The organism is Rheinheimera muenzenbergensis, assembly GCF_036984005.1.
Taxonomy (GTDB): Bacteria; Pseudomonadota; Gammaproteobacteria; order Enterobacterales; family Alteromonadaceae; genus Alishewanella; species Alishewanella muenzenbergensis.
Genome location: NZ_JALAAR010000002.1, coordinates 230,686 through 281,153, shown reverse-complemented (window position 1 = coordinate 281,153; position 50,468 = coordinate 230,686). Strand labels below are relative to the sequence as shown.

Below are 50,468 nucleotides of genomic sequence, written 5' to 3'. Positions count from 1 at the left end.
ATGGCGGACGCAGGAGGATTCGAACCTCCGACCGCTCGGTTCGTAGCCGAGTACTCTATCCAGCTGAGCTATGCGTCCGGGGTGAAGCAAATTTTAGCACATTTTATTTAAAGCACAGTGCAAGGTGCTGCCCATATCAGATGGCGGACGCAGGAGGATTCGAACCTCCGACCGCTCGGTTCGTAGCCGAGTACTCTATCCAGCTGAGCTATGCGTCCGGTCTAATAAAAATGGCGGAGAAAGAGGGATTCGAACCCTCGATAGAGTTTCCCCTATACACCCTTAGCAGGGGTGCGCCTTCAGCCACTCGGCCATTTCTCCGCTCTGTGTTGCGGCGTGTATATTAATGTCTCAGGAAAATAAGTCAAACAATTTTTGGAACCGGGCCAACTGTTTGCTGACCTTTTAAGCAACTCACCGTGTTTTAGTCATAAAACGTACAAAAACGGTATATTTGATCTACTAAGCGCAGATAAAACAACAAAACTAGTCGTCTTCACCATAAGTCGAACCAGAAGTACCTTTTTCTGCCTGTATCCGCATATAAATTTCTTCACGGTGTACAGAAACATCTTTTGGTGCGTTGACACCAATACGTACCTGATTACCTTTAACGCCCAGTACCGTTACGGTAACTTCATCACCGATCATCAGTGTCTCACCAACACGACGAGTAAGAATTAGCATTCGTTTGCTCCTTGTTCCTTTTTCCCAGCGTGACCCACACCGGTATACACTAAAGCGCCGTATCATAACCCAGCAGACTTGCCGATTAAAAGTAAGGCACTTAAATAAATGATATCTTATCACAGCAATTTTGCTGTCTTAGCGGCGTATTGTAACAATCTGTGCGCCGTTTCCGGCAAATAATCGATACTTCACCGCAACGGTAAGGCAAACAGCCGTTTAAAACAACAGTCGGGCCTGTTTACCAGACAACAAAAAAGGGCGCATGCGCCCTTCTCTGACAACATAAAAAGCAGTTTAGCTCAATTTTTCACGGATATAGCTATTTGCTTCAGTTACTACCTGTGGCAGCGCAGCGACATCAGTACCGCCAGCCTGAGCCATATCCGGCCGGCCACCGCCTTTGCCACCCAGCTTTTGCGCCGCCCAGCCGACTAATTGCCCGGCATGTACCTTGTCAGTTAAATCGGCGCTAACACCGGCAATCAGGCTTATTTTATCCTCATTCACCGTTGCCAGCAGGATCACTGCCGGGCTTAACTGATTTTTCAGCTCGTCGAGCATAGTGCGCAACGCTTTTGGATCGGTAGCCGGTAATTGGGTCACCAACACATTAGCACCGGCAATTTGCTGTGCTTGCTGCAATAATGACGCACCGGCCTGGCTGGCCATTTTTGCTTTTAACTGTTCAATGTCTTTTTCCAGCTGGCGGCTACGGTCCAGCGTTTGCTGCACCCGCTCAGCAATACTGAACACATCACCTTTTAGCGCGCCGGCAACCGCCTGCGCCTGTTGCTCCAGTTGCTGCACAAAGGCAACCGCACCGGCACCGCTGACTGCTTCAATCCGGCGCACGCCAGAGGCAATACCGGCTTCAGAGACAATTTTAATTAAGCCAATGTCACCGGTACGCTCGACATGGGTACCACCACATAATTCGATGGAAAAATCGCCCATCGACAGCACCCGTACTTCATCGTCGTATTTCTCGCCAAACAGCGCCATAGCACCAGCGGCTTTGGCGTCGTCAATTGGCATAACCCGGGTTTGCAACTGCAGATTTAACTGCACCTGCTCATTAACCATGCTTTCAATAGTACGCAGCTCTGCGCTTGTTACCGCTTCAAAATGGCTGAAATCAAACCGCAATCTGTCAGGGCCAACCAGCGAGCCTTTTTGCGTAACGTGCTCGCCTAACACCTGGCGCAGTGCAGCATGCAGCAAATGCGTGGCAGAGTGATTACGCTTGATAGCGCTGCGGCGCGCAGCATCGACCCGGGCTTCAACTTTACTGCCAACCGTCAGCTTGCCGCTAAGCTTACCTTTATGCGCGAACGCTTTGGCCACTTTAATGGTGTCGCTAACAGCAAACACTGAGCCATCGGCCAGGGTTAAGCTGCCGGTATCGCCCATCTGGCCGCCCGATTCAGCATAAAACGGCGTTTGGTCCAGAATAACTAAGGCTTCTTCATTATCGCCCAGGCTGTCACAGTGCTTACCATCACGCAGTATTTCTGCCACAGTGGCATTGCCAAACTCATGCTGGTAACCGGTAAACACAGTTTGCTGGTTTGATGTCAGTGCGGCATTGTAATCGGCACCAAAATTAGACGCCTGCTGAGCGCGTTTGCGCTGCTCGGCCATGGCGGCATCAAAACCGGCCTGATCAATTGTCAGGTTACGCTCACGTGCAACATCGTTAGTTAAATCAACCGGGAATCCATAGGTGTCGTAAAGTTTAAACACCAGATCGCCAGGTAACTCGCTACCCGTTAAGCCAGCCAGAGCTTCTTCCAGAATGGCCAGGCCACGCTCCAGCGTTTTGCCAAACTGTTCTTCTTCCAGCTTCAGTACTTTTTCAACTACGGCTTGTTTGGCGGCCAGCTCTGGATAGGCCTCGCCCATCTGTGCCACTAAGGCCGACACCAGTTTGTAAAAGAATGCCCCTTTGGCGCCCAGTTTATTACCATGTCGTACTGCACGGCGCACAATACGGCGCAATACATAGCCACGCCCTTCGTTGGAAGGCTGCACGCCATCAACAATTAAAAAGGCACAGCTACGGATATGATCCGCCACCACGCGTAACGATTTATCGGCTAAATCTGTGGCACCGGTCACGTCTGCTGCCGCTTTAATCAAGGCAACAAAGGTATCGATTTCGTAGTTGCTGTGCACGTGCTGCAAAATTGCGGCTATACGCTCCAGCCCCATGCCGGTGTCTACGCTGGGTTTTGGCAGCGGCTCCATCCGGCCGTCACTGTGGCGGTTAAACTGCATAAAGACGATATTCCAGATCTCGATATAACGGTCACCGTCTTCTTCAGCTGAACCTGGCGGGCCGCCCCAGATATGTTCACCGTGATCATAGAAAATCTCGGTACAGGGGCCACAAGGGCCTGTGTCACCCATAGCCCAGAAGTTGTCCGACGCATAAGGCGCGCCTTTATTGTCACCAATGCGGATAATACGCTCTGCCGGCACACCTACGTCGTTTAACCAGATGTTGTACGCTTCGTCATCGGTTTCGTATACGGTTACCCACAGCTTCTCTTTTGGTAGCTTCACCACTACGGTTAAAAACTCCCAGGCGTAAGCGATAGCATCTTGCTTAAAGTAATCACCAAAGCTGAAGTTACCCAGCATTTCAAAGAAGGTGTGGTGACGTGCGGTATAACCGACGTTTTCCAGATCATTGTGCTTACCGCCAGCCCGGACACAGCGCTGTGCTGACACGGCACGGTTGTAACTGCGTGGGTCCTGGCCGAGAAACACGTCCTTAAACTGCACCATACCCGCATTGGTAAACAACAAGGTGGCATCGTTACCCGGGATCAGCGAGCTGCTGGAAACGACCTGATGCTGTTTGCTGGCAAAAAAATCTAAAAAGGCGTGCCTGATACCGGCCGATGTCATAGTCATGGAAAAATCCTGTCCGCTTGAGTATTACTCTGTTTGATTAATGGCAAATTGAATTTGTTCGTTACTAAAGCCACGGCGCTGCATATACGCCATGCGTTTATATTTGTCTTTATATTCGGTTACGGCGGTTTGGCCGTATTTTTTCTGGTATTGCTGCTGTGCTAAGGCAAACCAGTCTATTTCAAGCTCTGCTGCACACTGCTCTACCTGATCACGGCTGATGTTCTGTTGCCGGCATTCTTGCACTATATAAGCTAAACCATAGCCTTTATTGGCCCGGCTACGCAGTAGCATACTAATAAACCGCTGTTGATTCAGATAGTTTTCTGCCTTACACCAGGCAATAACCTGAGCAATAGCACCGGCTTCTGCGCCCTGGCGAGCCAACCGCTGGCTCAGCTGGCTTTCGCTGTAATCGCGCCGGCTCAGCCAATTCAAAGCTGTGCGTTTTAGTTCAGCCAGTTCAGTCACGGCTACACTTCCAGCACGGCTTCATCAGTGGGTTTGATCTGCAAGGCAAAAAACTCATTAAACGATAAAAAGAATGCAATATGCAGCAGCGGTAGCACCACTATTAAGCCAATAAAATACGTAGGCATGGTAAGCATTATCAGCAGCATACTCAAGAGGCTGAACAGCGCCAATGGCGTTATATTACGCCAACACGCAGCAAAGCTGGCTTGCATAATTGCCAGCACACTGCGCTCTTGCAGGAAATAGGCTATCGCCACCGAATAGGCAAATATCATTTTAGTTAAGCTAAACCAGACGGCAAACAGCAATACCGCCGGCATACTAATACTGCCGTCGATAACTTGCTGCTGTAGCAGGGCATATAGATAAATCAGCGGGATAGAAACAAATAACTCGGTCAGTGCCAAGCGGATAAAAACCGGCCGGCAGCCTGGCTCTTTAAACGGCTGGTACAGCCCCAATAAGCTAATGGGCTTTTTTTGCTGCACCGCTACAATGCTTTTATAAACACCAGCGGTAAGAAATGGCATAGCTAACACGCCAATAAAGGTTGTTACAGGCGGCAGCATCATGCTTAGCAACATAAAACCGGCCATATGCAGGTACATCAACAGCCATACCGCGGGTGCCTGCATCAGGATTTGCCAGCTTTGCTTTAACCAGGCCAAAGCGGCCAGCGCCGGCGCCCGTCTTATCACTAGTTTTACTTTAAACTGCTTTTCCACCATTACTCCGCATTGTTTGCCCGCAGCACTTAATGCACTGGCGGCTAATGATACTGCAAAACGGCGTAAATTAAGAGAGCCAGCTGTGGCTGCAACGGCGGTTATTGCCTTAGTTTTTGTCTGGCTGCAATTCTTTTAACAAACTGCGGCCCGCATCGCTTTGTTGCAAATGCCAGCGAATAAAGCGGTTATCAACATGCACTGCCCGGCTAAGTTCTGCCTCATAGTGCCAGTTAGCCAGCAAACGCTGCCCGGCACCGGCATACATTAGGCCCACTACCTGGCCCTGACGGTTAAACGTAGGTGCACCGGTCACTTCTCCGCAACTGTCTACACTGGATAAAAAATTGGCATGAACACTGTCATTTTTACCATCGACGCTGTGTTGCAGACGGCTGAAGGGTAAATACCACACCGCATCTTGTGGCTGGTAACCACTTATCTCGCCAACACTAAAGCGTAAATCGCCGTTAGCTTCGGCATAGGTAGGCTTACTATTGGCATCATTGTACGCCATGATGACTTCCATCAGCGCTGCTCTGGCCTGCTCCAGTTGCACCGCCAGCTGTTGACGTTGCCCGGCCAGTTGTTGCGTGGTGTCCTGCATGGCTACGGCAAAATTGATCAGCGGATCGTCGCTGTCAGCAAAAGCCTTGCTGTCGGCATCAAGCCATGCCAGGCGACTGGTGCTGCGAGTCAAGCCGGTTAGGCGATAGATCGCCGACAGTTTGTGCCGTACAATTTCGCGGTTAAAGCCATCGCTGAGGGCAAAATACTGATCCAGCGCCGGCAGACGCAAAGTCTGCGGCAGCTCCGAATATAACTCGAGAAAATGCAGCGCCAATGTCTGATCAACCCTGGCATCAAAGCTGGCATCAAGCTGCGTCAATTGCGGTTGCAGCTTGTTGCGGTGCTTAGCACGGCTTTGCTGATCGGCCGCCAGCGCATGCTGATACAACTGCAAGGCTAACGCCGGCAATCTGGCATAATACAAATTATCCAATACCTGATCGCGCAGCATCAGTTGCTGATGCTGTAACTGCAACTGGCGAAAACGTTGTATGGCAGCACCATAAAGTTGCTGCCGTACCGGGCTGGCACTTATCCAGTCACTGATCTGTTGTTGCTTCTGTTGCCGCCTGGCAATCATCTGCCCTTGCTGATATTCCTGCAACATCGCCTGCCGGTGCCGGTGCTGGCGGGCTAACTCTGTTTGCAGCGCTAACGTCGCTTCAGGTTGCAGCTTATTGATCTCGTCCAGCACCGCCATGGTACGTTTGGATTGTGCTTGCGCCTGCGGATACAGCTGTTCAAACAAAAACTGCAGTTCTTCGACAGAGCTATAACGCTGGCTTTGCGGTACAAAATCAGGCACTAACACTTTTTGCTGCTCTGTCACACCATCAAAGGTCATGCGGCTGTATGGTAAAGCGGCAACCTGGCCATCCGGTTGATATACCCTCAGCAGGGCAAAGTCGGCATCATAGCGGGGCCAATGATTGTCGTCCTGCTGCGGCACATGCTGTGGCGGCAAATACACCAGCCGGATGTCGGAAAACGGCTGATAATACTGCAAGGCAAACTGCAAACCATAGTGCAGCTTGTTTAGCCGGCAAAGGCGTCCCTGTTGCTGACAGCGATTTAATAATTCCTGCTCCAGCTCAGACAAACGGTCAGAGCGGGCAAGGTCATTAGCGGTTTCATTCAGCTGGCGGTTTATCGCGACAGTTACGTCTTGCTGCTCTGTTGGCTGATATATGGTTAACCCGGGCAGACGAGCTTCATGTTGCGCCTGGGCCACGCCAAAACCGTTAGCCTGCGCTGCTGTTAAATAAGGCGTGATACAGCGTGCGCTGGTAAGCAGCAAGCCATCAGCTGACACGAACACCGCACTGCACTGCCCCAGTTTTACTACTGAGTGGCGAATGCTATTGAGCGCAACGATATTGTTTGGCTGTTCAAATTGGGCTTGCGATCTAACATTGTCGCCAGACAACTGTCCTGGCAACCAAAATCCTTCACCGGCTTGCACATTGCAGCCACTAAACCCGCATAACAGCGCTACAGCTAGTAATATTCTCATACTCTGGTATTGATAAAGTTTCACCGGCGCACGCTACCACAACAAAGCCTCCGGCTTATCTTGCTTGCGGTAAAGCACCATTATTTGCGACCACTGCCACTGACAGCGCTGACAAAAATCCGTGCCAGAGCTTGATATCTGCCCTGTTGTCCGCATAATACGGCGACGGTTCTGCACGGAAAATGTTATGGAAAATTTTATTGAGAAACTGATGTATTCATCGCGCTGGATCATGGCACCAATTTATCTGGGACTCAGTCTGGCGCTGCTGGCGTTGGGCATTAAGTTCTTTCAGGAAGTGTTTCATATCATCCCTATTATCCTCAGCATGAAAGAAGTCGAGCTGATACTGGTCGTGCTGTCATTAATTGATATAGCGCTGGTTGGCGGCCTGATAGTGATGGTAATGTTTTCCGGCTACGAAAATTTCGTATCCCGCCTCGACTTAGAAGGCAATGACGACAAACTTAGCTGGCTGGGTAAACTGGATTCCGGCTCACTGAAAAACAAAGTTGCCGCCTCTATCGTCGCTATTTCATCTATTCATCTGCTAAAGGTATTTATGAATACCGAAAGTATCGCTAACGATAAAATTATGTGGTATTTGCTAATTCATATTACCTTTGTATTGTCCGCATTTGCGATGGGCTATCTGGATAAAGTGCTGCGTAAATAACCTGGCGCTGTAACACTGGCGGTACTACTCGACATACAGGAGGTTGGGGGTGACGATTAAGCGGCTTGCAGCAACATTCGGCTGGCTAAGCTTAGGCTTGCTGGCCTGTGCCTTTGCCTGGCGTGCAGTCGCGGCACAGTACGGCACTCCACTACTTAGCAACTTTAAGCCAAAAGACTACAATGGCGGCACGCAAAACTGGGCCATAGTGCAGGATCAACGCGGCCTGCTCTATGTCGGCAACAATGTCGGCGTACTGGAGTTTGATGGCGCCCAGTGGCGGATGATCCCCACCCGCAACAAAGCCGTGGTGCGCTCGCTGGCATTGGCCGACAGTGGCCGTATTTATGTCGGTTCAAAGGGCGAAATAGGCTATATAGACCCGACATTACCGCAAAACCAGCAATATATTTCACTGCTGTCAGCCGTCCCCTCGCAATACCGGCAATTTCAGGATGTCAGGCAAACCTATGTCATGCCAGATGGTATTTATTTTTTTAGCCGGGACTATATTTTTCGTTACAACGAGCAAGACGCCGGCCAGGTTAAAGTATGGCGCAGCAACAGCACCTTTCTCAAAGCCTTTAAGTTAAATAACCGCTTGCTGGTGAAAGAAGAAAACACCGGCCTGCTGGAGCTGCACAACGATGATTTTAAACTGTTGCCCGGCTCAGAGCCCTTTAGCCAGCTCAATTTATTTATGCTGCAGCAGTTTGATGACAAGACACTGCTGGCCGCCAGCCGTGAGGGCAAATTATATCTTTTTGCCGATAAGCAGCTAACCCGCTGGCACACCAATATTGACGAGGAATTGCAGCAGGCCCGCATTTATACCGGTATGCGGCTGGAGAATGGCGATTTTGCGCTCGGCAGCAGCCAGAATGGTTTATATATCGTCAGCGCCGATGCTCAGCTAAAAAGCCATATCAATAAGGCCTTTGGTTTAGTAGACCAAAACATCAGAGCCATGTATCAGGATCATCAGCAAGGTTTGTGGCTGGCGCTGGACCACGGCTTAAGCCGTATTGATCTGGCAGCTGCTATTTCGCAATACAACAGTGCTCATGGCCTGCAAGGCAATGTGTTGGCATTACATCAGCACCAAAACACCCTCTATGCCGGCACCAGCCTGGGCCTGTTTCGTAAAGATCAGCACAACCGCTTTAGCCTGATCCCCGGGTTGCAAAAACAAACTTGGGACTTTGCCAGCTTTGACAACAATTTGCTTATTGCAAACAGCGCTGGCGTATACCGCTACGACGGTCAGCATGCCAGTTTGCTGCGCAGTTCAGCTCAGGCATCTAAAGTGTTATATCCGTCGCCGTTGCAACCTGGCCGGTTTTTTGTTGGCTTACAAGACGGCCTGGCCAGCATAAAACAACAGCCGGATGGCAGCTGGACAGATGAAGGCCTGATCCCCGGCATTCAGGGCAATTTAAACAGCATACTGCAAACGGCAAACGGCGAAATCTGGCTCGGCACTCTGGCGCACGGCGTCTATTTGTTGTCGTTGCCTGCAGGCTGGCCAGATAGCAACGGCCAGGTTGTGGTGCAGCATTTTAATAAAACAGACGGTTTACCCAGCAACAACCGCAACTCGGTACACTGGTATAAAGACCAGTTATTGTTCGCCACCGTGGCCGGTTTTTACCGCTTCGACAAGCGGCAACAGCGGTTTTATCTTGACCCACAACTGGGCTCTGCCTTTAGCCACACTCAGCCCTGGGTGCGTTATCCGCAGACAGACAAAAACAATAACCTCTGGCTGTTAACCTGGGACAACGATACCGGTAGCCGCCAGGCCGGCATGCTTGAGGCCGATGCTGCCGGTCAGTATCAATGGCAAGCCTCTGCGCTGCAGCCATTGCTGGATATACCACTGGATACGCTATTAATTGATGAACAAAACGTAGTGTGGTTTGGCGGCGCTGAAGGTATTTTCCGCTTTGCCGGCAGCGAACACCGCAATCTGGCACCGAAACAACCGCTGCTACGCCGCGTTCGCGCTCTGACCGGCGATGTGTTTTATCATGGCGGCGACTTACCGGCTAAGCTGGCCCTAAATGCCGGCCAAAACCAATTGCGGTTTGAATACGCCAGCCCGAATTACAGCCACCTGTTTTTGCCGCAATTTCAGGTAAAGTTACAGGGACATGACGACGACTGGTCGGGTTGGAACAACGAAATGTACCGCGATTACACCAACCTGCCCGCCGGTGATTATCAGTTTATGCTGCGCAGCCGCGACCATGCCGGTAATCAGCTATTATCAGCGCCGCTGACGATACAAATTCCGGCCCCCTGGTATCTATCCTCAGCCATGCTGCTGCTGTATGGGTTACTACTGTTGTTGGCCATCTATCTGTTGCTGAAAGGGCGAACCTGGCAACTAGAGCAGGAGCAACAGCGGCTTACTGCACTGGTGCAACAACACACGGCCCATTTAAAACAGACTATGCAACAATTGCAGCAGGCAAAACAGACTGCGGAAGCCGCTGCCAAGGCAAAAAGCGAATTTCTGGCCAATATGAGCCATGAGCTGCGTACACCGCTAAATGCAGTATTGGGCTTTGCAGAGCTGGCCCAACAAAGCCCGGATCCACAACAGCAAATTGGTTATGTGGCAAAAATTCATGCCTCAGGAAAGATTTTATTAAGCATTATCAATGATATACTTGATTTCTCTAAAATAGAGGCCGGTAAACTTGAACTGGAATGCCGGCCTTTCAGCCTGCGCCGCATGCTGGAGCAGGTTAGCGATATGTTCAGCCTGCAACTGGCGCAAAAACAACTGCACTTTGCCTTGCAACTGGACGCCAGTGTACCCGACAGCTTTAGCGGTGACAGCCTGAGGCTAAGTCAAATACTGATTAACCTGCTGGGCAATGCCATCAAATTTACCGAGCGCGGCGCCATAACGCTTAACATCAGTGCCAGCAGCGCCCGGCAACATTGCCAACTGCATTTTGCCGTAACCGACACCGGTATAGGCATTAGCGAGCAACAGCAAAAGCGGCTGTTTATCGCCTTTAATCAGGGCGACAGCTCTGTCAGCCGTAAATTCGGTGGTACCGGCCTGGGTTTAACCATTTGTCAGCGCCTGCTCAGCCTGATGCATAGCCAGCTACAGGTTGTCAGTCAAAGCGGGCAAGGCAGTACCTTTAGTTTCAGTATTACCCTGCCACGGGTTGAACCGATAGCAGCGCCAGCGGACAACACTGACAGCAGCAAAACTAAACAAGCTGCGCCGGTAAGCAACCGTAAGATACTGCTGGTAGAGGACAATTATTTTAATCAGGCGCTGGCACAGATTATTCTGCAAAAACTGGGCTATCAGGTGCTGACAGCGACCAATGGCCAGGCAGCGCTGACGTTATTGCAACAGCAACACATAGATCTGGTGCTAATGGACATTGAAATGCCGGGCATTAATGGCTACGAAACCACGCAACAGTTACGCCAGTTGCCCAATATGGCCAGCTTGCCGGTCATTGCCATGACGGCGCATCACGGCGCAGATACCCAACAAGCCTGTCTGGCAGCCGGGATGAATGATTTATTGGTAAAACCTATTGAAGCCGCCAGCCTGGCCAAGCTACTAAAACACTGGTTGCAGCCTTAGCCGTTGCCCTGTTAATCGTCGCAATAAAACCGGTTTGGCAGCTGCTGGTTTAGCTGCATAAAATAACGCAGCTGTAATTGCTGGTACCAGTTATCCATTAACACACTCAATAAGGCGCGGTCAAAGCTGCGCTGCAATTGCGGATCTCTGAAGGCGGCACGATACAAGCTGGAATTAAACAGTTCATGAATTTGCACCGCCGCCGGTGAACCACTGGTTTGCTGATGATGCATAAAAATATTCCGGTCCAGCACTATCGCCTGCGCCCGGCCACTAAACAGCATATCGACCTGGGCCTTTTGATCGACCGTTTCAAGATAGCCAGTGTTATGCACTACCGCATCGCGGTAATCGGCACCCAGCACCCGGCTGGCGCCCTGAAAAGCAACCACCTGTTTATCGGATAAATCTGCCGGATGGGTAATAGTTAGCTCGTCACGAGCCAGGGTTACCAGTACATTCTGATAACGGATATAGGGCTGGGAGAAATACAGTTCGGCATCAGCGGTGTCGTTTGGCTGTAAGCTGGCAATATCACCGTTGCCGCTCTCCAGCAAGCCACGGATCCGCGAGTTAGGTACAAAAACAAACACCGCTTCATGCCCCATGCGCCGCACAATTTCACGCAGCAACTCCAGCTCGTAGCCACTTACCGTTTCCAGCCGGATATAAGGCGGCTTGTTTTGCCCCACCAGCACGTTAAGCGCTGCGGCCTGCACGGTTAAATGGCTTGCCGGTAGCCATAAACCACAGATCAGTAAGGCAAAGCAGCCAAACAATTTACGCATCAGGCACTCCTGATAATATTTTGCTTAAGTTTAGCTGGTTTTACCTGACTGCAATGCTTAATTGCAAGCTGTTTACTAATGCAGGAACAACAATAGCCTGAATAATAACAAATACTTACTCAGGCTGATGGTGGCAAATTGTTAACGTAAATTTGGCGCCAGCCAGCTTTGCGCCTGCTCAAGGCTCCAGCCTTTTTTCGCCGCGTACTCATTAAGCTGGTCAAAGTCGATTTTACTGACGGCAAAATACTTACTGTCCGGGTGAGCAAAGTACCAGCCACTTACCGCTGCGCCCGGCCACATGGCGTAGCTTTCGGTAAGCGTAATGCCGGTTTGCGCTTCCACATCCAGCAGCTGCCATAAAGTACCTTTTTCCGTATGCTCCGGGCAGGCCGGATAGCCCGGTGCCGGCCTTATGCCCTGATATAACTCACGAATAAGCTGCTCGTTATCAAGCGTTTCATCAGCGGCATAACCCCAATATTCACGCCGCACTTTTAAATGCAGGTATTCGGCTAAGGCTTCGGCTAAGCGGTCCGCTAAGGCTTTAACCATGATGCTGTTGTAATCGTCATGTTCGGCGGCAAACTTAGCGGCAAACTCATCAGCACCAAAGCCGGTGCTCACTGCAAAGCCGCCGATATAATCTTTTATGCCGCTATCGACCGGCGCGATAAAATCGGCCAGGCTGCAATTGGGCGCATTGTTTCTAAGCTGCAGCTGCTGGCGCAGGTTACACAGCCGGGCTTTTTCGACTGTGCGGCTGTCGTCGGTGTATACAATAATGTCATCACCCAGGCTGTTGGCCGGAAATAAACCAAACACCGCCTTACCTTTGACATGGCCGCCATTAATCATGGTATCAAGCATGGCATTGGCATCTTTAAACAGCTTACGCGCCTCTATACCGACTTCAGCGTGGTTTAAAATGGCCGGGTATTTACCGGATAACTGCCAGGTTAAAAAGAACGGTGTCCAGTCGATATAATCGCGCAACAGGTTTAAATCAACATCCTGCCACAAGTGCACGCCGGGCTGTTTTGGTGCCGGTGCAACCTTGGTTAAATCGAGCTGGAATTTATTCGCCCGGGCCTCGGCTAAACTCAGCAGCTTTTCACCGGGGCGCGAACGCGCATGTTGCTCACGCGCCACCACATATTCTTGTTTAATGCGGGCTAAATAATCGGCTTTGCTATCCGGGGTGATTAACGACTGCACCACCGACACACTGCGCGACGCATTGGGCACATAGACCACACCATTGGCATAATTTGGCTCAATTTTCACCGCGGTATGGGCCTTTGACGTCGTCGCGCCGCCGATCAGCAATGGTTGGCTAAAGCCCAAACGGGTCATTTCTTTCGCCACGTGCACCATTTCATCTAACGACGGTGTAATAAGACCCGATAAACCTATCACATCGACATTTTGCTCTTTGGCAACGCGCAATAGCTCGGCGCACGGCACCATCACGCCTAAATCAATCACTTCAAAGTTATTACACTGCAGTACCACACCAACAATATTTTTGCCGATATCGTGCACATCGCCTTTAACTGTGGCCAGCAATACCTTGCCCTGGGCGCGGCCACCTTCTTTTTCCTGCTCAATAAAAGGCTGCAAATAGGCCACGGCTTTTTTCATTACCCGGGCAGATTTCACCACCTGTGGCAAAAACATTTTACCTTCACCAAACAAGTCACCCACCACGTTCATGCCGTCCATCAGCGGCCCTTCTATCACATGCAGTGGTTTTTCTGCCTGTTGGCGCGCTTCTTCGGTGTCGATATCAATAAAGTCGGTAATGCCTTTTACCAGCGCATGCTCCAGCCGTTTATTTACCGGCAGGCTGCGCCAGGCGTCATCCTGCTTTTCAGCGACGCTGCCATCACCTTTAAACTGGGCCGCAATGTCGAGCAAGCGCTCGGTAGCATCATCACGGCGGTTTAATATCACATCTTCGACCCGTTCTTTTAACAACGGTGGGATATCGTCATACACAGTCAGCTGGCCGGCATTTACTATGCCCATATCCATACCGGCAGCGATGGCGTGGTATAAAAATACCGAGTGAATAGCTTCGCGTACCGCATCATTGCCGCGAAACGAAAACGATACGTTAGATACACCACCGGAGATTTTCGCATGCGGGCATAAGCGTTTTATCTCGCGAGTGGCTTCGATAAAGTCGACCGCGTAGTTATTGTGCTCTTCAATGCCGGTGGCTACGGCAAAGATGTTCGGATCAAAAATAATGTCCTGTGGCGGAAAGCCGATTTGCTCAGTCAGGATGCTATAAGCGCGCTGGCAAATTTCGACCTTGCGAGCCTTGGTATCGGCCTGGCCCTGCTCGTCAAACGCCATTACCACTACCGCCGCACCATAGCGGCGTAATAAGCGTGCCTGCTGTAAAAATGGCGCTTCGCCCTCTTTGAGCGAAATGGAGTTAACCACCGCCTTGCCCTGAATGCATTTTAACGCGGCTTCAATCACCTCCCATTTCGACGAGTCGACCATAATCGGCACCCGCGAAATATCCGGCTCGGACGCCAACAGCTGCAGATAGCGCACCATGGCAGCCTTGCTGTCGAGCATGGCCTCGTCCATGTTGATATCGATAATTTGCGCGCCGTTTTCTACCTGCTGACGTGCTACATCCAGTGCGGCTTCATAGTCGCCGTTTAAAATCAGCTTTTTAAATTTTGCCGAGCCGGTAACGTTAGTCCGCTCACCGACATTGATAAATCTGGCTTGTTGTTGCATTACCACTCCAGAGAAAAGGCTTCAAGGCCGGCTAAGTTAAAACTATGGTCCGGCGTTTTCGGTTGCCGCGCCGGCGCAGCTTTTACCGCCTCAGCGATGGCTTTTATATGCTCCGGTGTGGTGCCGCAACAGCCACCAACAATATTGAGAAAACCCTGTTTAGCCCAATCAGCAATTTCTGCTGCCATTTCCTCTGCACCCAAATCATATTCGCCAAACTCATTCGGTAAACCGGCATTGGGGTGCACCGAGACATAGGCTTCTGACACGCCAGACAGCGTCTCGACATAAGGCCGAAGTAAATCCGGGCCTAAGGCGCAGTTCAGGCCAAAACACACCGGCTCAACATGCGCCAGGCTGTGATAAAAGGCTTCAGTGGTCTGGCCCGACAAAGTACGGCCCGAGGCATCGGTAATAGTACCGGAGATCATCACCGGCAATTTAAAACCCACTTCATCAAATACTTTAAGCACAGCAAAAGCCGCCGCTTTGGCATTTAACGTATCAAAGATGGTTTCCAGCATAATAATGTCGGCACCGCCTTCGATTAGCGCATGGGTTGATTCAGTGTAAGCATTTACTAACTCATCAAAGCTGACATTGCGAAAGCCAGGGTCGTTTACATCCGGCGATATCGACGCGGTGCGGTTAGTTGGCCCTAACACCCCGGCAACAAAGCGCGGTTTGTGCGGCTCAAGTGCGGTCACTTCATCACAGACTTTGCGCGCCAGCGCTGCAGATTCGCGGTTAATCCGTGCCGACAGACCTTCCATCTGGTAATCGGCCATGGCAATGGTAGTAGCGTTAAAGCTGTTGGTTTCAACAATATCGGCACCAGCCAGCAGATACTGGCGGTGAATATCAGCGATTAGATCCGGCTGTGTCAGCACCAGTAAATCGTTATTGCCTTTGACATCACAGGGCCAGTTGGCAAATTCACTGCCGCGATAATCGGCTTCTTCCAGTCGGTGCTGTTGGATCATGGTACCCATGGCGCCATCGAGAATAAAAATACGCTCAGATAACAGTTTACGAAAATGGTCAGGCGTCAGTCTTGCAGTCATAAAATGCTCGTTGTAATTCTAAAAGGCCAAAGCTGTACTAGCTTAAGCGCTGTGGCCAATCTGGCTTAGCTCAAACGGCGTAGCCTGATACACATAATAGTTCAGCCAGTTACTAAACAATAAAAAGGCATGGCTTTGCCACAATTTTTGCGGGCCCTGCAGAGGGTCATTCTGGCGATAATAGTTTTCCGGCAGTTTGGCTGCAACGCCTGCGGCCACATCACGCTGGTATTCGTCATCCAGCGTGGTTAAATCATACTCCGGGTGGCCGGTAACAAACACCCGGCTGCCACTGCTATTTTGCAGCAAATATGCGCCGGTCACATCGGCCTCGGCCAGAATATGTAAATCATCATGCTGCTGGTACTTTTGTTTTGGTACCTGGGCATAACGCGAGTGCGGTACGAGAAACGCATCATCAAAACCGCGTACCAACGGGCACAACGGCTGAGTTACCTGCTGCCAGTACACGCCGGACAGTTTTTCGCCACGGATTTCGCGCTGTAAACCATAGTATTGATATAAAGCAGCATGCGCCGCCCAACACAAGAATAACGTCGAGGTGACATTATTGTCGGCCCAGCGCAAAATATCGCCAAACTGCGCCCAGTAAGTGACATCTTCATAGTCCACTAAACCCAGCGGCGCGCCGGTAATTATTAAACCATCATATTTTTGCTGCTGTACTTCAGAGAAGTAACGGTAAAAGCAGTTTAAATGGCTGGGCGGCGTGTTTTTACTGACATGATCATCAATGCGCAGCAAATCGACATCCACCTGCAGCGGGCTGTTAGCCAGCAAACGTAGCAACTGAATTTCCGTGGCGATCTTATTTGGCATTAAATTTAAAATGGCAATTTTCAACGGCCGGATATCCTGCGACTGCGCCCGGCTTTCGGTCATTACAAACACATTTTCGGCCGACAGCGCTTCAACCGCCGGCAACTGATCGATCACTTTAATAGGCATAGCCATACCCGCTTAGCTGACATAGCCGCTACTTTGCGCAAATGCAGCAGCAATGTCAACTTCTATACGTTTAGATGGCCAAATAAAAAGAGCGGCTATGTCAGCGTTCGATTACAGCACTGCTGGCATTTTCGGCATCAGCAGCTAGGCTTAGCCAAGCCACTAACCACGACGATCGTATTGATATGCCAGAAAAAACCAGCTCCCGCCTGATGCAAAACTTCCGTTTTTATTTAGTGCTAAGCCTAAGCAGTACCCTGTTTGGCATTATCGCGCTGGCCGCTATGTGGTATCAGGCAGACAAAGCCTTTGCACCAACCGAACACCAGCTCACCACGATGAGCATGGCCCGGGAAAACCTGAAAGCCAAACTGGCCCTGGCCGGCAAAAACACTGTGCCGCAGTGTGCTCAAATTGCCACCGGCGTCTACCTGCAATCCCTGAATTTTCATTCAGCTAACGATGTGCATATCAGCGGTTATATCTGGCAAAAAGTACCCATAGCGCCAGATTGCCCGGTGCAGGCCAAAGCCGGTTTTTACTTCCCGGAAGCAGTAGAAGGCGCGAATGAGCTGCGCAAAAAGTACGAATATGTGCAGGGCAACGAAACCCTGCATGGCTGGATTTTTGAAACCACAGTGCGCCAGCCGTTTGACTACAGCAAGTACCCGCTGGATCATCAAACCGTTTGGCTGCGTATTTTATCCAATGACTTTGATGGCTACAGTACGCTGATCCCGGACCTTGATGCCTATCCCGATACCGGTATTAAAAGCTACTTTGGCCTCGACCGTGACATAGTGCTGGGCGACTGGCAGATAGACGAAACCTTTTTCGATTTTAAAACCGCCACCTATCACACCAACTTTGGTTACCACACCGCCACTACCGAACTAAACCCGGAGCTGCATTTTAACGTGGTACTTAAGCGTAAATTTGTCAATGCCTTTGTGGTTAACCTTATTCCAATGCTTACCGTCGCCGCCCTGCTGTTTGCCGTGCTAATGACAATAAGCCGCAAACGCAGCACGCTGGCGTTTAATGGCTTTTCCATCATGTCGGTTATCGGCACGATTTCGGCACTGTTTTTTGTGGTGATTTTATCGCACGTTAATACCCGCACTAAGTTTCCGGCGCAGAGCATAGTGTATATCGAGTATTTTTATCTGTTGCTGTATATCGCGATGATCTTGGTGGTGCTGTGTAGTTTTATCTTTAACGCTCCGGTAAATGTGCAGCGCAAACTGGTAATGCACGACTTTATGCTACCCAAACTAATCTACTGGCCCAGCCTGCTGCTGGCGATGGTGTTAATCAGCTACTGGGCGTTGTTTTGATGACAGCTGTTTTAACAACAAAGGCTTTGTTAGACCGGTTAACCGGTAGTTGTCACTGACGCAGCTATAAGCTGTACCTATAATTCATTGTCAGTTCTAAAAAAGCGGTGTAGTGGTCTATACATTAAATGCGGGTCGACACGCCGGATAAGTGTTAGGGCACCGAGTGATGTGCATGGCGAATTCGCTACGGAGAGAAAGGTAATGATAAAATATATTTCAAACTTAATATTCACAGTGAGTGTATTGGGGTTAACTTGCGCTCATGCCTCCGATAGCCAGTCTCAAGGCGCCAGTTCCACACCTACAATAGTTTTAGAGGAAAGATATAAAGAAATACAAGAAGAAAGAAAGGCTTTGAAAAAAGTCATCAGAGACCTATCTCAAATAATAGTAGTGATTAAAAGCGCTGAAGAAAATATTAAGAAAAAACAAATAGATAAAAACGATATCGAAAAAACAATCAACCTTTTAAAATCTGCCATAACCAAGCTGAATTCTCTTCCTCCGGAAACACAACTTGAAAGAGATAACCCTGTCTGGCTGGCGTACATAAGTTCATTTCAAGAACTTCGCAGCATATCTACAATTGACCCTGAATCCGAACTATCTGAATTAGAAACATATTTACCTAGCGATTATTTCAGGGATCAAGTTAGGGCAGATACGGAGGTTGACCGATTGTTGACTAGAATTGTTGCCCGAATTCCAAAAAGTGATGGAGTTGAATCAGACAACAATGAAACAGCACTTTCTATACTTTATGGAAAGATAAGGTATCGCGATAAAATTACAAAGCTTGACATTGAAGAGCAAATTGTTAATGCACAAAACTATTTGTCCGCTTTCTCGGAAACTAACGTTAAAATGATATTTGACGCATCGAAAGCTCAACTACTCCAGAAGTTATCATCATTGGCTCTAGAGCTACAAAAAGAAGTTGAAACCCGTGAAGCATTAAACAAAAAGCTACTTGAAGAACTTGGAGAAATTAACCAAGAATTAGAAGCCAAGCGAACAAAGCAAACAATTATTGATCAAGGTTTAATATTTGCTGTATACGGAATGATTGGAGTCTTACTTTTGATGTTTTTGTCATTACGATTATTTCACTCTGATGTTGCATTGGAACTTGTTAAACGGCGCGCATTGATTGAAGTAGTGGGTATGGCATTCATGCTTATCACAATAATTATTCTCGGTACCGGTGGAAAAATTAACACAGAGACACTTGGAACCTTGCTCGGAACTATTGCGGGTTACATTTTTGGACGTATTGGCGCTGATCGAGATGTCAGGGATACTGCTTCCGTCAGCAATCAGCCTAACACATATGAGGCTTCCCGGAGTCAATAGGTAAGACCGATCTACTGGCCGCGTTAGCGGCCAGCTTGTTTATCCATCAGCAAGATAGACTGCCTTATCTAAGATAATGGTTGCCAGGCGATAGCCTGTAACAAACACATATCGGGGAGCAAGTGCTACGTACGCAAAAGATCATTGGGAAAAGTCTATAACCGCATAGCTGCCGTGCTTTCTTAGACGGATTAGCCCGTACTTATCACTGGCACAACTATTAGCTGTACCTATAAGTTATTGTCAGTTTTAAAAAAGCGGTGTAGTGTTATAAACATTAAATTTACAAAGGCGGGTTGGCCCGTGTTTAAGCACGGGTCGAGTCGCCGAATAAGCGTTATGTCAGTTTGCCATTTTCAAATTTCGGTTGAATAATATGCATCCAATATATTTTTCACATGGATACCGTGAGCGAGAAGCACCATTTGCAGCCTTCTTTGGAGGGTTGATGGCCAAAGTTGGATTCTTACCAAGTCTCGATCCACCCTCAAATGATGTGAATTCAGCGAAGCTAGAACGGCACCTAAGCTATACGAGTGGTTTAGTTGCGGTCTTGTCAAACAGAGACACAGGACCATCTCCACACATACTCTATGAGATATCAATGGCTGTACGATGCGGAAAGCCAGTGCTTGTGTTTGTAGAAGACAGTATTGAGGATTCTGTTATCCCTAAATGTGTATTAACTAAAAGGTTTTCAGAAAAATCTTATATCCGAGAAACAATAGATCATTTGTATGCTCTCCAAAGCCTGAGTATTTATATTGGTAAAGACCAACTCCCACGTTACCGTGGATTTGAAGGACAGCGCTCGTGCATTTTGCTGGGCGAATCTAGACTAAATAAAGAGTTGAAAGCGTCAATTAAGAAAATCCTAATTAATAAAGGTTATTCAATTAAGAAGCTGGCAAACTCTCGGAATGAACTTCCCATATCAATTTCAGCACAATCAGAAATCCAAAATACGAATTTAGCACTAAGTGTTCTTACAAATATGTCTGCATCAGACGCATATGTATTGGGTGTCATTCGTTCTAAGTTGATTCCTACCATTACCCTATCCATCGGTGATTTTCCAGAAATTCGAGGTGTTCCAAACGAATATCAAAGGAAAATCATATCCAATAGAGAAATCGAAAATGATTTGCAGATCCTTACCGCTCAAATTGATCTTTACGAAGAGGACTTCATACAAATTGATTCAACACATAAGGCAGAGCAGTATGCAAACAAGTTAGCTTTATCGAATACGCAAGGTCACTACACTCACGAGTTCAGAACAAATATCATACAGGAGATTACAATGGGCGACAGATATGAAGCCGGGCAGGTGGGTGCGCAAGGTCCAAATTCTCATGCGCATGATATGAACTTCAACCAAATATGGAACCAAAATAGAGGTTCTATTGATATCGATAAGTTAAAAGAAGAGCTTGGCACTTTGAGAACCACGCTGCAGGTGCAAGCGAAATCTGCCGAAGATTTCAAAGAAATAGGCGATGTTGCGACAGCGGAAATTGCAGCGCAAAACGGAAATGGATCTGACGCACTTAAGGCACTTTCAAAAGTAGGAAAATGGAGCCTTGGTGTTGCCGAAAAAATTGGAATTGGCGTGGCCATTGCGGCAATTAAGACCGCAAGCGGATTCTAGACATAACAACCGCATGCATGTGACCAAACGACGCTCAGCCATTTTGCGGCTCGATCTGCTCATTTAACCCAAATAACTGGGGGCAGATTAAATTTAAATAGCTGAAGATATTAAGTTTAATTTTGTTTTGATCCCATTTATTCTGTGGCGGGCCTTAGCTTGAACCGATACTCTGGAGATGTTATGAGTTACCCCCTAGTCACAACCGACTGGCTTGAGACAAATTTAAACTTAGAGCAGCTCATCCTTGTTGATGCAAGCATGAGTAAAGTGGTTGGGAAAAAAGCCATAGAATACGAAATGCCTCTTTATATACCTAATAGCAGGCGTCTTGATTTGGAAAGATCCTTATGTGATCCGAACTCATCGCAAACACATGCCTTTCCCACCGAGGAGCAATTTACTGCAGTAGCACAGAGACTAGGTATAAATTCAGAAAGTATTGTAGTGTTTTATGATAACCAAGGAATTTATTCAGCGCCGAGGGCGTGGTGGATATTTCAGGTAATGGGGTTCAAAAACGTCTTTGTACTAGATGGTGGGTTACCTCAATGGTTGCTGGAAAACAGACGGGTTGTACCCAATACATCCAACATTGAAACTGAAGTGGGCAATATTAATGGTATTTTTAATCCGCAGCTGATATGCGATTCAAACTTCATTTTTGAACAAATGAATAATAAACAGTTAGCTGTGCTAGATGCGCGTTCGAGAGACAGATTTTTGGGTATAGCTCCTGAACCAAGGGACGGTGTAAGAAGCGGGCATATTCCAAATTCAATAAGCTTGCCGTACTCTGAGGTGTTGGATGGACATTGCTTTAAAATTGATGAGCAGTTAGCTGCAATATTCTCTGCGCGCTTAGATAGCAAAACCAGTACGCTCGTATTTACCTGTGGTTCGGGAATTACAGCGTGTATTATTTTGTTGTCCGCAGTAATTGCTGGCTACCGGGATTTAATTTTGTATGATGGTTCATGGTCTGATTGGGGAAGTAATATTGCCTTACCCGTCGGAAATTAAGCTAACAAACAATTATTATCGCCAGCAAAAAAAGCTGGCTGCGACGTCAACCTGCTGCGCAACTTTCCGCGCGAAATTTGGGCTGTCTACGTAAATGGATTCGAAGAATGCGATTTAATTTTATAGCTCTTTTTTTTATGTTTTTTTCATTGCAGGTCTTGGCAGGAACGTGGGGCGTAGGAAGTTTTGAAAATGACTCTGCTAGCGATTGGGTATACGAATTAGAACAAAAAAAAGGTAGTGGTAAATTACTAGATACCATCCGTGCTGTATTCACTCCTCAGTATATTGAAGTTGATACCTGTTCTTCTGCAATTGCTGCAGCAGAAGTTGTCGCTTCAATCAAAAGTGGTAATTATGAGCCGTTACCGGAATCATTGAAAAAGTGGGCATTGGAAAACAAAGATGTATATGAACCAGAAATGTCTAAATTTACACTTCAAGCACTACAGATCTGCAAAAACACTAAAAAATCAGAGTTAGCCCAACTTTGGTCTGAAAGCGGCGCAGAAGAATGGCTAAGTTCAATTGGCACACTTGAGGCAAAGTTAAAGTGAAAACGTATAACAATCGCAACCAGCCTATTCGCTAACGCTCCCGGCTGTTACAGACGCTAGCTTTCAGGAATGAACATGCATCGAACTCAAGTCTCGAATATCGTCATTGAATATGCGGATCAATTTGGCCCAACAAACAGACCTGAGCGAAAGGCAATTGAAAAGAGTCTAAGGCAGGTTGAGCCTCAAGAGTTGTTTGAAGGCTTGTTCAGTATCTTTCTGTTAGAAAACGATAATAAGTCGTACATTCGGCAACAAAATGCAGGAGTTATCCTCTACAAGTTGAAACCGCGACTGTTTATCGATTTAAAACAAAAAATTAGAATGTGCTTACATACTTGGGATGTAAGTGTCGAAGAGCTACCACTTTACTTTGCCGAGCAGTGCGGTAAGGCAAGGGTATTAGAGGTGTTAGAACAACTAAATACAGAGCCGCTTTCGAAAAGCGAGAAAGCCGGATTAAATACTTTTGCTTTTTGGCTTGGCCTAGTTGAAAGCTAACAAGCACAAGCGCACCGGGCCTTCAGCCCTCAAATCGCTTTGCTCCCGGCTGTTACAGGCGTCAGTACTCTAGAGGAATTATGAAAAACCGAATACCGTATGCATTACTGTCAGTTTTACTTTTGGGTAAAGTATTTGTTTGGTGGTTACTATTCTGGGGTACGGATTACTCCAAAGTCGAACCAACATTAAAGGGCGTGTTTGAACCAGTGCATCAATTTAGTTATTCAGTTTTAAGCTCTTTTCTTGTTGTCGGCATATTGTTTAAATCTCGCTTTGCACTAATAGCTATGTTTGCTGCATTCATAATAAATATCGCTATTTTCGTATATCGTGGCAGTACTGTGTATCAGTCAGTACTAGATCCGGTGATACTGGCTGTACTTTGTTTAGTTTTGTATTTTCGCAAGCCAAACTCATGGTTTGGCGGCGATAGTTCTAACAGGTATGAGCCGCCCCGAAATCAATAGGTACAAGGCTATTCTGGCTTCAGAGTTGTATTTGTTATCTTCAGACAGGATTACCAACCTAAAATTAGTGCGGGAAAATCGTGCCTGGCTACGCGCCGCTGTTTTTCTCTATATGGTTTAGCAACTGCAGCAACACCGCATCCTGATTATTTTTATAAGCCTGCCACGACTCTTGATAGCTGATATCCGGATATAACGCATCAGTTGGCTGCAGCACAAACTGATAGTAGCGCTTGGATACACTAAACTTACGGCCGGAATTTGGCAGGCTAAGGCGGCGGGTTTCCATATAGTGGTTCGGGTCCGCACCGCTGGGCTGGCCGACCAGAGTGGCATTTAACAGCTGTTTAAACTGAGATGCATTTGCCATAGCTGCAGATTGGGTCGCGCCATCTATCATCACATAGATACCATTTAACCAGTCAAATTGATCCAACTCTGACAAACAGGACGACAACGCCAGACCGCTGTAAAAATTGCCGCCCATATTGCCGCGCAGGTCAATCACTAAATGCGCTAGCTGGCTTTGTTTAATCGATTGCTGCAGTGCCAGACAATGTTGCTGCACAGCTGCAGGTTCAGGGTAATGGTTAAAATCCAGATATACCGTGTCGTAGGCGGTTAGCATTGAGAATTGCAGGCCTTCAATACCTGTGCTGGTTAGGCTCAGTTGCGGCGTTGTCATGGTGTAGGCGCTGCTAAGGCTGCCAAACTGCTGCATTGTTACTGTGTCCAGCGTCACGCTGCTGATACCACTGTCGCTGCTAAAGCTAAATTCAGCCCTGTCTAATTGCGGGCTTACCCCGGTACCGTATAAAAACTTATTGATGGTAATTTGAAACGCAAAAGCGACGTTAAAACTGTATTGGTTTTCGACATAGTTTACATAGGGCTTTAGTTGCTGCTGCAACTGAGCCAGCGGTATGCCATTGATGGCAATCAACTTAGCGCCAAGCAGGTGTTGATAAGCCGCAATAGTGTCAATAACCCGCAGTTCACCGGCAAAGAATTTAAAGCGCAACGGATAATGCCGGTGCGGACCTGACATCAGGTTATAAGCAGTGTGAGCATCACCTATACTGCGGCTTATCCGCATCAGCTCGGTTTCAATCTGAGCTTCATTTAAAGCCGCCAATTGCGACCATAAGGTATCAATCTGCTGATCAAATTCCGCCTCACTGATGTGATGAAAAGCTGCGATATGGTGCGTTTTAATTTGTGCCTGAAAACTTAAAATATCCTCACGCCAGGCGTTTTGCTGCTGCACAGACAAGGCCGGGCTGGCCGCGCTAAACAGTGCCATGGCCGCCATTACCGCCGGCAGGATAAAATGCGTCATAGCGCTCACTTAGCTTGCTGATAAAAAGACGGTGAAATTCCGAACTGGCTGTAAAACGCCCGGCGAAAGCTGTCGTAGCTGCTAAAACCGACTTTGCCGGCCACTTTCTCCAGGTTGAGGTTTTCCTGACACAATAGATCGCGGGCATGATTAAGCCGCAATTGGTTCAGGTATTGTTTTGGCGTAGTGTGTAAATGCAGTTTAAATAACCGGCTAAGTTGCCGGCTGCTTAGTGCGGCATAGTCGGCCATGTCGGTTACCGTAACCGGCCTGGCAAGGTTTTGCACCAGCCATTCCAGCAATGGTGCCAGGCGCAGGCTTTCGCCCGATTGCGCTTGCAACGCATCGGAATATTGCGCCTGACCACCGCGGCGCTGCAGGTACACCACCAGCTCTTTTGCCACCCTGGCGGCGACGGTAGCGCCATGGTCCTGACGAATAATTTCCAGCGCCAGATCGACACCAGACAACACCCCGGCCGATGACCATACCGGCCCACTTTGGATAAACAGCGGAGCTTCTTCAACCCGGCAATGTGCGGCCTGCTGTTGCAACTGCTGGCAATGCCGCCAATGTGTGGTTAGGGTTAACGCTACATCCGGGTACAGCCGGGCAGCAATAAAGGCGCCGGTACAAATGCTTAATACCTGTTTGGCGTTATCGGCAAGTGTGCGCAACTGCTGGCGCTGCAGCTCAGTCAGCGTTAAGGTTCGCATGCCTGTGCCGCCGCAAATAATCAGGTAATCGACCTCTGGCGCATCGGCAAGTGCATAGTCTGCCATTACCACCTGACCGTAAGCGCTGCTAACAGCACCGGCTTGCAAAGCCATTATTTTGCTCTGATACGCCTGGCTAACAAAGCTGTTAGTCTCCATAAACGCATCCAGCGGGCCAAACAGGTCCAGCGCCTGAAAACCGTCAGCAATAAAAAACAGCAGTTTTGTTGTCATTGTCGATATCCTCCGCAGGACATCATAACGCAGCAAAAATGTCTATTATTACTTAATTACGACAAAAACAGACAACGCTAACGACCGGTATCCAGACTAAAAGTGCGCATTAATATAATCTATACAGGCGCGGAAACTGGCGGCCAGATCACCACCGACATTCAGGCCGTAGCGGTCGATTTTTTCTCCCAGCTCCTGACGGATTTCTTTTTTTGACCGGCCATTGAAATTTACCCGCGAGTCTTGATTATTACCCAGCTTTATATGGTCGTAATGGATGTGCCAGACACTGCCGCTGCCCGCATCAAACTTTTCCCGTTGCGTTACTTTGGCCTGTATCAGTTTACACTGCAGTGCCCTGGCGCCCATTACATCGGCTTCGTGCTCCAGCCCAGGGTCATCATTAATGGCTTCACCTTTTAGCTGGGTGGTGGCTTTTACCCTACCCTGCTTTTGCTGCGCGACATGCCAGGCTTCGTGTGGCAGATGTTGTTCCTGCCCCGGCGCGATGTGAATGTCAGTGCCCTGGGCATAGGCATGTGCCTGCATAGCGGCGGGCCTGGCCGAGTTGTAATGCACTTTGACATCGTCCATCGCATGGCCGGATAACGTCTCAATACCGCTTTTCAGCTGGTCCGGCATACCGGTGTTGTTACGGCTTTCTGCCTGGCGCTGGCTGACTACAGCGGCAAATTTGCCCTGCAACGGCTCTTCATCCTCTAATGCTGCTTGCTGCGCAACATCAAACTTGCCCTGCATCGGTATTTCTTCGTCCAGGCTGATTTGCTGGCTAACCGTGCTGTCCAGCTGTTTGCGTTGTAACTGCTGCAGCGCACTGTGCTGAACAGATATTAACTGCGCGGCCTGCTGCTGTAGTAACGGGCTTTGTCGTAACGCCGCGCTGGCTACACCAGACGCTGCCGCATGGCGCGGACTTAAAGCAGGTTGGGTACGGCCTTTAGCAAATTTCATCTTAGGTATCCTTTTGCTGTGCCAAAACTGCGGCGAAAGTTGTTCAAAAATTGTATAGAGTGTAGTCGCTGTTGCAGCGGCTAGGGGTAATGTTCACGTTTTAACTGCCGGCGACGGTACAGCATAAAACCCAGCACAACCGCAGCCAGCACCGCCACTAAAATTAACGACTGAAACTGATGCCAGTACGGATCGCAGGATAAAATCAGCAGTAAACCTACAGCGAAAACCAGTGGCACACCGTACAACAGCGCCGGATGCTCCAGCCAGCGTTGCAACGGGTAGTAAAACAATGTGGCCAACAGATACAGCAACAGTACCGACAGCAATAACAACGCCAGCACTAAACGCCAGAACCAGCGTTTTGGGCAAACCTGATCACAGAGCTGTTGCAGCGCGTGCTGATAAGCATAATTGTCCGGAACACTAAACGCCTGTTGCACAACCTTATACTGCGCCTGGCTTAGCGGCAAAGTCCAAAATGCCGCACCGCTGAAGTTCCAGTTGGCGTAGGTCAAATCATTGCTAAAATCCGCCTCAGATAGCTGGCCAGTTTGCTGCAGCTGCGTCATTTCAAACAGCGGCAGGATCTTTTCCAGCAACATCGTCGCTTCTTCAGCACTGGCCATCGTATCGATAGCGGTTTTTAAAAACTTCATCTCACGGCGAAATGGGTAGGGTTCGTGCGCCGCACCTGACGGCTGGCTGAGTGCTGCCTCGACACTGTGATCAAACCGCACCAACAGCAGGTTAACCAGCGGCGCCAGCTCGGCCAGCTTTTCCGGTGCATAAAGCGTATCGGCCATATTCGCCGCTGCGGCAGTTTCACTCAGGGATGGCATTAACTGCGGTAACGCCGCAGTAAGCACCGCGCGGGCCGGTACTTTTAAATTAATAAAATAGTTATCTGTAGTTGCCGCCTGTGCCGGCAATTTTAAATCGGCACGTAAGTCGCGCAAAAAGGTGGCAAAATTTAGCTGTTCAGCCGCCGTCAGCGCAGTTAAATCCAGGTTAAAGGTAATACCGTCAGCCAGAGTGCGGCGGGAGCTTAAACCAAAGCTCAGCCAGGGTTGTAGGTTATTCAGCGCAAAGCCGGCCATCGGTGTCGTAACTTCAGCCACCAGTTGCTGACGCAAGCGCTGTAAGTCGGCGGCCTGGTAGCTGATGTGATCAAAGGCTGTAACGACGATATCCAGATAAGTATTGTGCGCCTGTGCGGTATTAATAAAGTCATTAAACTGACGGTTGTTGCGCCAGTTTGGCGGGCTTTGCAGCTGGTTGTGTTCACCCAGCGTAAACGAATATAAGCCAATACGGTTAAAGGTATTAAACGCAATCTCGCTGACATCAGTTTGCCAGTACGGCACAAAACCATAACTGAAATTGGTAAAGCGCTCCTGTTTGATGATTTCTGCCGCACAGCCACAATCCGCAGTGGCCTGCCAGCGCAAAGGCAGCGGCGCCTGCTCTGGCCAATGTCCCGCTTTAAAGGCGTTGCTATAAACCAATTGCCGCAGCCGGCTTTGTTCGGCGCTAGCCAGTGGCTTACCGGTATTGGCATCAACAGCAGCAAAACCAATATTATCCAGCGCCACCTGCATTAGCGGCTCGCTGTTAAAGATCTGATCCTGCAATAGCGCCAGCGGTTTAAGCTCGGCCTCGGGCAGGCTGGCAATTTCGGGCCGTTGTTGCCACTGCAGCAACCCTTCGCTACTGAGGGTATAAACCGTGCTTGTTTGGGCGGCATTGTCCGTATCGCTGTCGTTTGCCTCAGCAGGCTGGCTGCTGCTGGTTATTAACTGCGCCAGATAGTCGTCAGTGTGGCGCTTTATCGGCCGCAACAAGGGTTGTAATGCATTGACCAGCTGATAACGTTCGGTAAACAGCTGCCCCTCCAATGCGGCCACCGCATCAATAAGCGCCTGTCGCTGTGCCATGTCAGCTAAATTTTGCTCTGTCAGCTGGTAATAACCAATAACGGCTACCGGGCCCGGTTCATTGGCGCTGGTTGAGGCAGACGCTGCAAGCGAGGCCGCTGCGAGCAAAGCCGCACTGAGCATAACAGCGAGCCTGACGATAAACTGACTTAGCCGGCGCTTCATACCATCATGCCCTCTTTGCGCCGCTCGCGGCTGATCCCCTGCAACAAGTCAGCCTGATGCAGGGCGTTATCGCCACGCAATAACGCCGCGATAGCGGCATAGCGCACCACATTGGTCATAGCACCGCCGGATAACTCGAACTCATGCGCCAGATAGTCTAAATCGACATCTGTCGCTAACTGCACAGCTTTACCGAGAATGTGCTGCCACAACCGCAGCCGCTCTGACACCTCGGGTAACGGAAAATACACCATGGTCTGAAAACGGCGGGCAAAGGCTTCGTCGATATTGGCTTTAAGGTTAGTTGCCAGTAGCACCACGCCGGGGAAATCTTCTATCCGTTGCAGCAAATAGGACACTTCCTGGTTGGCATACCTGTCGTTACTGCTGCTGGTTTGGCTACGCTTACCAAACAGCGCATCGGCCTCATCGAAAAACAAAATCCAGTGCCGGGCCTGAGCCTGATCAAACACCGCCGCCAGGTTTTTTTCCGTTTCACCAATGTATTTGGACACCACCGCAGATAAATCAATGCGGTAGACATCGGCACCGGTTTGCTGGCCAATTAAGGTTGCCGTTAAGGTTTTACCGGTGCCAGGCGGGCCATAAAACAAGGCGCGGTAACCGGGTTTAATACTGCGGCCTAGCTGCCACTGTTGCATCAGGGTTTGCTGATGCCGGATCCAACCGGTGATATGGGCAATATCGGCCATCACCGCCTCTGGCAACACCAAATCCTGCCAGTTTAGCGGGGTGGTTAATAATTTGGCCGGAAAATAACTGTTGTAGTCCGGTTTTTGCCGGGTACCGGTTAAAAATAACTGCAGGTACTCGGCACTAAGGCTTAAGCGGGCGCTTAAAAAGGGTTCATCGCCACTGTCATGCTGCAGCTGAATAACATTGTCGCGCCGCAGCTGTTGCTCAGGTTGCAACAGCTGTATTAGCTGCAGTCGTGCTGCCAGATCATTGCCCGCCAGTAAAAACGCCGCGGTTTCGGCACTGGGTAAAAAGCCACTGTGTTGTTTGCTGCTGCAGCCGCCAAACTCGGTGAAGCTGCGCCCCAGATTATCATTACGCACAAAGAAGCTATCCAACAAGTGCGGCTGTATATGCGGAGCCAGCGCCAGCAGCACGATAAGCCGCTCTGACAGGCTAAGTTGCTGCCTGAGTATAAAGGTGGCGTAGCTGCCCTGTGCAGCAGACAACACCGGCGGCGCAGCTTGCTGTAGCAAGTTAAGCGGCTGTTGCTGAAAATAACTGTGTAGCCTGAGTTCAATGCAATGCGCCAGCCAGTTCAGCTCCTGCTGCAGGCAAGCAGCATTGCCATCAACCGCTACCGGGCTTAACTTAACCGCGCCAGTGGACATAAAGTTCTCCCTGCATCCATGGATAACAAATCAGTGAAAATGACCAGGGCAAGCCATCAAGCAACATATCGTAAGGGCCGCTATCGAGCTGTAATTGCCAGCCACTGCCATTGCCCAGCCGGCTAAGCACGCCGCTGCGCTGTAAAAAGCACTGACGCAAGGTATCCACCGAGCTGTTGGCCAGCTTGGGCCACTGCGCCAGTATGCCAGCCAGCAAGCTGTCGGTCAGCTCCCGCTGTGTGCTGCTCAGGTGAATATCGATTTGCTCCGGGCAAGGCGGTTGCAAACCGCACAACAACATGGCCAGCCGCCATTGCTGCCAGTAATCTGCCGTCAGTTGCTCTGTCGTTTCACCCAGTGCCATATACTGCAGCAGCGCACATGCCTGCCAGCCATACTGGCGCTGGCTAAAACGCTGCGCGTCAAGCCAGCCAAGACGCTGCCATAACATCGGCAGATAAGGTGCCGCCAAAACCAGGCCGGCATTACTAACCGGTTGCATCGCATCTGCTGACGCGGCCTCTGCGCCCTGTCCGGCTGTGTGCTGTGGCAGGCTGTACCGGCTTGAATTTACCGGACTCACCGGCTGCGCCAGGTTAGCGGCTTGCGCCCGGGTTTGCCTTTGTATCTGCTGCTGGCCATATTGCTGCCCGCTATTTGGCTCAGCACGGCTGGGCTGTTTGCTGCCTGCTGTCTGCGCCTTTAGCTGAGACTGCGCAGGCAAGCTAAAGCTGACTAAACGCTGTAGCTGGCGTAACACTAAATTACGTGCCCGGCCGGCTGTTGCCTGCTGCAGCTTAGATTGTAGCCGTTGGTAAAATGTCGCCTGGCTGGCCGGTGCCAGCGCTGCGGCCAGCGCAGTTAACAAGGCGTGACTGAGTAACAGCGCGGCACTGGCGGGCATGGCCGCCGCTGATGGCGTCTGCGGCTGTGCAGGGTGTGGTTCACTCAGGTTCTGGGTTTGCCCGGCAGCATTCAGCGGCCTGCCAGAGTTTAACGGTGCCATTGCCGGTGCCAACTCCGGCAAAGATAGCGCTAACGAAGGCAGATATTGCGCTACGACCTGCTGACACAATTGCTGCGCCTGTTGCTGTACTGACGCCGGCAGCGCCTGCACCAGCAACTGCAGTAGTTGCTGCCACAGCGGGTCTCTGCCGGGCTTTGCGGCAGCGCGCGGCGTAGCAGGCGGCAGCGGCTGCACTGGCGTGGTCCAGGGGGCGGTTACCGCCAGTTGCCATTGCAATTGCTGGCACAGCCGGGTACTCAGACTGTCGGCAGTGTTAACAATATGGCCACTGTAAAATTGCAGCTGGCCGCTTAATTGCTGCAGTGTCTGGCGGCCGGCAACCGCACCTTGCTGGGCCTGTAGCCAGAGTTGTAACTGCACCAGCAATACATTTAATGTCAGTGGCTGGCGCTGCAGCGCAGATTGCAACAACGGCTGCCATCTGGCCTGTTGCTGCAATGGCTGCGGCAAGCTGATGGCGGCCAGCGCCCAGTGCAGCAAACGGATATAAGGTGTCATCGCGGCCACACTGGCGGGTTGCAACTGCTGAAACAGCCGCTGTAACAGCTCGGGCTGAGCATACTGCACCAATGACGGCAACAGACTAAGCTGCTGGAGCTGCAGGCGCAGCTGATCCAGCCACAGACTGCTGTTTTGCTGCAGTAGCTGTTGCAGCAGCGTATTAAACTGGCGTTTTTCCGCCAGTGTCAGCCGCTGCTGGCGCAATAAAGTCTGCCATTGCTGCCAGCGTCGCACAGGCTGCAGCGGTGCCTGCCCGGCTTGCACGCCAGGCACGACACCGGGGTGGCGCTGCACCTGCGGCAATGCCGCCGCGGCTAACGCCCGTCGCTGGCTGGCATAAGCCGGTACCACAAGCGCCGGGCCAGTTTTGTCATTCTGATACTGTGTCAGCAAAGGTTGTAACAGTTCGCTTAGCTGCAGCAATAACGGACTATGGCCGGCAAAATAACGCTGGCTGTCGGTTAAGGTTTGCAACATATGCTGCACCAATGCTGGCAACGATACATTGTCATGCGCTGCCATGCGGCGCAGTAAATAATGCAGATAACTTTGCCGGTTAAAGCGGCTGCCGCGCTCTACCAGTAAAAAGCTCAGGCTAAGCTGCCATAAATGGCGTTGACGCTGGCGTAAAGCCGGTGCCGGTAACTGTTGCCGGGCCGCACCGGACAGCCTTGCCGGTGTTACAGCAAACAGCTGCGGCTGGGCCATCAGCTGCAATATAAAAGGCTGCTCGGCGGGCGCCAGTAATTGCACCAGCTCTGCTAACATGTCGCTGTTTAAGCCAAATGCCAGCACAGTACAAATATCACCGCTGGCAGCCAGCTGGCGTAATATGGCCACCAGTTCAGTGCTAAAGCGGCGGTACAAAGGCCAGTGCAGTGTTAACGCTGCTGTGTCGGCGCTTTTCAAGGCCGCGATCAAGGCTTTACGCTGGGCTGCACTCAGTTGCTGTTGCAGCCGGGTGGCGTTGCTGGTGGCATGGGGTAACAGTAACCATAGCTGGGTACGCAATGCCTGACGAAAACTATGCTGTAGCAGATAGCGGTCTTGTGGCAGGCACAGTGCAGGCAACTGCAGACAAATTTCATCCAGTTTTACCTCGGCGGCTATATCAAATTCATCCAGTACCTGTTGCGCCACCGGCAATAGCTCGTGCTGCCACAGATGCTCGGCGCTGGCGTTAAACCACTGCGCTCTGTCCAGGTTGTGGCAGGCAAAATCCAGTTCAATTTCAGTCAGCCGGTGCATCAGCATCCTCCAAACCGGCGGCTTTGCGCAGTGCATACAGATACTGCGCCAATGCCACCGACTCTGCGACCGCGTCCTGCTGCGCCTTCATAGCACTGCGCCAGTATTTAAACAGGCGCTCAAACCGGTGCATCCGCTCAAAGCTGATAAATAACACCTGGCAACTTAAATGCGCCGGGCAATTAAGTTGCAGGCTTTCGCTGACCAGTTGCTGAAAACCGGCGTCGGCAAAACGCGCCGTCCAGTTTGGACACAAAATGGTAATGCGCCCGGCATAGTAGTCAGCCGGCACCCGGGCACGGGCTTTAGCACTGAGTAACAGCACATGCTCGACCAGATGCAGGCCTTCTGAGGTATGACTGATATGACATAAAAACCGGCTTAAACAATTGGCCAGGATCAGCGCACTACGATAATGCCGGTAACTGCCGCACAGCCACCATTCGTCATGCTGACTGTCCGGCACTTTCAACAACAGCTGATAGCGTTGTTGCTGCAGACTGATACGGTAGTTGCTCAGCGCCACCCCACTTTGCACCATTTGCTGTGGCAGCGTATCGGCCTGCAAGCACACGGCACTGGCCAGGCGCCGGCGCGCTTTGGCGCTGTCTGGCGCAAACAGCAGCCGGATGGCCGGCACAGAGTGCAGCAAATTATCGGCCCGGGTTTCATCCAGATACAGGCTTTGTAGTCGCTGTTTACTGCTTAAACGCAGCTTATATTGCAATACCGCTGTGGTTAATGACTGCGCCGTCTGGCCCAGATCCAGCACTATGGCTTGCTTTTGCACAAAGCCACCAACGGCATCACGCCACAAGGGCGCATAATGATCCGGCGCCGCCACCCGATCCCGCGTCATAGTGACAATATGTTTAAGGTAGCGGATCTTCTGCGCCAGCCGCCGCGCACTGCTGCTGGCAGCGCTGTGATAATAATCATAATGCTGCAGACTATGCTGATACAGGCTTTCGCCATACAGCGCCAGCAGGTAATCCAGCAAACGGTGTTTACGTTGCAGTACATTGTCAAACTGCTGGTATAGTTTTGCCAGCTGGGCATTAATATCGGCCGGGTATAGCTGACTGATGCCGCTGATCTGCTGTTCTGTCAGTGTCTGCCAATAGTAGCTTTGTGAGGTTTGTCCCGGCGAAAACAGCGCCGGCAGTTGCTGCAGCTGGGCCAAAAAGTTAGCCAGCAGCTGCTCAAACAGCAGCAGATAGCCCTTTAGTTGCCATTGCGGCGGCTGCAACTGCGCAGCGCTAAGCGCTAACTTGTATTCTGCCGGCAACAGATGTTGCAACGAATGATATTGCGCCACAGGCCGGTAACGCCCCTGTGGCAGCGGGCACAGCCGGTCGGGATCAGTTTGCCAGCGGCTTTGCTGGCGAAATAACTTTTGCTGGTAGCGCTGCATCACTGCCGTGATATCGACGCTGACTGCTTTAGTGCCCACCAGCAGCTGCACGCTTAAATCTGCGTTGTCGCCCGGCAATTGTAAGGCGTACAGCGCCAGGCCCTGCTGCAATGGCAGGCTGTCATAGTACAAGTTGTTGTTACAACGCAGCGCAAATTGCGTCAGCTGTACCACCCCGGCAATACTTTGCAGTGGCTGAAAAAACTCATGCAGCTGCACACTGGCGCTTTGCCCGGCGCGTTGTAATACGCCACCCGGCGTAAGCGGGCCGTCAAACAGCTCAGTATAACTGTGGCCCTGAGCCAGTAAATCGGCGTAGCTTTGCCGCTCTGTACTGCGTTGCAACAATTGCTGACAGCAGTAATAAAATTCGGCCAATAGCTCTACCGGATCAGCGGCAGCGCGGATCTCAATCTCGGCTACCGGCTGGCACGCCAGCGGGGTCAGCAGGTTAACCTCGCCCAATTGCTCGCCTAAGTTACGCTGGGCGCTGTAGCAACGGCGGATGTCAGCCTCAAGCTGCGTTACATCAATATCGGCGCTGGCAACAAGCGCCTGAGCGCTATACAGCCCGCTGCTGTCATCCGCTTGCAGATAAATATCGGCCAGCTGAGGCAGCTGATCTAACAGGTAACGCCGGTAATCGGCCGCTGTGGTTGGCCGGCTGGTTAAAATATGTTGTGGCGCCACCAGCCCAAGCGACGCGTAATCAATTTGGCCGTCGGCATTGCTAAGCAACTGGTTGATATCAAAATCGCAGCGATATTGCAGTTCGGTCAGGCTAAAACACAGCTGCTCCAGCAGCGTAATACCCGGATCATGCAGGTTGTAGTCGGTCCAGCGTTTGCCGGCCAGGCTGACAATGTCGGCCAGCCCCTGTTGTTTTAGCTGGTTAAAGCTATCCGGTTGTTGGGTTTGCCGTCTGGCGAGGCTGGGGCCGGCATGCGCGGCTGTCTTGTGCTCAGCCATTGCCATCTCCATTGCCGGCGCCGGTTTGATCCTCAGCTTGCCAGCATTGGCTCATCAGGGCATCAGACCACAGCTGGATCAGATAATAACTAATGCGGATCTGCGGCCCCAGATCACTGCGCGAGCGCAATTGCAGGCAGTATTTGTCATCCGGCAGCGTCTGCCAGCGCAGTTCCAGCTTACTGCTGCGTGCCAGATAAAAGGCCTGCTGCACCCGGATTCGCTTTTTATGATTAAGAAAATTAAACCACCAACCACTTGGATTAAACGTATTTATCGCGATTGCTTTTAACAGCGCGTATTTACCGGTCCCTTTATTGCCGGTGCCGGCCATCACATCAAACGCATGGCAACCGTGCAGCGGCCCGCTGATATCGTGCCACTGGCCATCGGCGGCTATCTGCTTTTTGCCGGTGGGCTGATAGCCCCGCAGGCCCTGCACACTGAGCAGGCCTGCCACATCCAGGGTGCTACCCGGTGTTGTGGTAGCAATACCAACCCGTTGTTGCGGCGTCACCGTTAGCACCGGCTCAGCAGCCAGCGGTTTAAACTGTAGCGCATTGCTTTTTTCGTCAAACTTCAGCTGCCACAACGGTTGCTCGCTTAAGTTGTCGCGAAAAAAGCTTATTAATTCAGTATGTTTACCCAGAACAGTAATTTCAAAACCATTGCTGGCTGATTTATCAAAGCCGTCTTCCAGCGTATTGAGCGACGAGTCGATCAGATCGGCAAATTCGCGTGCCGACGGCATGGCGCCATCGCGAAAGAAGTTTTTCAGCGTATTACGGTTACGTTTAGCCATCGCCTGCGTCCTGCGAAATAATAAAAGTCTGGCCAATTTCCAGCTCACCTACCCCGGTAAGCTGAGCCGCTATCGGCTGGCTTTGGTTAATTAGCTGCAGCGCATGTTGTCTGGCCGGCTGCAGTAAATTCCAGGGCCGCATCGGCCCTAATACCGGTTGTTCTGCCGCACTAAAACCGGCGCTGTCCAGCATGCGGTATTGCCGGCTGGCGTATTCACCAATGTGCAGCAAGGAAAAATCAGTGACGTAATCCACATAGGGCCGCTGGCATATAAACGACTGCAACAGCTGGGGCCGCAGCTCCCAGCCAAACCGGGCCAGTGCGCCGCTGCTGTGCCAGGGGCAGAGGTAGTCCGCCAGCTCCTGTTGCAGCAACTGCAGACCGTCACCGCTCTGGCGCAGCTTGTTAAGTTTTACCGCACAACGTACCTGCAGCTGCTCAAAGCCGGGGTTGGCCACTTCTATCGCAGCAAAAGGCGAGGCCAGCTCAGCAACATAATGTTTAATCTGTCGCAGCAGTTCACCGCTAACCAGCTGATTAGCACAACGCTGATGCTGGCAGAGCGCCACTTTTTCCAGCACGACTATCAATAATTTACCCGGGCTTGGCTGCGCCTGCTGCAAGCTGACATTAGCGAAACACTTCACTTTAGCCAGCTGCGGAAAGGCCTGTAATACCAGCCGTTCGTAATCGTAAGGCGTGCAGGCGCGCTGCTTGTGGCTTAAGCGCTCGGCGATACGCTGCACGCGCGCACTGCTGCTTTCCTGCTGTTGCGGCATTTGCAATGGCAGCAGATAATCCGGTTGTGCCAGCCCGGGTAATTTACTCTGGCATTGCCACTGTAGCCTCTGGCTACCATTGAGTTGCTGTGCACTCAGTTGCCGCTGCGGATCGACGGCTTCTACCGGCACGGCATTGGTTAAAATGCGCCGCACCCGGCCATAGCGCCGGCTGTGCGCCGGACAGCACAACCGCAGCCAGCCACACCCAGAGGGCATTAGCTGATGTTGTTGCTGCAGCACCTGCGGCAACTGCAACAACACGACACCACTGCAGGTAAGGCCGAAGCTACTATCAGACAACAATGCCTGGCGCGGTAAATCCTGCCATTGATCATTGTGCAGATACTGCCATTGCAGCGCATCCTGCGGCACAGTGTTACTGCTGCCCTGTGCCGGTTCAATATCAAACAGCAGGCTAAGCCGGCCGCTGATGTCATCGCCGCTTAAGCCCAGGCACAGGTAAGCCTGACCGCTAAAAGCTGGCAGCAAACGGACGGCGCTGCGCTCACCGGACGGGTAACTTTGCCGCTGCCCAAACGGATATAACTGCAGCAACCGGTCCCGGCTGCCGGTGGCCGGATCTTGCTGCGTAAAAATATCGGCACGGGCCCGGTAATTCAGGCTAAACCGTTGCAGTTGTGGGGCATAAGGCGCTAATGGCAACGGCTGCGGCTTTTTGTGGCGGGCGTTATACAGCAAGGCATCGCTCAGCGCGCTGGCATACAGGCTGTGCCCAAAGGCCATGGCCGGCGCACGCAGTATTAAGCGGAAAAAACCATCGGTAGCACTGTTTTGATAAGGCGCACTTGCCTCAGTGTTACTTAAGCGATAGGCCCGCACATCGCTAAAGGTTAATGTTTGCCGTTCAGCCAGCTGTGCACTGCCAGCCTGGCTGGCAAACAGGCTGAAAGCAGTATTTTGCTGGCGTTGCTCAGCCAGATTTTGCCACTGGCCGTTATCAAGTAAATCCAGTTGCGCTTTAAAGCTGTGGTTGGAAATGTGCTGCTCGGTTGCGCTCTGTGCCGTGTTGTATCCGGAATAGTGGCTGGCAAAGCCGTCGGTGTGATCAGGTAAATCGGCCCAGTGCAGCTCCAGTTCCAGGTGCTGCAGCTGTTTGTGCTGCCAGTCGGCGTGGTTAAACAACAGATAGCTGCCGCGTCCGGGCACCGGGCCGAATGGCCAGAACGGCTTACTGCCATCAAGTGGCCCCTGCTGGTTTGCTAAATTCAGCTGGCAAGCGCCGCGGACACTGACATCTAATTGACAGTGCAGCAGATCAAACTGACTACACAGCGTATAACCGCATAACTTGGCAGCGGGATTAAGCAACAACTGCATACTGGCCTGTCCCTGCGCATTGGCCGTTAGCGGGGCAAAACTGCTGCTAAGCACACAATTCAGCTGCAAACCGGGCTCTGCCCCCCCCAGCGGCTGCAGGCTGTATTCGGCCACGTCGCTATAGCCCTCAGCAGTCGATAGCCGCAGCAGGAATAAATTGCTGCAGTAGCGGTAAAATACCGTCATTCTGTCATCTTGCAGTAATTGGCCGATGCAGTGATAACTCTGGCTGGCCCCCTGCGCCAGGCACAGACTATTGGCTTTTTGCAGCAAACGGGCTTTATCTGCATCACTAAGCCAATCTTCCGGACCAAACAGATAGTAGCTGAACAGCAGGCCAAATAAGCGGTAAAAACGGCTTAACTGCCGGCATTGCAGAAGCTGGGGGAGCAGCTGATTAAAGTCTGCCTGCCACTCAGCGGCCAGTGCCAGCGTTAGCTTTACGGCTATGCTGCGCTCGCCTTCTGATAACTGCAGTGCCGGCGATTCTATAGCAAAGCCCGGCAAACGCGCCTGGCTATCATCCGCGACAAATAATGGCCTGACGTCATCCGGCCTGGCACTGTGAACACTGCTGTACATCCGGCTGACAAAGCCCAGCTCGTACTCAGGTGAGATGCGCTTACTGCTCAGTAAACTGACACTACACAGCTGCTGCACCTGCACTTTATTCAGCCATTGTGGTTGCAGGCTTTGAAACAACAGCGGTTTGCCGTCGCTGTGTTTGCCGGCGCTAAAAAGCGTATTGGCACTCAGCGACATCGCTTTCGCCGGCCCCTGCAGCGGTAAACTCAGCCACAAGCGTTGCCGCACCGCCTGCTGCGCCCGCATCATTAAACAGTCATCATAATAAAATGCCTGATGACGTCCGGTTAGCTGGTTTAATTGCTGCTGCCTGCTTTGATACAACTTTAAAAACGCCAGCAGCAATGCCAGTGCCGGCTCAGTGTCACCGGTATGCCACAATGCCTGCAGCCGTGGGGCAGACTCCTGCTGTAAGTAGCGTGCCAGCTGTAACGCGGCGGCCCAGCAGTGCGCTACAGGTTCGGGCTCAGTTTGCGCCGGACATTGCTCTGCTGGCGTCAGCGCAAATAAACTGTGCGGCTGCTGCGTTGTCGTTGTCGTTGTCGTTGTCGTTGTCAGAGCCAGCTGTGGTAACAAGGTTGCCAGGTGCAACTGCCAGCTGGTACTGAGCTTATCGGCCAGCAGCAGCGCCGGCTCAGAGCCTGCCGCCAGCAATTGCTGATACCAGCCATCAAACTGCTGCAGTAGTTTGTCGACAAACTGCAGTTGCCGGCGCCGCGGTTGTGCTGCCAGCGCCTGCCAGTTACGTTGCAGCGCGGCCAGATCCAGCGCGGCAATCTGTGCCAGCGTTACCAGCTCGCTATGCTGAAATAATGGCTGCCAGTTACGCTGCGCTGCGTTATTGCCAGCCGCCTCGCTGGCGCCGCGGGCCACCTCATCGCTGCTGCTGATAAACCGGATCTGTTGTGCCAGTGCGGCAATAAAACTCAGCTGCTGCTCCAGTGTCAGCTCATCAACCTGAAAATAGCCCGGCTGTAGCGGTGCATAGCGCTGCGTGCTTTGCGCTGTACCGTCGGTATAACATTGCGCCGGCCAGCGTTTTTTTGGCATGTTATTGGCCGTCAAAGCGACACCTCACTGCCTTCAAGCAGATAAAACGGATACACCATATTGTGCCGGCTGTTACTGCTGCGAATTTGGTAGCTGAGCCTGAGTAACAACACGCCATCGTACAGTTGCTGCAAGTCTGGCTCGACCTGCAGTAAGCGGATACGCGGCTCGTAAAACAGCACCGCGTGCTCGATGGCCGCAATAATATTAGCCAGCACATGCTCGTCCAGCGCACTGAATACATAAGGCTGCAACGCGCAACCGTACTCCGGCTGCATCAGGCGTTCACCCGGCCGGGTAGAAAATAATATATGCAGGCTTTGCGCAATGTCCTGCTCGTCGGTCACCATCGTCGTCTGACAATTGTTAACGCTGAACGTCGGCGGGAAAGCCCAACCGATGCCGATAAACGCATTATCCGGCTGCTCGCGACTCATTTAGCCTCCTATTATTACCGTAGCGGCGCCCATCACCACAGTACCGCCATGTGCACAATTGTCACCCAGCCGGGCTGCAGGTTTACCGCCAATCATCACTGTTGCCGAGCCTTTGATGATACTGTCGGGCGGCCCGACACAAATACAGCTGTCACCCAGCACCGCTGCCGGCAGTTTTTCTATCAGCACCGTTGGTATCCCCGGCCCCAGCACCGGACCGCCGACATGCGGAATAGGTGGCAAGCCCGGTGTTTGCATCGGACACTGGTGCATATCGGTTAAACGTGCTGCCGGTGGCATAGTCTCTCCTGTGACTGCATCGCTAATTAATCATTACCATGGCGCCCTTTACTGTGGTCTGGCCGCTGGCCGACACCTCAGCACTGGCATTACCCTTGGCGGTAAAACCTACCTTGGCTTGCTGGCTGATATTCAGCGCCTCGGCGGTAAAATCGGCTTTGGCGCCAAGCTCTATATTGCCCACAGCCTGCAGGCTGATTTTGCCTTTGGCGTTTAAACTGATGTCTTTTGGGCTATCGAGCAGGATACCGCTGTCGGACAGCTCGACTTTATTGCCATGCTGATCTTGCAGCAGGATGGTTTTGCTATCGTCATCCAGTACAGCTTTATTGCCAGCCGGAGTAAAAATGCTGATTTTCTTTTTGTCTTCGTCATATTCCAACGTCAGCTTGCTGCGACTGACAAAGGCTTTAAGATTGTTTTCTGCTGCATGCTCATAAGCTGGCTTTTGCTTACTGCTGTAAACACTGCCGAGGATCACCGGGTAACAGGGATCGTTATTCAGATAACCTAAAATCACCTCATCTGCTATTTCTGGTACGCAATACTGGCCAAAGCCATTTGAAGCATAAAAGCTGAGTAACCTGGCCCAGACGCCTTCGGTTTGCGCTTCCAACAACGGTACTTTTACCTGAATACGATATTCACCGGCCGGATCGGCATCCAGCTTCTGTACCACGCCAATTTGCAGGCCGTTGACCGCCGGTAGCAAGCCGCCAGCCGCCGGCGCGCTGATATCGCTATTTTCAGCAAACCACTGCGCCGACATGCCAAAACTGACCTGGCTGACCCAATCGCCCTGGCTCACGCTGTGACGCACCTGGCTGATAAACACCTTGCCGTTAAAGCGCTCGCCGACACCGTCAACCTGCAGCAATACGCCGGGCTTTAACAGGGCCGAGCCCTGACAGCGCAGTTCACCACGAATACGCGACAACGCAGATTTCAGCTGCTGCGCCTTAGCCCAGCCGGTTAAGCTATCGTTGCTAAGTGGCACTGTTGTTTGCAAACGACATTCAGCAAGGTTAGCCACTTTGGCCAATGTATCGGCATTGAGATTACCCTGGGCGGTTAAGCTTTCTGTACTGGCTTCGCTGTTTTGTATTTGCTGGCTGGCCGGATCCCAACTGACCGCTTTAACCGAGCTGAACTGCTGGCTGGCATCAAGACTGGCATTAAAACTCAGTAAATCGTCACCGTAGGTTACTTTTAACACCGGCTCGCCACTGACATCCGGTGGGGCTATATGTAAAGTACCGTCATCTATGCACAGCAGCATGCCGTTGACCTCGGCCCGCAACAGCATAAAATCCCAGTCTGTGCTGTAATATTGCACCAGCTCGGCATGGCTTTCGCTGGTTGCGGTAGCGTCGCAGCTAACACTGTATTTGCCCGCCAGCTGTTGCCAGATGTCACTGTCGGTCATGTCGACAAAGTTGGCGTTATTGCGCGCCAGCGTAGCGGCAAACAGCGGATCACGACACTCCACCACTAGCTCGGCCTGATTATTACCGCGCACAGTCAAACTGTGCTTTACCACAACGCCGCTAAAGACCTGCTGTTCATCGTCTTCATAACCCAGTTTCACCACTAGCTTGGCGCCGGGTGCCAGCTGGCTTTGGTTTGACAGCGGAAAATCTTTATTCGGCATGTCACCGTCGCTAAAGGTTAATACCGCCAATGGGATGCGGTTTAACGCCTTGGTAATTTCCACACTGACCACACTGATACTGTCAGCCAGCTCTGTACCATCACTGCTGATGGTTAAGCGTACCGGGCCCTCGGCCCCTTGCAGCGGAGAATTGGCCATGGTTACCTCAAAGGTGGAAAATACAGTACGGTACCGGGGACCAGCATGCTGATACTGTCGAGCTGATTAAACTCGGCCACCGCCAGGTAGTAGCTACTGTCTTTATACTGGCGGTAACACAGCAGCGGCAGCGTATCACCGGCTTTAACATGGTATTGATGCGTTAAATCCGGCGATTGCCTGTCCGCTTTCAATGCCTCCTGTTTATTTGACATATAACTGCCAAAATTCAGCTTTATTTTTGCCCTAAGCGGGTCTCCGCCGGGCTTAAAGAGGGTGTAATCCAGTGTCATGCTGCTCAGACGGCCAATAAAGCTGAAGCTTTGGCCCCATTGCAACTTAACTATGCTGGGTTCGTGCTTCTCGCCGACATAGTGATACACGACGTTTTTCAGCTGCTTAACCTGCTCGCTAACCTCTGTTGCTGCCGCTTGCGGTACTGCGCCGGTGCCATCCAGCACCAGCTCAAAGCTGAGTTTTTCCTGCTGGTACTGGCTTAGCTTGCTTTCCACCGCCGATTTACCTATTGGCAGGTTAGTGCTGCTGTCGCTGTTATAGCTAATACCCAGCTGGTGGTTCAGGCTGGCAGGATTGATCATGGCCTGAAACCGGCCTGCACCACTGGGCTGACCGTTTTGATCGCAACAACTGATACTTAGCAGGGTTTTGCTGCCACTCATCAGCGCGGCCTCTGCTCAAAGCGGGCCTGCTCTACCAAGCGCTGGCATTCCTGCAAAATATCCTCTTTTAACTGCCGTATCACTTCGGCTTGCAGTGCCTGCAGCTGATGCTGCTCGGGTTCAGGTTCCAGCAGCGTAGATTTGACAATCAGTCGGCTGACTTCTATCGGCATAGGCTTATTTCTCCCGGCTCAGATATTGATAGCTAAACTCCAGTTTCTCTATCGCCACTTCATTTTTACTGGCATTAAAGGCCTCTACCTGCCAACTGACCGGCCAGGCATTGACAAAGTCCCAGCTGCGCGCCGGCTGGCCTTTATTATCAAGCAGCGCCACGCTGATACTCATCGGCGTAATGGCGCTGTCGAGGCCCTGCTCAAACACCTTAAGACACCACTTTATCAGCGGTGAATTAAGGTCGGCGATGCCGCGTTTTAACACCAGATTGCTGTGTTTTACCGCTTTGGGCAACCGGTGCACAAAGCGGTTTTCCCCCCCTTCTACTACGTCTTCGGTATCGATTTGCACGCCGATGCCGGACACCTCCTGAAAGGCGGTGTCGGCGCTATCACCGCTGGCAGCAAATTTCACCCTAAAGTAAAACGCCGGTAGCGGATATTCTGCCTGCTCAGTCATACGGCGTTACCTGTCAGGGGTTATCAATGGTGATACCTTCGTGCACAATTTCGATGGTTTCTATCGCCACCTCATTGCCATCAGACTTCAGATCAGTGCCGGTGATCTTGGTGGGCCAGGCATTGGTTAGCGTCCACACCATAGTGGTGCCGCCGGCTTCATCCAGCAAACTGATGGTAATGGGCAGCCGTTTGATGGTGTTCATCTTGATCTGGCTAAACCAGGCCCAAAACTTGTTGTCGGATTTATACACGCCTTTTTTCATCGTCACATTGCCGGACTTTTTCAGCCCCGGCATCTTAGTGGCAGAAAACACCGGGTTGTCGCCGGCACGGTATTCAATAATTTGTGCCTCAACATCCAAACCGGACACTTCCTGAAACGACATTACTTCTGAATCCCATTTCACCTGAAAATAAAACTTCGGTAACGGCCATACCGAAGTGGATTGAGTTGAACCGTCATCAGCCATTTTTTAGCTCCTTTGTATGCCTATTCGTAGTCAGTTAATCAGGACTTCTGCATCTGCTGCTGGAAAGTAATTTCAATAAACTCGGCCGGCCGGATCAGCGCTACCAATACCGTTACGCGTAAAATGCCTTCGAGAATATCTTCTGAGGTCATGGTTTCACCCAGACCAACACTTACACTGAAAGCGTCTTCCGGTGAGGCGCCGGCTAAGCCGCCGCGTTTCCAGATGCCGGTGAGGAAATTACGGATCATGCTTTTGATGGTGACCCAGGTGCTGGCTGTGTTGTTTTCAAACACATAAGCTTTGGTACCAAGCCGGATAGATTCTTCCAGCATAATCATGGTGCGCCGCACACTGATATAGCGCCAGTCCAGGCTGTTGCCATCCAGGGTGCGGGCGCCCCACACCAAAGTGCCCTCACCAATAAAGGTACGAATTGCATTAACTGACTTACCTTGGGTGCTGACGTTTAAATCTTCCTGCTCATCGTGGGTAATATTGACTGCCGGGGATACCACCGCACTTAAACTGACATTGGCCGGTGCTTTCCATACGCCCTTAGTGTTGTCTACCATGGTATAGATACCCGCCATCGCCGCCGCCGGTGGGAGTAAGTTCAGCACGGCGCGCATCTGGCTAATCAGCTGGCTGTACAACGGGCTGATGGCTTTTAGGCTTTTGTGTAATAACATTTGTTTTGCGACGCGCTCGGCACTGTCCAGTGTGCTCCAGTCGGCGCTGATCTCGGCAATCGCATCCAGCTGCTGCTGCAGTTTCAGCTGCGCCGCTTTATCGGCTGCCGTTGCTTTTGCATCCAGCGCTGGCAGCTCATCCGGCAGGTTGCGCTCTTGCTTTAGTAGCGTTTGTAACAGCTCAGCCGGTGCCAGATTCTGATAACTCAGATCGCGCTCCTGTACTATGCTGGTGTTCAGCCACGGGTAGTAAGCGGTAGCAAAATCCAGATAGTTAATACCTAATTTGCCGCGGAAGTTGTCGATGCAATCACCTTCCGGATGCTGGCGCGGTTTATAGCCCTGCCACACATCTAAAATAGCAACCCTGTTGCGCATTTTACCGCCACAATGCGCCAGCGCGGCCTGCTGTACGGCAATACAGTCGTCCTCTTTCAGCAGTACCGCTTCGGGGATCACCAGCATGGTCGGTTCCTGCTCTTTAATCAGCTGATCGATACCGGCCATTAATTTAGCGCCTTCAATATCATCACTGTAGCTGCCAACCGAGACGATATAGCAAGGCCCGCCACCGTTTTGATAAAACAGCATCATGGCGTAATACAACTGGTTTTTACCGCTGTCATGGCTAAGCTGGTAGGATTTTCCTGCGACACTAAAGGTGTTGTCAGCTGGCGCTGTCGCTTCGGCCAGGCCAAACATCGGCGTTGGCGCAAAGCCAAAATAATTGTGAAATTCTGACATCGAGCTGATACGCATCGGCTGATTAGTCAGTGACTTAGTGCCATTTAGTGCCTTGTCGGTATAACCGATAAATGCCGGTACTGCCGTTGCAACTTCCACTACCGAATTGGGAAAGGCATTTTTTTCTACGATATAAACGCCAGGCGTTTTCATCTGCCCCATGATTAGATCCTTTCTGGTTAATAGTTAAGATATATTTCTGCCAGGTTACGCTTTACTCCGTTTACTACTGTGGTGCCCAATTGCCCGGCTGCCGCTACCGGCAACCGTTTAATTAAAACTTTTTCACTACTGTCACCCTGGCTTACCAGTGCCAGGCGGTAAGGGCTCTGCTGTGCCAGGGCCAGTAAATCGGTAGAATCAAATACTTTGGCGCGCCGGCCGTTAGCCAGAGTGACATCGGCTTGCTGTACAAATTGCGCGGTCGCCGCCTGCGAGCCGGCTTGTGTCAGATCGCGAATACGCAGCGGTACCGCAAAGTTGTCGCCACACAGGTAATAGCGCCAGATGCTGCGCCGGCTGCCAAATTTGATCAGATAATGTTTAGCCGGCTCAGCCGCTAGCGCCGTGATATCGTCGTGTTGCAGCGTAACGGCCAACACCAGTTGTGGCAGCGGCGCTTGTGTCAGTTCTGCCAGCCCGCTTAGCCTGGCATCATCGGCGAAAATAAGCGCAGCGCTATCCAGTTCGGCGCCAGCATGCAGGCGATGCACCCCGTCCTGCTGTACGGCACTGCGGCTATCGCAGTACCACAACTGGCCCGGTTGCAGCGCAGCAGCAGTGTAACTGCCAAACAATGCATCACGGCTATACAACAAAAAATACAGCGTTAATGCCGGCTTACAACAGGCGGCCGCAATATCGGCCCGGCTGCTATCAAGCAGCAGCATGGCACCTTGTTTTGTTGGCTTGAATAGCAGCTGAGCATTACGCAGCGCCCGTTGGCTGGTTGCACTTGGCAGCAGCTGCGCCTGTTGCAGATAGCCAGAGCTAAAATAACTGTGTTGTAAGTGAAACTGGCACAGCGGCAGATAACTCATGCTTTGCCGCCCAGTTCACTGATTGGTTTTGACAGCAAGCTGCTTTGACTGTAAATATCGGCACCGTCAAAACTGACCATCCGCACCTTGTACAGTACTGACGGCAAATACTTACCACTAAGCATGCCCCATAAGTTGCTGGCATCCTGAATACTGAGGTTTTCCAAATCCAGTGTCAGCCGTTCAATTGCCTGATCCAAATCAGGCAAGTTTTGGCGGTTAAACAGAGGGTTACGCTGAAAAAAGCTGATACAGGCCGACAACAGCGTTAAGGCATCAGTGTAATTGGCACCGTTAAAATTGGCCGCCAACATTAAATATAAGTTCAGATGCAAAGGTGGCGCACTGTTGGCACTGCGGCTAAAGCCGGTATCGAGCAGGCTGGGGTTGTTTCTGCTGGCGGACTCTTTTTCAATGCCAACCAAAAACAGCGCCAGCTTGTTATTGGCATGAATGCAGGCGCTGCCGTCGGCCTCATTTAAGTTCGACACCAGCACGATATCTTCATCTAGCTTAAAATTCTGCCGCAAAAACCGGTTTAGCTGAACCGCCAGTTGCGTCAACGTCTTCGCTATCATATTGCTCTTCTTCCAGCCAAACGTACACCACACAGCCTTCATGGCTGTGACCGATACATCCTGAATTACTTTACGACTGGCAACGCAGCAGCACTAACAGGCTGTCGCGCTGGCCTTGATCTGCAACGGCGGTAAAAGCAAATAACGACACTCGAACGGCAGTTATTTATACAAGCAGGGTACTTAACGCACTTAAAGATAGTGGCTGCGCAGGACAATGCAAACATATCGCAAATTTATCATCTGAAAATCGACTGGAGCGAAAACCACAAGCCAGGCTGTTGTGTTAGCACGGCTGGCATTGAGTTAAGTTGTCAGCTCTGTAACAATGGCAGCAGTTTTTTTACAGAGATCCTGTTATGCGTTTTTTTGCTTTCGGCCGCATTAGCCTGTATCTGGCATTAGTGCTATTTGCCCAGACGGCGACAGCACAGTGGCATCGCCAGGCCTTTCACACCCTCGGCACCCAGGCGTATATTGAATTTTGGAGCCCGGACGCCAATGCAGCTGAGATCATTACCCAGGTTCAGGCCGAATTTGAGCGCATAAATCAGTTAATGAGCCCTTACATTAGCAGCAGTGAACTGAGCATCTTAAACCGCGAAGCCGCCAACTCAGCAGTGCAGGTATCCGACGAGCTGTATCAGCTGTTGCGCCAGGCGCGGCAGGTGTCAGAGCTGAGCAATGGTGCCTTTGATATTACTTTCGCCTCGGTGGGTTTTTACTACGATTACCGCGCCGGTAAAAAACCAGATCGCAGCCAATTGTTGCAACAACGTCAGTATGTCAATTATCAGAGTGTACAACTGCTTAGCGATAATAAAGTGCGCTTTGCCCAACCTGGCGTCAAGATTGATTTAGGTGGTATTGCCAAAGGTTATGCCGTAGAGCGAGCCATGAAAATTATTGCGGCGGCAGATATTAAACACGCCCAGCTTACTGCTGGCGGTGACAGCCGTTTGCTTGGCGATAAACGCGGTAAGCCCTGGCTGGTTGGCATCAGGCACCCACGCCAGGATGCAAAATATGCCGCTACCCTGCCACTGCAAGATACCGCCATTAGCACTTCAGGTGACTACGAGCGCTACTTTATTGAAGAAGGGGTGCGCTACCACCACATTCTCGACCCGAAAACGGGCCAAAGCACTACCGGTTTAATGAGTGTCAGTGTCATCGGTGCCGACACCGGCCGCACGGATGCCCTGACGACAACGCTGTTTGTGCTGGGCTTGCAACAGGGTATGCAACTGATAGAACAAATACCTGATTACGAAGCCATTTTTATCAGTGCCGACCATACACTGCATTTTTCCAGTGGCCTGGCACAATAGCCTGACTAAGCGCCAATAAAAACACTGGGCAAGGGCCTAACTTTGCAGTAAATTCTGTGTAAGGTAATTCAGTTCGGGTAAATAGCACTTCTATGCACTGGCGTTGTTGTCTGATATTGCTGTTGTTAATGGCAGCCGCTCTGCAGGCCGAGCCAGCTGCGCCCTGTAAGCTGCGTATGTCAGCAGAAACAGACTTTCCACCCCATCTGATTAAGCAAGACCAGCATTGGACCGGCCTCAGTGTTGAACTGATGCAAAAGCTGGCGGCTAAAGTAGGCTGTCAGCTCGAATTTATTAACAGCCCCTGGCTGCGGGCAATACAGCAAAGTGAAGCCGGCGAGCTGGATGTGCTTAGCCATCTGTCATTTAATCCGCAACGTCAGCAGCATTTTGCTTTTATCGGCCCGCATCATATTGAAGCCATTTATCTGATTGGCGAAGCGCAAAGCCTGCCGCAACTGCATGAATTAACCGAGCTTAGTGAAAACATTGATCTGGGCCGCATTGCCACCTTACATGGCGCCTACTATGGCGAAGAGTTTTCCCGGCTGATGCAGGCGCCTAACTTTGCCCGCCAGTTAGTTATCATCAGCAGCATTCAGGATAAACTGGCGCTGCTTAGGGCGCATAGGGTAAATGCCATACTGGAAGATATTTCCGTACTGCGCTACTGGCAGCAACACCAGTATCCGCAGGCAGCTAAGTACGAGCCACTGCTGAAAGTGTTTGAAAGTCCTGTATATTTTGGTTTTAGCAAAGCCTCATTGTCAGCACAGCAGCTCAATCAGTTGGTTAATGCCTGGCAGCAGTTATATGATGAAGGCGAGCTGACGCCGATATATCAGAAGTATCAGATAATCAATGCTGACAAGCTTACCCCGGCGCCGAAACTGTAGCGCTCTTAGCGCGTTAATAACGGTGCTGGCTCAGGTAAACTAATACGAAATTCTTCCAGCTGGTAGCGGCTAACAATAGACGCCAGACTGCCGTCATCATACAAACTTTGCCAGGCGTCGGCTATTTGCTGTAATTGCTCGGCGTTGAAGCTGGCGCGGCTAAAACCAAAATATACCGTGCTACGGTGTACCTCAAATAACGGCAGGTAACCGGCTGTCGGTAATTCACTGCGGGTTTTCCAATAGTGGTAAGCGGTAATGTCTTCCAGCACACCATGTACCCGGCCATTCAGTAGTAGCGCCTGTTTATCTTCGTTACCGCGGATAAAAACAAAACGGGTGCGGTTTTTCGCGTCATCTAAAATGCTAGCCAGCTCATCGCCATAGTAGGCACCGTTTAGTAACGCAATAATACCGGAGGTGCCTTTTTGCCTGAGCTGACTGGTATCCGTCAGGCCGCTGAACGCCTGCGGCACGCCAACCAAGTAGATAATTTCCAGCTGATGCGGGCCGATAAAGGCAAAATGGCTGCTACGCTCCTGGTTATAACTCAGGTGGCTGAGTACATCTAACTCACCTTGTTCAATCAGCTTTAACGAGCGCAGCCAGGGGCTGTGAATAAACTCCAGCGAGCAGCCAAGCTGCTGTGCCAGCCGGGCGAGTAAATCAACGTTCAGGCCCCGCCAGCTATCATCTTGCTGCATAATATAAGGCGCAAAGCTGGTTTCAATACCCA

The 50,468-nt window shown here is 51.0% G+C and carries 39 protein-coding genes and 3 tRNA genes (1 of these 42 running past the window's edge); 10 read left to right on the top strand and 32 right to left on the bottom strand.

Annotated elements, in window-relative coordinates:
- Position 1: 1 nt before the first annotated feature.
- From MN202_RS03455 to MN202_RS03420, 8 genes are all read right to left on the bottom strand, one after another.
- Positions 2-78 (bottom strand) — tRNA-Arg (locus MN202_RS03455).
- 63 nt (positions 79-141) lie between these two features.
- A tRNA-Arg gene (locus MN202_RS03450) sits at positions 142-218 on the bottom strand.
- Between the two features lie 13 nt (positions 219-231).
- Positions 232-321, bottom strand: a tRNA-Ser gene (locus MN202_RS03445).
- 165 nt (positions 322-486) lie between these two features.
- Entirely contained in the window at positions 487-687 is a 201-nt protein-coding gene (gene csrA / locus MN202_RS03440) for a carbon storage regulator CsrA (protein ID WP_335734691.1), read from the bottom strand.
- A 297-nt stretch (positions 688-984) separates the two neighbouring features.
- Complete coding sequence (gene alaS / locus MN202_RS03435; protein WP_418333934.1) at positions 985-3,603, bottom strand: alanine--tRNA ligase; 2,619 nt, start codon at positions 3,601-3,603, stop codon at positions 985-987.
- A 30-nt stretch (positions 3,604-3,633) separates the two neighbouring features.
- Positions 3,634-4,080: a regulatory protein RecX gene (locus MN202_RS03430; protein ID WP_335734689.1), complete on the bottom strand. Its 447-nt coding sequence runs from the start codon at positions 4,078-4,080 to the stop codon at positions 3,634-3,636.
- A 2-nt stretch (positions 4,081-4,082) separates the two neighbouring features.
- Positions 4,083-4,808 (bottom strand): hypothetical protein, encoded by a 726-nt coding sequence (locus MN202_RS03425; RefSeq protein ID WP_335734688.1) that lies wholly within the window; start codon positions 4,806-4,808, stop codon positions 4,083-4,085.
- 109 nt (positions 4,809-4,917) lie between these two features.
- Positions 4,918-6,891, bottom strand: coding sequence for a S46 family peptidase (locus tag MN202_RS03420; protein ID WP_335734687.1), 1,974 nt, complete (start codon positions 6,889-6,891; stop codon positions 4,918-4,920).
- 187 nt (positions 6,892-7,078) lie between these two features.
- On the opposite strand from MN202_RS03420, the gene MN202_RS03415 reads away from it, so the two are divergent.
- Together MN202_RS03415 and MN202_RS03410 are read left to right on the top strand one after the other, a co-directional pair.
- Positions 7,079-7,567, top strand: a complete 489-nt coding sequence (locus MN202_RS03415) for a TIGR00645 family protein (RefSeq protein WP_335734686.1) — start codon at positions 7,079-7,081, stop codon at positions 7,565-7,567.
- Between the two features lie 49 nt (positions 7,568-7,616).
- Positions 7,617-11,189, top strand: coding sequence for a response regulator (locus tag MN202_RS03410; RefSeq protein ID WP_335734685.1), 3,573 nt, complete (start codon positions 7,617-7,619; stop codon positions 11,187-11,189).
- Positions 11,190-11,200: 11 nt separating this feature from the next.
- Here the strand turns inward: MN202_RS03410 and MN202_RS03405 are convergent, their stop codons facing one another.
- From MN202_RS03405 to MN202_RS03390, 4 genes are all read right to left on the bottom strand, one after another.
- A complete protein-coding gene (locus tag MN202_RS03405; protein ID WP_335734684.1) occupies positions 11,201-11,977 on the bottom strand; it encodes a substrate-binding periplasmic protein in 777 nt (258 codons plus the stop codon).
- A gap of 141 nt (positions 11,978-12,118) precedes the next feature.
- The gene (metH, locus tag MN202_RS03400; RefSeq protein ID WP_335734683.1) at positions 12,119-14,740 is read right to left on the bottom strand and encodes a methionine synthase; all 2,622 of its coding nucleotides are present in this window, start codon (positions 14,738-14,740) and stop codon (positions 12,119-12,121) included.
- Positions 14,740-15,804, bottom strand: a complete 1,065-nt coding sequence (locus MN202_RS03395) for a homocysteine S-methyltransferase family protein (RefSeq protein WP_335734682.1) — start codon at positions 15,802-15,804, stop codon at positions 14,740-14,742. The genes metH and MN202_RS03395 overlap by 1 nt, the downstream gene beginning before the upstream one ends.
- A 42-nt stretch (positions 15,805-15,846) precedes the next feature.
- Positions 15,847-16,779 carry a homoserine O-succinyltransferase gene (locus MN202_RS03390; protein ID WP_335734681.1) on the bottom strand — a complete coding sequence of 311 codons (933 nt, stop codon included), beginning with the start codon at positions 16,777-16,779 and terminating at the stop codon, positions 15,847-15,849.
- Between the two features lie 179 nt (positions 16,780-16,958).
- Here MN202_RS03390 and MN202_RS03385 point away from each other — a divergent pair, with 179 nt between their 5' ends.
- The 6 genes from MN202_RS03385 (at position 16,959) to MN202_RS03360 (ending at position 23,198) form a co-directional block, all read left to right on the top strand.
- Entirely contained in the window at positions 16,959-18,110 is a 1,152-nt protein-coding gene (locus MN202_RS03385) for a ligand-gated ion channel (protein WP_335734680.1), read from the top strand.
- A 204-nt stretch (positions 18,111-18,314) separates the two neighbouring features.
- Entirely contained in the window at positions 18,315-19,466 is a 1,152-nt protein-coding gene (locus tag MN202_RS03380) for a hypothetical protein (protein ID WP_335734679.1), read from the top strand.
- A 376-nt stretch (positions 19,467-19,842) separates the two neighbouring features.
- Positions 19,843-21,117, top strand: coding sequence for a hypothetical protein (locus tag MN202_RS03375; protein ID WP_335734678.1), 1,275 nt, complete (start codon positions 19,843-19,845; stop codon positions 21,115-21,117).
- Between the two features lie 183 nt (positions 21,118-21,300).
- Positions 21,301-22,140 (top strand): sulfurtransferase, encoded by an 840-nt coding sequence (locus MN202_RS03370; RefSeq protein WP_335734677.1) that lies wholly within the window; start codon positions 21,301-21,303, stop codon positions 22,138-22,140.
- Positions 22,141-22,247: 107 nt separating this feature from the next.
- Complete coding sequence (locus MN202_RS03365) at positions 22,248-22,697, top strand: DUF4259 domain-containing protein (protein ID WP_335734676.1); 450 nt, start codon at positions 22,248-22,250, stop codon at positions 22,695-22,697.
- A gap of 75 nt (positions 22,698-22,772) precedes the next feature.
- Positions 22,773-23,198: a hypothetical protein gene (locus tag MN202_RS03360; protein ID WP_335734675.1), complete on the top strand. Its 426-nt coding sequence runs from the start codon at positions 22,773-22,775 to the stop codon at positions 23,196-23,198.
- Between the two features lie 558 nt (positions 23,199-23,756).
- Here the strand turns inward: MN202_RS03360 and MN202_RS03355 are convergent.
- From MN202_RS03355 to MN202_RS03265, 19 genes are all read right to left on the bottom strand, one after another.
- Complete coding sequence (locus MN202_RS03355) at positions 23,757-25,007, bottom strand: S41 family peptidase (protein WP_335734674.1); 1,251 nt, start codon at positions 25,005-25,007, stop codon at positions 23,757-23,759.
- 5 nt (positions 25,008-25,012) lie between these two features.
- Complete coding sequence (locus tag MN202_RS03350) at positions 25,013-25,957, bottom strand: GlxA family transcriptional regulator (protein WP_335734673.1); 945 nt, start codon at positions 25,955-25,957, stop codon at positions 25,013-25,015.
- Between the two features lie 96 nt (positions 25,958-26,053).
- Positions 26,054-26,929 carry an eCIS core domain-containing protein gene (locus tag MN202_RS03345; protein WP_335734672.1) on the bottom strand — a complete coding sequence of 292 codons (876 nt, stop codon included), beginning with the start codon at positions 26,927-26,929 and terminating at the stop codon, positions 26,054-26,056.
- An 80-nt stretch (positions 26,930-27,009) separates the two neighbouring features.
- Complete coding sequence (locus tag MN202_RS03340) at positions 27,010-29,031, bottom strand: hypothetical protein (protein WP_335734671.1); 2,022 nt, start codon at positions 29,029-29,031, stop codon at positions 27,010-27,012.
- Positions 29,028-30,398: an ATP-binding protein gene (locus tag MN202_RS03335; RefSeq protein WP_335734670.1), complete on the bottom strand. Its 1,371-nt coding sequence runs from the start codon at positions 30,396-30,398 to the stop codon at positions 29,028-29,030. Before MN202_RS03335 ends, MN202_RS03340 begins: the two co-directional genes overlap by 4 nt.
- A complete protein-coding gene (locus MN202_RS03330; RefSeq protein ID WP_335734669.1) occupies positions 30,379-33,174 on the bottom strand; it encodes a contractile injection system tape measure protein in 2,796 nt (931 codons plus the stop codon). Before MN202_RS03330 ends, MN202_RS03335 begins: the two co-directional genes overlap by 20 nt.
- The gene (locus tag MN202_RS03325; protein ID WP_335734668.1) at positions 33,158-35,557 is read right to left on the bottom strand and encodes a hypothetical protein; all 2,400 of its coding nucleotides are present in this window, start codon (positions 35,555-35,557) and stop codon (positions 33,158-33,160) included. The genes MN202_RS03330 and MN202_RS03325 overlap by 17 nt, the downstream gene beginning before the upstream one ends.
- Positions 35,550-36,359 carry a hypothetical protein gene (locus tag MN202_RS03320; RefSeq protein ID WP_335734667.1) on the bottom strand — a complete coding sequence of 270 codons (810 nt, stop codon included), beginning with the start codon at positions 36,357-36,359 and terminating at the stop codon, positions 35,550-35,552. The genes MN202_RS03325 and MN202_RS03320 overlap by 8 nt, the downstream gene beginning before the upstream one ends.
- A complete protein-coding gene (locus MN202_RS03315; protein WP_335734666.1) occupies positions 36,352-40,116 on the bottom strand; it encodes a hypothetical protein in 3,765 nt (1,254 codons plus the stop codon). Before MN202_RS03315 ends, MN202_RS03320 begins: the two co-directional genes overlap by 8 nt.
- 11 nt (positions 40,117-40,127) lie before the next feature.
- Positions 40,128-40,553 carry a GPW/gp25 family protein gene (locus MN202_RS03310; RefSeq protein WP_335734665.1) on the bottom strand — a complete coding sequence of 142 codons (426 nt, stop codon included), beginning with the start codon at positions 40,551-40,553 and terminating at the stop codon, positions 40,128-40,130.
- On the bottom strand, positions 40,554-40,853 hold the full coding sequence (locus tag MN202_RS03305; protein ID WP_335734664.1) for a PAAR domain-containing protein: 300 nt from the start codon (positions 40,851-40,853) through the stop codon (positions 40,554-40,556).
- A 22-nt stretch (positions 40,854-40,875) separates the two neighbouring features.
- Entirely contained in the window at positions 40,876-42,663 is a 1,788-nt protein-coding gene (vgrG, locus tag MN202_RS03300) for a type VI secretion system tip protein VgrG (RefSeq protein WP_335734663.1), read from the bottom strand.
- A gap of 2 nt (positions 42,664-42,665) precedes the next feature.
- The gene (locus MN202_RS03295; protein ID WP_335734662.1) at positions 42,666-43,343 is read right to left on the bottom strand and encodes a LysM peptidoglycan-binding domain-containing protein; all 678 of its coding nucleotides are present in this window, start codon (positions 43,341-43,343) and stop codon (positions 42,666-42,668) included.
- The gene (locus MN202_RS03290) at positions 43,343-43,516 is read right to left on the bottom strand and encodes a hypothetical protein (protein ID WP_335734661.1); all 174 of its coding nucleotides are present in this window, start codon (positions 43,514-43,516) and stop codon (positions 43,343-43,345) included. The genes MN202_RS03295 and MN202_RS03290 overlap by 1 nt, the downstream gene beginning before the upstream one ends.
- A gap of 4 nt (positions 43,517-43,520) precedes the next feature.
- Positions 43,521-43,979: a phage tail protein gene (locus MN202_RS03285; RefSeq protein WP_335734660.1), complete on the bottom strand. Its 459-nt coding sequence runs from the start codon at positions 43,977-43,979 to the stop codon at positions 43,521-43,523.
- A gap of 13 nt (positions 43,980-43,992) precedes the next feature.
- Positions 43,993-44,451 (bottom strand): phage tail protein, encoded by a 459-nt coding sequence (locus tag MN202_RS03280; RefSeq protein ID WP_068229268.1) that lies wholly within the window; start codon positions 44,449-44,451, stop codon positions 43,993-43,995.
- Between the two features lie 38 nt (positions 44,452-44,489).
- The gene (locus MN202_RS03275) at positions 44,490-46,049 is read right to left on the bottom strand and encodes a phage tail sheath family protein (protein ID WP_335734659.1); all 1,560 of its coding nucleotides are present in this window, start codon (positions 46,047-46,049) and stop codon (positions 44,490-44,492) included.
- 17 nt (positions 46,050-46,066) lie between these two features.
- Complete coding sequence (locus tag MN202_RS03270) at positions 46,067-46,927, bottom strand: hypothetical protein (protein ID WP_335734658.1); 861 nt, start codon at positions 46,925-46,927, stop codon at positions 46,067-46,069.
- Positions 46,924-47,505, bottom strand: a complete 582-nt coding sequence (locus MN202_RS03265) for a Pvc16 family protein (protein ID WP_335734657.1) — start codon at positions 47,503-47,505, stop codon at positions 46,924-46,926. Before MN202_RS03265 ends, MN202_RS03270 begins: the two co-directional genes overlap by 4 nt.
- Before the next feature lie 359 nt (positions 47,506-47,864).
- Here MN202_RS03265 and MN202_RS03260 point away from each other — a divergent pair, with 359 nt between their 5' ends.
- Positions 47,865-48,836 carry an FAD:protein FMN transferase gene (locus MN202_RS03260; protein ID WP_335734656.1) on the top strand — a complete coding sequence of 324 codons (972 nt, stop codon included), beginning with the start codon at positions 47,865-47,867 and terminating at the stop codon, positions 48,834-48,836.
- 176 nt (positions 48,837-49,012) lie between these two features.
- On the top strand, positions 49,013-49,732 hold the full coding sequence (locus MN202_RS03255; RefSeq protein ID WP_335734655.1) for a substrate-binding periplasmic protein: 720 nt from the start codon (positions 49,013-49,015) through the stop codon (positions 49,730-49,732).
- A gap of 5 nt (positions 49,733-49,737) precedes the next feature.
- Here MN202_RS03255 and MN202_RS03250 read toward each other — a convergent pair whose 3' ends face one another.
- Positions 49,738-50,468, bottom strand: the 3' portion of a protein-coding gene (locus tag MN202_RS03250) for a substrate-binding periplasmic protein (protein ID WP_335734654.1). The gene runs 70 nt beyond the window's last position; 731 of the gene's 801 nt are visible here — the last part of the coding sequence; its start codon lies off the right edge, out of view — the gene reads right to left on this strand; it ends in the stop codon at positions 49,738-49,740.

Excerpts from the sequence above, each read along its gene's own strand:
- MN202_RS03405 (WP_335734684.1), bottom strand. The coding sequence starts at position 11,977 with ATGCGTAAATTGTTTGGCTGCTTTGCCTTACTGATCTGTGGTTTATGG.
- MN202_RS03320 (WP_335734667.1), bottom strand. The coding sequence starts at position 36,359 with ATGGCTAAACGTAACCGTAATACGCTGAAAAACTTCTTTCGCGATGGC.
- MN202_RS03375 (WP_335734678.1), top strand. The coding sequence starts at position 19,843 with ATGCATCCAATATATTTTTCACATGGATACCGTGAGCGAGAAGCACCA.
- MN202_RS03420 (WP_335734687.1), bottom strand. The coding sequence starts at position 6,891 with ATGAGAATATTACTAGCTGTAGCGCTGTTATGCGGGTTTAGTGGCTGC.
- MN202_RS03415 (WP_335734686.1), top strand. The coding sequence starts at position 7,079 with ATGGAAAATTTTATTGAGAAACTGATGTATTCATCGCGCTGGATCATG.
- vgrG (WP_335734663.1), bottom strand. The coding sequence starts at position 42,663 with ATGGCCAATTCTCCGCTGCAAGGGGCCGAGGGCCCGGTACGCTTAACC.
- MN202_RS03365 (WP_335734676.1), top strand. The coding sequence starts at position 22,248 with ATGCGATTTAATTTTATAGCTCTTTTTTTTATGTTTTTTTCATTGCAG.
- MN202_RS03395 (WP_335734682.1), bottom strand. The coding sequence starts at position 15,804 with ATGACTGCAAGACTGACGCCTGACCATTTTCGTAAACTGTTATCTGAG.
- MN202_RS03265 (WP_335734657.1), bottom strand. The coding sequence starts at position 47,505 with ATGATAGCGAAGACGTTGACGCAACTGGCGGTTCAGCTAAACCGGTTT.
- MN202_RS03345 (WP_335734672.1), bottom strand. The coding sequence starts at position 26,929 with ATGAAATTTGCTAAAGGCCGTACCCAACCTGCTTTAAGTCCGCGCCAT.
- MN202_RS03315 (WP_335734666.1), bottom strand. The coding sequence starts at position 40,116 with ATGCCAAAAAAACGCTGGCCGGCGCAATGTTATACCGACGGTACAGCG.
- MN202_RS03325 (WP_335734668.1), bottom strand. The coding sequence starts at position 35,557 with ATGGCTGAGCACAAGACAGCCGCGCATGCCGGCCCCAGCCTCGCCAGA.
- MN202_RS03280 (WP_068229268.1), bottom strand. The coding sequence starts at position 44,451 with ATGGCTGATGACGGTTCAACTCAATCCACTTCGGTATGGCCGTTACCG.
- MN202_RS03270 (WP_335734658.1), bottom strand. The coding sequence starts at position 46,927 with ATGAGTTATCTGCCGCTGTGCCAGTTTCACTTACAACACAGTTATTTT.
- csrA (WP_335734691.1), bottom strand. The coding sequence starts at position 687 with ATGCTAATTCTTACTCGTCGTGTTGGTGAGACACTGATGATCGGTGAT.
- metH (WP_335734683.1), bottom strand. The coding sequence starts at position 14,740 with ATGCAACAACAAGCCAGATTTATCAATGTCGGTGAGCGGACTAACGTT.
- MN202_RS03255 (WP_335734655.1), top strand. The coding sequence starts at position 49,013 with ATGTCAGCAGAAACAGACTTTCCACCCCATCTGATTAAGCAAGACCAG.
- MN202_RS03310 (WP_335734665.1), bottom strand. The coding sequence starts at position 40,553 with ATGAGTCGCGAGCAGCCGGATAATGCGTTTATCGGCATCGGTTGGGCT.
- MN202_RS03295 (WP_335734662.1), bottom strand. The coding sequence starts at position 43,343 with ATGAGTGGCAGCAAAACCCTGCTAAGTATCAGTTGTTGCGATCAAAAC.
- alaS (WP_418333934.1), bottom strand. The coding sequence starts at position 3,603 with ATGACATCGGCCGGTATCAGGCACGCCTTTTTAGATTTTTTTGCCAGC.
- MN202_RS03335 (WP_335734670.1), bottom strand. The coding sequence starts at position 30,398 with ATGTCCACTGGCGCGGTTAAGTTAAGCCCGGTAGCGGTTGATGGCAAT.
- MN202_RS03385 (WP_335734680.1), top strand. The coding sequence starts at position 16,959 with ATGCCAGAAAAAACCAGCTCCCGCCTGATGCAAAACTTCCGTTTTTAT.
- MN202_RS03260 (WP_335734656.1), top strand. The coding sequence starts at position 47,865 with ATGCGTTTTTTTGCTTTCGGCCGCATTAGCCTGTATCTGGCATTAGTG.
- MN202_RS03370 (WP_335734677.1), top strand. The coding sequence starts at position 21,301 with ATGAGTTACCCCCTAGTCACAACCGACTGGCTTGAGACAAATTTAAAC.
- MN202_RS03355 (WP_335734674.1), bottom strand. The coding sequence starts at position 25,007 with ATGACGCATTTTATCCTGCCGGCGGTAATGGCGGCCATGGCACTGTTT.
- MN202_RS03275 (WP_335734659.1), bottom strand. The coding sequence starts at position 46,049 with ATGGGGCAGATGAAAACGCCTGGCGTTTATATCGTAGAAAAAAATGCC.
- MN202_RS03330 (WP_335734669.1), bottom strand. The coding sequence starts at position 33,174 with ATGCACCGGCTGACTGAAATTGAACTGGATTTTGCCTGCCACAACCTG.
- MN202_RS03340 (WP_335734671.1), bottom strand. The coding sequence starts at position 29,031 with ATGAAGCGCCGGCTAAGTCAGTTTATCGTCAGGCTCGCTGTTATGCTC.
- MN202_RS03290 (WP_335734661.1), bottom strand. The coding sequence starts at position 43,516 with ATGCCGATAGAAGTCAGCCGACTGATTGTCAAATCTACGCTGCTGGAA.
- MN202_RS03380 (WP_335734679.1), top strand. The coding sequence starts at position 18,315 with ATGATAAAATATATTTCAAACTTAATATTCACAGTGAGTGTATTGGGG.
- MN202_RS03390 (WP_335734681.1), bottom strand. The coding sequence starts at position 16,779 with ATGGCTATGCCTATTAAAGTGATCGATCAGTTGCCGGCGGTTGAAGCG.
- MN202_RS03350 (WP_335734673.1), bottom strand. The coding sequence starts at position 25,957 with ATGACAACAAAACTGCTGTTTTTTATTGCTGACGGTTTTCAGGCGCTG.
- MN202_RS03360 (WP_335734675.1), top strand. The coding sequence starts at position 22,773 with ATGCATCGAACTCAAGTCTCGAATATCGTCATTGAATATGCGGATCAA.
- MN202_RS03305 (WP_335734664.1), bottom strand. The coding sequence starts at position 40,853 with ATGCCACCGGCAGCACGTTTAACCGATATGCACCAGTGTCCGATGCAA.
- MN202_RS03285 (WP_335734660.1), bottom strand. The coding sequence starts at position 43,979 with ATGACTGAGCAGGCAGAATATCCGCTACCGGCGTTTTACTTTAGGGTG.